The sequence below is a fragment of the Nocardioides sp. Z38_18 genome, from assembly GCF_058215695.1.
The window spans coordinates 1,292,741-1,346,902 of sequence record NZ_JBZAJE010000002.1; the positions used below are offsets into that span (position 1 = coordinate 1,292,741).

Annotated in this window: 56 protein-coding genes and 1 riboswitch (2 of these 57 only partly in view); of the genes, 20 read left to right on the forward strand and 36 right to left on the reverse strand. The window is 71.6% G+C overall.

What is annotated here, in order from left to right; translation table 11 throughout:
• Positions 1–823: the 3' portion of a glycerol-3-phosphate dehydrogenase/oxidase gene (locus tag AC4BGC_RS17305; protein WP_490556900.1), read on the forward strand. The gene continues 776 nt to the left of window position 1, outside the view; only the last 823 of its 1,599 coding nucleotides appear in the window; the start codon falls outside the window, past its left edge; it ends in the stop codon at positions 821–823.
• A gap of 36 nt (positions 824–859) precedes the next feature.
• Here the strand turns inward: AC4BGC_RS17305 and AC4BGC_RS17310 are convergent, their stop codons facing one another.
• The 10 genes from AC4BGC_RS17310 to AC4BGC_RS17355 form a co-directional block, all read right to left on the reverse strand.
• A complete protein-coding gene (locus AC4BGC_RS17310; RefSeq protein ID WP_490556902.1) occupies positions 860–2,119 on the reverse strand; it encodes an NAD(P)/FAD-dependent oxidoreductase in 1,260 nt (419 codons plus the stop codon).
• Positions 2,120–2,231: 112 nt separating this feature from the next.
• The gene (locus tag AC4BGC_RS17315) at positions 2,232–3,137 is read right to left on the reverse strand and encodes an alpha/beta hydrolase fold domain-containing protein (protein WP_490556903.1); all 906 of its coding nucleotides are present in this window, start codon (positions 3,135–3,137) and stop codon (positions 2,232–2,234) included.
• Positions 3,138–3,146: 9 nt separating this feature from the next.
• A complete protein-coding gene (locus AC4BGC_RS17320; RefSeq protein WP_490556904.1) occupies positions 3,147–4,010 on the reverse strand; it encodes an oxygenase MpaB family protein in 864 nt (287 codons plus the stop codon).
• The gene (locus AC4BGC_RS17325) at positions 4,010–5,887 is read right to left on the reverse strand and encodes a penicillin-binding transpeptidase domain-containing protein (RefSeq protein ID WP_490557202.1); all 1,878 of its coding nucleotides are present in this window, start codon (positions 5,885–5,887) and stop codon (positions 4,010–4,012) included. The genes AC4BGC_RS17320 and AC4BGC_RS17325 overlap by 1 nt, the downstream gene beginning before the upstream one ends.
• A 114-nt stretch (positions 5,888–6,001) precedes the next feature.
• Complete coding sequence (locus tag AC4BGC_RS17330; RefSeq protein WP_490547185.1) at positions 6,002–6,175, reverse strand: CsbD family protein; 174 nt, start codon at positions 6,173–6,175, stop codon at positions 6,002–6,004.
• Between the two features lie 160 nt (positions 6,176–6,335).
• Entirely contained in the window at positions 6,336–7,037 is a 702-nt protein-coding gene (locus tag AC4BGC_RS17335) for an ANTAR domain-containing response regulator (protein WP_490547183.1), read from the reverse strand.
• 122 nt (positions 7,038–7,159) lie between these two features.
• Positions 7,160–8,287: an ABC transporter ATP-binding protein gene (locus AC4BGC_RS17340; RefSeq protein WP_490556905.1), complete on the reverse strand. Its 1,128-nt coding sequence runs from the start codon at positions 8,285–8,287 to the stop codon at positions 7,160–7,162.
• Positions 8,284–9,045 carry an ABC transporter permease gene (locus AC4BGC_RS17345; RefSeq protein WP_490556906.1) on the reverse strand — a complete coding sequence of 254 codons (762 nt, stop codon included), beginning with the start codon at positions 9,043–9,045 and terminating at the stop codon, positions 8,284–8,286. The genes AC4BGC_RS17340 and AC4BGC_RS17345 overlap by 4 nt, the downstream gene beginning before the upstream one ends.
• Before the next feature lie 71 nt (positions 9,046–9,116).
• A complete protein-coding gene (modA, locus tag AC4BGC_RS17350) occupies positions 9,117–9,872 on the reverse strand; it encodes a molybdate ABC transporter substrate-binding protein (RefSeq protein ID WP_490556907.1) in 756 nt (251 codons plus the stop codon).
• A 7-nt stretch (positions 9,873–9,879) separates the two neighbouring features.
• Positions 9,880–10,287, reverse strand: coding sequence for a TOBE domain-containing protein (locus tag AC4BGC_RS17355; RefSeq protein WP_490547178.1), 408 nt, complete (start codon positions 10,285–10,287; stop codon positions 9,880–9,882).
• Between the two features lie 316 nt (positions 10,288–10,603).
• Here AC4BGC_RS17355 and AC4BGC_RS17360 point away from each other — a divergent pair, with 316 nt between their 5' ends.
• The 3 genes from AC4BGC_RS17360 to AC4BGC_RS17370 are packed head-to-tail and all read left to right on the forward strand — an operon-like array spanning position 10,604 to position 13,721.
• The gene (locus AC4BGC_RS17360; protein WP_490556908.1) at positions 10,604–11,881 is read left to right on the forward strand and encodes an HNH endonuclease signature motif containing protein; all 1,278 of its coding nucleotides are present in this window, start codon (positions 10,604–10,606) and stop codon (positions 11,879–11,881) included.
• Between the two features lie 30 nt (positions 11,882–11,911).
• The gene (locus tag AC4BGC_RS17365; protein ID WP_490547176.1) at positions 11,912–12,448 is read left to right on the forward strand and encodes a hemerythrin domain-containing protein; all 537 of its coding nucleotides are present in this window, start codon (positions 11,912–11,914) and stop codon (positions 12,446–12,448) included.
• 7 nt (positions 12,449–12,455) lie between these two features.
• Positions 12,456–13,721 carry an MFS transporter gene (locus tag AC4BGC_RS17370; protein ID WP_490556909.1) on the forward strand — a complete coding sequence of 422 codons (1,266 nt, stop codon included), beginning with the start codon at positions 12,456–12,458 and terminating at the stop codon, positions 13,719–13,721.
• On the opposite strand, the gene AC4BGC_RS17375 is transcribed toward AC4BGC_RS17370, so the two are convergent.
• From AC4BGC_RS17375 to AC4BGC_RS17400, 6 genes are all read right to left on the reverse strand, one after another.
• Positions 13,705–15,270, reverse strand: coding sequence for a flavin-containing monooxygenase (locus AC4BGC_RS17375; protein WP_490556910.1), 1,566 nt, complete (start codon positions 15,268–15,270; stop codon positions 13,705–13,707). The genes AC4BGC_RS17370 and AC4BGC_RS17375 overlap by 17 nt on opposite strands.
• 1 nt (position 15,271) lies before the next feature.
• Positions 15,272–16,093: a crotonase/enoyl-CoA hydratase family protein gene (locus tag AC4BGC_RS17380; RefSeq protein ID WP_490556911.1), complete on the reverse strand. Its 822-nt coding sequence runs from the start codon at positions 16,091–16,093 to the stop codon at positions 15,272–15,274.
• A 35-nt stretch (positions 16,094–16,128) separates the two neighbouring features.
• Complete coding sequence (locus AC4BGC_RS17385; protein ID WP_490556912.1) at positions 16,129–16,593, reverse strand: SRPBCC family protein; 465 nt, start codon at positions 16,591–16,593, stop codon at positions 16,129–16,131.
• Positions 16,594–16,650: 57 nt separating this feature from the next.
• Positions 16,651–16,953 (reverse strand): GNAT family N-acetyltransferase, encoded by a 303-nt coding sequence (locus AC4BGC_RS17390; protein WP_490547171.1) that lies wholly within the window; start codon positions 16,951–16,953, stop codon positions 16,651–16,653.
• Between the two features lie 46 nt (positions 16,954–16,999).
• The gene (locus tag AC4BGC_RS17395; RefSeq protein ID WP_490556913.1) at positions 17,000–19,636 is read right to left on the reverse strand and encodes a hypothetical protein; all 2,637 of its coding nucleotides are present in this window, start codon (positions 19,634–19,636) and stop codon (positions 17,000–17,002) included.
• A gap of 120 nt (positions 19,637–19,756) precedes the next feature.
• Positions 19,757–21,364, reverse strand: a complete 1,608-nt coding sequence (locus AC4BGC_RS17400; protein ID WP_490556914.1) for a phospholipase D family protein — start codon at positions 21,362–21,364, stop codon at positions 19,757–19,759.
• A 113-nt stretch (positions 21,365–21,477) separates the two neighbouring features.
• Between AC4BGC_RS17400 and AC4BGC_RS17405 the strand changes: the two genes are divergently transcribed.
• Entirely contained in the window at positions 21,478–22,545 is a 1,068-nt protein-coding gene (locus AC4BGC_RS17405; protein ID WP_490556915.1) for a tocopherol cyclase family protein, read from the forward strand.
• A gap of 1 nt (position 22,546) precedes the next feature.
• Here the strand turns inward: AC4BGC_RS17405 and AC4BGC_RS17410 are convergent, their stop codons facing one another.
• The 3 genes from AC4BGC_RS17410 to AC4BGC_RS17420 are packed head-to-tail and all read right to left on the reverse strand — an operon-like array spanning position 22,547 to position 24,282.
• Entirely contained in the window at positions 22,547–22,729 is a 183-nt protein-coding gene (locus AC4BGC_RS17410; RefSeq protein ID WP_490547166.1) for a hypothetical protein, read from the reverse strand.
• A gap of 48 nt (positions 22,730–22,777) precedes the next feature.
• The gene (locus AC4BGC_RS17415; RefSeq protein WP_490556916.1) at positions 22,778–23,755 is read right to left on the reverse strand and encodes an SDR family NAD(P)-dependent oxidoreductase; all 978 of its coding nucleotides are present in this window, start codon (positions 23,753–23,755) and stop codon (positions 22,778–22,780) included.
• 53 nt (positions 23,756–23,808) lie between these two features.
• The gene (locus AC4BGC_RS17420; RefSeq protein WP_490547164.1) at positions 23,809–24,282 is read right to left on the reverse strand and encodes a hypothetical protein; all 474 of its coding nucleotides are present in this window, start codon (positions 24,280–24,282) and stop codon (positions 23,809–23,811) included.
• Between the two features lie 144 nt (positions 24,283–24,426).
• Here AC4BGC_RS17420 and AC4BGC_RS17425 point away from each other — a divergent pair, with 144 nt between their 5' ends.
• The 4 genes from AC4BGC_RS17425 to AC4BGC_RS17440 all read left to right on the forward strand — a co-directional run bounded on the left by AC4BGC_RS17425 (position 24,427) and on the right by AC4BGC_RS17440 (position 26,757).
• On the forward strand, positions 24,427–24,927 hold the full coding sequence (locus AC4BGC_RS17425) for a pyridoxamine 5'-phosphate oxidase family protein (protein ID WP_490556917.1): 501 nt from the start codon (positions 24,427–24,429) through the stop codon (positions 24,925–24,927).
• Between the two features lie 114 nt (positions 24,928–25,041).
• Positions 25,042–25,198, forward strand: a riboswitch (cyclic di-AMP (ydaO/yuaA leader).
• A gap of 2 nt (positions 25,199–25,200) precedes the next feature.
• The gene (locus AC4BGC_RS17430; protein WP_490556918.1) at positions 25,201–25,962 is read left to right on the forward strand and encodes a C40 family peptidase; all 762 of its coding nucleotides are present in this window, start codon (positions 25,201–25,203) and stop codon (positions 25,960–25,962) included.
• 18 nt (positions 25,963–25,980) lie between these two features.
• Entirely contained in the window at positions 25,981–26,406 is a 426-nt protein-coding gene (locus AC4BGC_RS17435) for a hypothetical protein (protein ID WP_490547161.1), read from the forward strand.
• 9 nt (positions 26,407–26,415) lie between these two features.
• On the forward strand, positions 26,416–26,757 hold the full coding sequence (locus AC4BGC_RS17440; RefSeq protein ID WP_490556919.1) for an iron chaperone: 342 nt from the start codon (positions 26,416–26,418) through the stop codon (positions 26,755–26,757).
• Here AC4BGC_RS17440 and AC4BGC_RS17445 read toward each other — a convergent pair.
• Entirely contained in the window at positions 26,744–27,580 is an 837-nt protein-coding gene (locus AC4BGC_RS17445; RefSeq protein WP_490556920.1) for a class I SAM-dependent methyltransferase, read from the reverse strand. The genes AC4BGC_RS17440 and AC4BGC_RS17445 overlap by 14 nt on opposite strands.
• A gap of 153 nt (positions 27,581–27,733) precedes the next feature.
• Here AC4BGC_RS17445 and AC4BGC_RS17450 point away from each other — a divergent pair, with 153 nt between their 5' ends.
• Positions 27,734–28,402 carry a winged helix-turn-helix transcriptional regulator gene (locus AC4BGC_RS17450; protein WP_490556921.1) on the forward strand — a complete coding sequence of 223 codons (669 nt, stop codon included), beginning with the start codon at positions 27,734–27,736 and terminating at the stop codon, positions 28,400–28,402.
• A 45-nt stretch (positions 28,403–28,447) separates the two neighbouring features.
• A complete protein-coding gene (locus tag AC4BGC_RS17455) occupies positions 28,448–29,029 on the forward strand; it encodes a 1-acyl-sn-glycerol-3-phosphate acyltransferase (RefSeq protein ID WP_490556922.1) in 582 nt (193 codons plus the stop codon).
• Positions 29,030–29,065: 36 nt separating this feature from the next.
• On the opposite strand, the gene AC4BGC_RS17460 is transcribed toward AC4BGC_RS17455, so the two are convergent.
• The gene (locus AC4BGC_RS17460) at positions 29,066–30,052 is read right to left on the reverse strand and encodes a hypothetical protein (RefSeq protein WP_490556923.1); all 987 of its coding nucleotides are present in this window, start codon (positions 30,050–30,052) and stop codon (positions 29,066–29,068) included.
• A gap of 176 nt (positions 30,053–30,228) precedes the next feature.
• Between AC4BGC_RS17460 and AC4BGC_RS17465 the strand changes: the two genes are divergently transcribed.
• A complete protein-coding gene (locus tag AC4BGC_RS17465; RefSeq protein WP_490556924.1) occupies positions 30,229–30,972 on the forward strand; it encodes a DinB family protein in 744 nt (247 codons plus the stop codon).
• Here the strand turns inward: AC4BGC_RS17465 and AC4BGC_RS17470 are convergent.
• Positions 30,969–31,259 carry an antitoxin gene (locus AC4BGC_RS17470; RefSeq protein ID WP_490556925.1) on the reverse strand — a complete coding sequence of 97 codons (291 nt, stop codon included), beginning with the start codon at positions 31,257–31,259 and terminating at the stop codon, positions 30,969–30,971. The two genes, AC4BGC_RS17465 and AC4BGC_RS17470, sit on opposite strands and share 4 nt — an antisense overlap.
• 133 nt (positions 31,260–31,392) lie before the next feature.
• Here AC4BGC_RS17470 and AC4BGC_RS17475 point away from each other — a divergent pair, with 133 nt between their 5' ends.
• A complete protein-coding gene (locus AC4BGC_RS17475; RefSeq protein ID WP_490556926.1) occupies positions 31,393–32,961 on the forward strand; it encodes an LLM class flavin-dependent oxidoreductase in 1,569 nt (522 codons plus the stop codon).
• Positions 32,962–32,964: 3 nt separating this feature from the next.
• Here the strand turns inward: AC4BGC_RS17475 and AC4BGC_RS17480 are convergent, their stop codons facing one another.
• Positions 32,965–33,390, reverse strand: a complete 426-nt coding sequence (locus AC4BGC_RS17480) for an organic hydroperoxide resistance protein (RefSeq protein ID WP_490556927.1) — start codon at positions 33,388–33,390, stop codon at positions 32,965–32,967.
• Between the two features lie 98 nt (positions 33,391–33,488).
• Between AC4BGC_RS17480 and AC4BGC_RS17485 the strand changes: the two genes are divergently transcribed.
• Positions 33,489–35,312, forward strand: a complete 1,824-nt coding sequence (locus tag AC4BGC_RS17485) for a DUF429 domain-containing protein (RefSeq protein ID WP_490556928.1) — start codon at positions 33,489–33,491, stop codon at positions 35,310–35,312.
• 42 nt (positions 35,313–35,354) lie between these two features.
• Here AC4BGC_RS17485 and AC4BGC_RS17490 read toward each other — a convergent pair whose 3' ends face one another.
• Positions 35,355–36,122: a VldE C-terminal domain-containing protein gene (locus AC4BGC_RS17490; protein WP_490556929.1), complete on the reverse strand. Its 768-nt coding sequence runs from the start codon at positions 36,120–36,122 to the stop codon at positions 35,355–35,357.
• 135 nt (positions 36,123–36,257) lie between these two features.
• Here AC4BGC_RS17490 and AC4BGC_RS17495 point away from each other — a divergent pair, with 135 nt between their 5' ends.
• Positions 36,258–36,518 carry a GlsB/YeaQ/YmgE family stress response membrane protein gene (locus AC4BGC_RS17495; protein ID WP_490547148.1) on the forward strand — a complete coding sequence of 87 codons (261 nt, stop codon included), beginning with the start codon at positions 36,258–36,260 and terminating at the stop codon, positions 36,516–36,518.
• 112 nt (positions 36,519–36,630) lie between these two features.
• Here AC4BGC_RS17495 and AC4BGC_RS17500 read toward each other — a convergent pair whose 3' ends face one another.
• Positions 36,631–38,265: a catalase gene (locus AC4BGC_RS17500; protein WP_490556930.1), complete on the reverse strand. Its 1,635-nt coding sequence runs from the start codon at positions 38,263–38,265 to the stop codon at positions 36,631–36,633.
• Between the two features lie 121 nt (positions 38,266–38,386).
• Between AC4BGC_RS17500 and AC4BGC_RS17505 the strand changes: the two genes are divergently transcribed.
• Together AC4BGC_RS17505 and AC4BGC_RS17510 are read left to right on the forward strand one after the other, a co-directional pair.
• Positions 38,387–39,040 (forward strand): response regulator, encoded by a 654-nt coding sequence (locus tag AC4BGC_RS17505; protein WP_490547146.1) that lies wholly within the window; start codon positions 38,387–38,389, stop codon positions 39,038–39,040.
• Between the two features lie 146 nt (positions 39,041–39,186).
• Positions 39,187–39,792 (forward strand): hypothetical protein, encoded by a 606-nt coding sequence (locus AC4BGC_RS17510; RefSeq protein ID WP_490556931.1) that lies wholly within the window; start codon positions 39,187–39,189, stop codon positions 39,790–39,792.
• An 87-nt stretch (positions 39,793–39,879) separates the two neighbouring features.
• On the opposite strand, the gene AC4BGC_RS17515 is transcribed toward AC4BGC_RS17510, so the two are convergent.
• On the reverse strand, positions 39,880–41,472 hold the full coding sequence (locus AC4BGC_RS17515; RefSeq protein ID WP_490547144.1) for a GAF domain-containing sensor histidine kinase: 1,593 nt from the start codon (positions 41,470–41,472) through the stop codon (positions 39,880–39,882).
• 44 nt (positions 41,473–41,516) lie between these two features.
• On the reverse strand, positions 41,517–41,957 hold the full coding sequence (locus tag AC4BGC_RS17520) for a pyridoxamine 5'-phosphate oxidase family protein (RefSeq protein ID WP_490556932.1): 441 nt from the start codon (positions 41,955–41,957) through the stop codon (positions 41,517–41,519).
• 166 nt (positions 41,958–42,123) lie between these two features.
• On the opposite strand from AC4BGC_RS17520, the gene AC4BGC_RS17525 reads away from it, so the two are divergent.
• Positions 42,124–43,026, forward strand: a complete 903-nt coding sequence (locus tag AC4BGC_RS17525; RefSeq protein ID WP_490556933.1) for a universal stress protein — start codon at positions 42,124–42,126, stop codon at positions 43,024–43,026.
• On the opposite strand, the gene AC4BGC_RS17530 is transcribed toward AC4BGC_RS17525, so the two are convergent.
• Positions 43,023–43,880, reverse strand: a complete 858-nt coding sequence (locus AC4BGC_RS17530) for a patatin-like phospholipase family protein (RefSeq protein ID WP_490556934.1) — start codon at positions 43,878–43,880, stop codon at positions 43,023–43,025. The two genes, AC4BGC_RS17525 and AC4BGC_RS17530, sit on opposite strands and share 4 nt — an antisense overlap.
• Positions 43,881–44,046: 166 nt before the next feature.
• On the opposite strand from AC4BGC_RS17530, the gene nhaA reads away from it, so the two are divergent.
• Complete coding sequence (gene nhaA, locus AC4BGC_RS17535) at positions 44,047–45,945, forward strand: Na+/H+ antiporter NhaA (protein ID WP_490556935.1); 1,899 nt, start codon at positions 44,047–44,049, stop codon at positions 45,943–45,945.
• Positions 45,946–45,963: 18 nt separating this feature from the next.
• On the opposite strand, the gene AC4BGC_RS17540 is transcribed toward nhaA, so the two are convergent.
• The 5 genes from AC4BGC_RS17540 to AC4BGC_RS17560 form a co-directional block, all read right to left on the reverse strand.
• Positions 45,964–46,455: a metallophosphoesterase family protein gene (locus AC4BGC_RS17540; protein ID WP_490556936.1), complete on the reverse strand. Its 492-nt coding sequence runs from the start codon at positions 46,453–46,455 to the stop codon at positions 45,964–45,966.
• 108 nt (positions 46,456–46,563) lie between these two features.
• A complete protein-coding gene (locus AC4BGC_RS17545) occupies positions 46,564–47,223 on the reverse strand; it encodes a histidine phosphatase family protein (RefSeq protein ID WP_490556937.1) in 660 nt (219 codons plus the stop codon).
• Positions 47,224–47,230: 7 nt separating this feature from the next.
• On the reverse strand, positions 47,231–47,989 hold the full coding sequence (gene dprE2, locus AC4BGC_RS17550) for a decaprenylphospho-beta-D-erythro-pentofuranosid-2-ulose 2-reductase (RefSeq protein ID WP_490547135.1): 759 nt from the start codon (positions 47,987–47,989) through the stop codon (positions 47,231–47,233).
• Positions 47,974–49,386: a decaprenylphosphoryl-beta-D-ribose oxidase gene (gene dprE1 / locus AC4BGC_RS17555; RefSeq protein ID WP_490556938.1), complete on the reverse strand. Its 1,413-nt coding sequence runs from the start codon at positions 49,384–49,386 to the stop codon at positions 47,974–47,976. Before dprE1 ends, dprE2 begins: the two co-directional genes overlap by 16 nt.
• Positions 49,370–50,290, reverse strand: a complete 921-nt coding sequence (locus tag AC4BGC_RS17560) for a decaprenyl-phosphate phosphoribosyltransferase (RefSeq protein ID WP_490556939.1) — start codon at positions 50,288–50,290, stop codon at positions 49,370–49,372. Before AC4BGC_RS17560 ends, dprE1 begins: the two co-directional genes overlap by 17 nt.
• A 205-nt stretch (positions 50,291–50,495) precedes the next feature.
• Here AC4BGC_RS17560 and AC4BGC_RS17565 point away from each other — a divergent pair, with 205 nt between their 5' ends.
• On the forward strand, positions 50,496–52,394 hold the full coding sequence (locus tag AC4BGC_RS17565) for an arabinofuranosyltransferase (RefSeq protein WP_490557203.1): 1,899 nt from the start codon (positions 50,496–50,498) through the stop codon (positions 52,392–52,394).
• A 93-nt stretch (positions 52,395–52,487) separates the two neighbouring features.
• Here the strand turns inward: AC4BGC_RS17565 and AC4BGC_RS17570 are convergent, their stop codons facing one another.
• The 3 genes from AC4BGC_RS17570 to dnaB all read right to left on the reverse strand — a co-directional run.
• Positions 52,488–53,396, reverse strand: coding sequence for a cation diffusion facilitator family transporter (locus AC4BGC_RS17570; RefSeq protein ID WP_490556940.1), 909 nt, complete (start codon positions 53,394–53,396; stop codon positions 52,488–52,490).
• Positions 53,396–53,545 carry an ArsR family transcriptional regulator gene (locus AC4BGC_RS17575; RefSeq protein ID WP_490547131.1) on the reverse strand — a complete coding sequence of 50 codons (150 nt, stop codon included), beginning with the start codon at positions 53,543–53,545 and terminating at the stop codon, positions 53,396–53,398. The genes AC4BGC_RS17570 and AC4BGC_RS17575 overlap by 1 nt, the downstream gene beginning before the upstream one ends.
• Before the next feature lie 70 nt (positions 53,546–53,615).
• Positions 53,616–54,162, reverse strand: partial view of a replicative DNA helicase gene (gene dnaB / locus AC4BGC_RS17580; RefSeq protein WP_490547130.1) — the end only. Its footprint extends 911 nt past the window's final position; the window shows 547 of its 1,458 coding nt (coding positions 912–1,458); its start codon lies beyond the right edge, outside the window — the gene reads right to left on this strand; the stop codon is at positions 53,616–53,618.

The window sequence follows — 54,162 nt, forward strand, 5'->3', positions numbered from 1 at the left end:
CCCGGAGATCCGGCTGCGCCCCAGCCGCGGCACCCACCTCGTGCTGCGCAAGGAGACCCTCCCCGGGGTCCGGTGCGCGGTGATGGCACCGGTGCCGGGAGCGAGCAACAGGTTCGTGTTCGCCCTGCCCCAGCCCGACCAGACCTTCTACGTCGGCCTGACCGACGAGGAGGTCGACGGCGAGGTCCCCGACGTCCCGGTCGCCCCCGAGGAGGACGTCGCGTTCCTGCTCTCCGTGATCAACCGCGTCCTGCAGAGCGACGTACGCCGCGACCAGGTCGTCGGGACGTACGCCGGCCTGCGGCCCCTGCTCGACACGGGCACCACCACCGCCGACCTGTCGCGCCGGCACGCGGTGCTCGTCTCCAGCAGCGGAGTGGTCACCGTGGTCGGCGGGAAGCTGACCACCTACCGCCGGATGGCGCAGGACGCCGTCGACCGGGCCGTGGAGACCTCGCACCTCACGGCCGGCCCCTGCCGGACCCGGACGCTTCCGCTTGTCGGGGCCGCCTCCCGCGACCGGCTCGCGGCGCTGGACGCCCCGGCCCGGCTGGTGCGGCGGTTCGGCACGGAGGCGCATGCCGTGCTCGCCGAAGCCGTCGCCGTCACGGGGCTGGACGCCGACGAGCTGCTCGCCCCGGTCGCACCGGGCCTGGCCGTCACGCTCGCCGAGCTGGTCTTCGCGGTCACCCACGAGGGGGCCAGGACCGTCGAGGACCTCCTCGACCGGCGTACCCGGGTCGGCCTGGTTCCCGAGGACCGCGACCTGGCCCGGCCCGCCGCCGAGCGCGCGCTCGAGCTCGCCGCCGCTGCCAGGCTCTAGGACCGGCCCGACCCAGACCCGGACCCCGGCCCCGGCTCAGGGCTTGGCCGTCTGGCCCAGCTCCTCGAGGACGGCCGCCGCCGCGCGGCGGCCCGAGCGCATCGCACCCGGGATCCCGGGGAGCTCCCGGTGGTCCCCGCACACGAACACTCCGTCACCGAGGTCGACCTCGCGGCGCAGGATGAGCGGCGGGCGCACCGCCGGCACCGCCGCCGACCTGACGTGCCGGGCAACCAGGCCCCAGGACCCTGCGTTCGTGTGGAAGATCTGGCCCAGCTGGGCTCGCACCGCCGCCTCGGTCTCGGTGCCGGCGTCGCTCCCGGGCATGGCGACCGAGCTGGCTGCCACGAGGTGCCTGCCCGAGGGGGCGTAGCGCGAGGCGATGTTGGAGACCACGACCGCGTGCGAGACCGGGCCCGCGGAGGGACCGATCGGGTTCACGAACGGGATCTTCATCGTGGTGGGCGGGACCTCCGTGGAGAACCACCAGGTGGAGGTGCCCCGCATCATCGGGGCGCCGAGACCGAGCATCGAGGAGGCGCTGACCGGATCCGTCGCCACCACGACGGCACGGGCCTGCACCTCGCCGCCGTCGGTGAACACGCGCACCCCGCTGCCGGCGTTGCGCTTCACGCCGAGGACGTCCACCCCGTGGTCCACCGGCTGCTCGAGGGCGAGCGCGAGCTGGTTGGGCAGCGCCTGCATCCCCAGCGCGGGCAGGGCGGGGGTCCCGGTGGACAGCTCCTGCATGCTCAGCATCGTGAACTGGTAGGAGGTGCGCAGGTCCTCGTCGGCCAGGACGAGGCGGAAGAACGGCCGCAGCACCTCCTCGCGGAGCCGGCCCGAGATCCGGTGCCGGTCCAGCGACTCCTCCAGCGTCATGTCGGCCCCGGCGAGCAGCCGGTCGGTGCCCCGACGCATCGGGTCGCTCCACCGCAGCAGCCGCGCGATGTCCTGCGGTGCCCCGAGCCCGGACCTGATCGCGGCGATCAGAGCGGTCTGCGAGCCCTGCAGCACCCGGTATCCATCGGGGTGGGCGAGCACCATGCCCCGCTCGATCGGGCGGGGGTTGAGGGCCGCGACGTCGACGCTGTTGCGCAGGTCCGGGTGGGTGACGTTGAGCCACTGCAGGCCGCGGTCGCAGCGGAAACCGTCGACGATGTCGGTGCCGACGCGCCCCCCGACCCGGGCCGAGCGCTCCAGGACGCGCACGGACAGACCGGACTCCTCCAACGCCCGCGCGCAGGTGAGCCCGGAAACTCCCGAGCCGATCACGGCCACGTCGGTGGCGTCCATTGCTGCGAAGTATCACCCTGGCCCGCATTCCATACAGAAACGGACAATCCATGGTCTGGACCAGATAACGGGTGCCGGGATCGACACTCCGCAAGTGCTTGCGCTCAGCCCCTCAGCCGTGCCTGCAGAACTCGATCACCGACTCCAGGGCCTCGCGGGCCTCCGGGATCGGCAGCAGCGGGTAGACGTGGATCAGGTCGGGCGCCACGACGTACTCCAGCTCCCAGTCCACCTCCTGCGCGCGCTCGAACAGCGCGTCGCAGCCGGGCTGCAGCAGGTCGCGGGTGCCGCACAGCATCAGCGCCGGGGGCAGCCCGGCGAGGTCGCCGAGCCCGGGGCTGACCCGCGGGTCGGCGAGCCGGCCGGGCTCGGTGCCGCCCGCCCAGAAGGAGGCGTAGACCGACAGGTGCGGATAGGACAGCCACGGATCGCGGTCGGCGGCCTCCCGGGTCCCGGGGGTGGTGCCGGTCAGGTCGACCCAGGGAGCGATCAGCACCAACCGGTCGGGCTGGGGACCGCCGCGGTCGCGCAGCGCCTGAGCCAACGCGAGTGCGTAGCCGCCCCCGGCGGAGTCCCCCACCAACGTGACGCCCTGCGGCGAGGTCGCCGCGAGGTCGTCGAACAGCGCCACCATCGCGTCGAAGGAGTCCTCGACGGTGAACTCCGGCGCGAGCGGGTAGGCGGGCAGCACGCCTCTCGCGCCGAGGGCGTCGGACAACCGGGCGAGGAACCGCCAGTGCTGGGGGCTGGAGGGGCGCACGTAGGCCCCTCCGTGCAGATGGAGCACGGTGCGGCCGGGCAGCTCGGCCCCGGCCCTCCAGATCGTGTGCACCGGGAAGCCGTGGACGTTGCTGATCGAGAGCTGGTGGGTGCGACGTACGTCGCGCGGCGGGCCCTGCACGATCGTGCGGTTGTGCTCGGTCATCGCCGTACGCATCGCCGGCAGGTCGTCGGGCGAGAGGTTGCGCCGCAGCAGCGGCACCACCCGGGTCACGACGGCGTGCTGGAGGCTGGCCATGCGCCGAGACTAGTGATCCGAGGCGGGGAACGTCCCGAGGTGGGCGATGTCGTAGCCCGCGGGGTAGGTGCGGAAGTAGCCGTACTCGCTGACCCACTTCGGCTTCGAGCGGGCCGGGAACAGCCGCAGCAGCCGCGCCCGCACCGCCATCGCGCCGCGGAAGAAACCCCGCTCGATCCGCCCCGGGACCGGGTAGCGGAACGCGCGCAGCAGCGGCTCGTCCATCAGCGAGTAGGCGAACCGCTTCACCACCCACTTGGGGGCGTACTTGTTGGGCGCGAACGTGGTCATCAGGTCCAGCGTGGAGTCGGCCACCCGGCGGCCGCCCGGGTCGAAGGCGAAGTGCTCGCGCTCGTAGTCGTCGAGGAGCCTCTCGAAGCCGGCGAAGTCGGCGGGCATGTCCTTGATCGCCATGTGCCGGCCGAGCTCGATGTAGTAGTTGGTCACGGCGGCGACCTCGTTGGGGCTCAGCGGCCGGAACCCGAAGTCGTCGATCCAGCGCTTGGGCACCACGACGAACGTGGCGAGCACGTAGCGGAAGTCGTCGTTGCTGATGTCGTACATCGCGTGCATCTGGTTGATCCGGCGTACGGCGGAGCGCCCGCGGGTGCTGTCGAGGCCGTGCCGCTGCACCTCCTCGAGCAGCAGCCCGGTGTCGTCGTACCTCTTCTGGACCTGGCCGGTGAACTCCTGGGTCTGGTCGAGGAGACGCCCGATCGAGGGGACCGCGTAGGTGCGGAAGAGCGCGAACGAGAGCGCCTGCAGGTTGTCCCACGGGAAGTCGTAGGCCGAGACGTGCAGGCTGATCTCGTGGCTGTCGGCCACGGGGTCGAGCTGTTCACTGCGTCGGACCCAGTGGTTGCGAGGCTGCATCAGCGCACCCTAGCGAGGAACTGGCGCAGGATGGGGCCGGCGGAACCCGATCCGGACTCACCTCGCTCGACGAAGACCGCGACGGCCAGGTCGTCGCGGCCGGCGACCATCCACGCGTGGGTCGGCAGCGGCGGCTTCTCGCCGAACTCGGCCGTCCCGGTCTTGGCGATCACCCGGCCTCCGGGGAGGCCCTTGAGGAGGGCGCCGCTCCCGCGCTCGACCACCCCGGCCATCAGCGACTGCAGCTGGTCGGCCTCCGCCGCGGTGAGTGGCTGGGCGGGCTCCTTCTCGTCCGCCTCGTGCTCGGGCAGCAGGGTCGGTACGACGGCTGAACCCTTGACCACCGAGGCGGTCACGGCGGCCATCGCCATCGGCGAGGCCAGCACGGAGCCCTGACCGATCAGGCTGGCCGCCGCCTGGGTCTCGCTCCCAGCCCGGCCGACCTTGCCGAAGAACGACGGGAAGCCGGTGTCCTGGTCCACGCCCAGGCCCAGGGCGGTGGCCGCCTGCGCGAGCTCGTCGTCGCCGACCTGGTCGCGCTGGCCGATGAAGGCGGTGTTGCAGGAGTTGGCGAACGCCTCCGCCAGGGTGATCCGGCCCAGGGCCGAGGAGGGGTAGTCGTCGTAGTTCTTGAAGGTCTTGCCGTCCACGACCGTGGTGGCGGGACAGTCGACCTGCGAGGTCGGCGTAAGGCCCGAGCGGAGCAGGGCGAGCGCGGTGACGATCTTGAACGTCGAGCCGGGTGCGTACTGGCCGACGGTGGCGGTGTTGTAGCCCTTGGAGCCGGGTCCGCTCGCCACGGCGACGAGCTCCCCGGTGGAGGGCCGGATCGCGACCAGGGCGCTGGCCGGGCCGACGCCGGCGAGCGCGTCCTGCGCGGCCCGCTGAGCGGAGAGGTCGAGGGTGGTCCGCAGCGGCTGCCCGGCCACCGGCGGGGCGGTGAACAGGGTGCGTCGTACGCCCTGGGGGGCCACGGCCGCGACGGTGGTGCCGCGGGTACCGAACAGCTGCTCGTCGTAGCGCAGCTGCAGGCCGGAGATGCCGACCTCGTCGCCGGCCTTGATCCGCCCGTCGCTGTCCTCGACCAGCTCCGCGGTGGCGCTGCCGACGCTGCCGAGCAGGGCGGAGGCGAAGTCCTTGGTGGGGGCGAGCGGCAGCCGGTCGGAGATCGCCCGGGCGCCGGGGATGTCCTCGAGCCCCAGCAGCATCCCGCGGGGCGCCTGCTCCCGGCGGTAGACGATCGCCTGGACGAAGGCCTTGGGCCCGGCGGCCGCGACCTGCTTGAGGTACGGCGGAGCGGCGATGCCGACGAGCCCCGCCAGGGTCTCGGCCGAGCGCTCGGCCTGGGCCGGGGAGATCCGGGTCTTGTCGATCCCCACCCGGAGCACGGGCCGTGGGGCCACCACGGGCTTGTCGCCGGCGCCGAGGATGTTGCCACGCTGGGGCTTGACCGACGTCTGGTCCAGCACCTCGTTGGCCTCGAGCGACGGCTCCACGATCCTGGGACTCCAGCGCACCAGCCAGGCCTTGCCGTCGTCGGTCTCGGCACGGGCGAGCGCGACCTCGGTGTCGTAGGACCAGGTCTTCGCCCCGACCTTCCAGCGCCACTTCAGCGTGCCGGTGGCTGTGTCGCTGTCGTCGCCGTCCCCCGTGCCTTCGGTGACCTCGCCCGCGGAGACCTCGGGACGGCCGAGCCCCGCGGTCACGGTCTTGTACGCCTTGGCGGCGGCCGCGTCGTCCCCGGTGAAGTCGATCTTGGCGACGTCGCCCGCCGAGAGCGCCGTGGCCAGGTCCCCCATCGTCTCCTCGGGGTCCGGGCCGGTGCCGGGGAGGCTGCAGGCACTGAGCACCAGCAGCAGGAAGCCCCCGCCGGCCATGGCTTTCACGGATCTACGCGATGCAAAGGGACACATGCGGTCGATCCGACCATGCTCAGCGGGGGCTGCCAAGTCGCCACGGGCCTGTCTCGGCCCCGTGGCGTTGCTGGGGGCTCAGCCCTTGAAGGCGTCCTTGACGTTCTCGCCGGCCTGCTTGAGCGAGGACTTGCTCTGGTCGGCCTTGCCCTCGGTCTCCATGGAGTCGTCGCCGGTCGCCTTGCCCGCGGTCTCCTTGACCTTGCCCTTGATGTCCTCGGCCTTGTGTGCGGCCTTGTCTTCAGTAGCCATGTCTCGGCACTCCTCGTCTGATCGGGGTGAACGGGCGTGCGACGGACGCAAGGCCCCGAGAAGTGTCAGTGAGAGGCACCGATGCGTACGCCGCACAGTCGCGGCGGGCCCGAAGCTGGACCCACCGGCCCTTCATGTACCCGCTCCGCAGGCCGGCTAATCACTTGCGGTGGTGGGCGATGACCTGGTTGGCGACCTGGGCGAGCTTGATGTTCATCTCCTGGGACACCTTGGAGAGCATCTCGAAGGCCTGGTCGTCGTCGATGTTGTGCGTGGCCATCATCAGGCCGATCGCCTTGCCGATCTCGCGGTTGCTCTGCAGCCCGCGGCGCAGGGTGCTGGCCTCCTCGCCCCGGTCGAGGGCGGCGAACGCCACCGACGCGAACGCCGTGAGCATGACCGCCTGGTCGAGCGAGCGCTGGTTCAGGGCGTCCACGTTGTCGCTGAAGATGTTCAGCGCGCCCACCTTCTGGCCGTCCTGACGGATCCGGAACCCACCCATGCCCTTGACCTCGGTCCCAGCAAGGATCCGGGCCGCCAGCTCGGGCCAGGGGCTGCTCAGCGTCAGGTCCGGGCACAGATGCTGGTCGGGCATGTCCTCGTCGAGGACGTCGATGCAGGGTCCCTGGTCGAGCGCCTTCTCCAGCTCGTCGATGGCACGGGCCACCTCGTCCGACGCGGCCCCGGTGACGTGGCGCCCGTGGCGGCGGAGCATGATCGAGGCGTGGTCACAGCCGTCGATGAGCTCGACGGCGCTGTGGCAGAGCGTCTCGTAGATGGACTCGTAGGACTGACCCGAGTAGATGACCTCGGCCAACGAGCTGAACGTGGTCGTCAACTCGGGCAGGAAAGGCGTGGTCATGTGGGCATCCCCTTGGTTAGCAGAGATCGTTCCCGCTCGCTTGAGACCGACTAACGAGGCATCTTGTCACGACAGTGGCCGGTGACGCCCGTTCTGGGCGTGAGCGCTCTCTCACAGCGCGATTACAGCAGGCTCCCAGCGCCCGGGCCAGTCTTCGGGCCACTCTGCGGGGCCGTCTCCCGATAGGCCTCCGCCTCGGTCGCCTTCGCCGAGAGCCACAGCTCGGTGCCCACGTCGAGCCCGAGCTCGGCGACGGCCGCGGCGGTCACGTCGACGAGCACCGAGGGTTCGCCGAGGACCCGCACCCGGACCCGGTCCGCGAGCAGCTCGAGGTCCGAGACGGTCCCCTGCCAGACGTTGCGGGTGCTGGTGTGCTCGGGCCGCTGGGTGTGCACCGTGACCGCGCTCGGGCGCAGCGAGACCAGCACACGTCCCCCCGGGGCGTCGGTCGAGACGGCGAAGCGGCCACCCTCGTCGAGCCGCACGGTGCCGTCGTCCGGGTCGAGGACGCCCGTCCACAGGTTCAGGCCGACCAGCCGGGCGACGTACGACGAGGCCGGGCGGCGGGCCACCTCGGCCGGGGGCCCCTGCTGGAGGACGCCGCCGCCCTCGACGACGAGCAGCCGGTCGGCCAGCACCATCGCCTCGAGGGGGTCGTGGGTGACCAGCACCACCGGGCCGGCGAACTCGGCCAGGTGCGCCCGCAGGAACGCCCGCACCTCGATCCGGGCCCCCGCGTCCAGGGCGGACATCGGCTCGTCGAGCAGCAGCACCTCGGGGTCCCGGGCCAGGGCGCGGGCCAGCGCGACCCGCTGGGCCTGGCCACCCGAGAGCTGGTGCGGCCGGCGCGAGGCCAGGGCGCCGAGCTCGAGCCGGTCGAGCCAGTCGGTGGCCTGCTCCCTGGCGGCGGCGCGGGCGACCCCGCGCGACCTGGCCGCGAACGCCACGTTGTCGCGCACGTCGAGGTGGGGGAAGAGCCGGTGGTCCTGGAAGACCATCCCCGTGGCTCGCTGCTCGACCGGCAGGAACCGCCCGGGCCGCTGCCAGGCCGAGCCGGCCACCGTGACCGACCCGCTGCTGAGCTCCTCGAGCCCGGCGATGGCCCGGAGCAGGGTCGACTTGCCGGCGCCGTTGGGCCCCAGGACGGCGAGCACCTCCCCCGGTCCCACGGAGAAGTCCACCGCGAGCTCGAAGGAGCCCCGGCGTACGGCACCGTCGAAGTGCAGCCCCTGGGCCGTGGGCTCGCTCACCCGGCACCGCCCGCGCCGAACCAGCGGCCCCGCAGCGCGAACAGCACCGCCACGGAGACCGCCAGCAGGACCAGGGACAGCGCGAGGGCCGCGTCCGGGTCGGTCTCCATCGCCAGGTAGACCTTGAGCGGCATCGTCTGGGTCACCCCGGGCAGGTTCCCGGCGAAGGTGACCGTGGCCCCGAACTCCCCCAGCGCACGGGCCCAGCAGAGCACCGCACCCGCGACCAGCGCCGGCCGGATCAGCGGCAGGGTGACCCGCCAGAACACGGTGAGCCGCCCGGCTCCGAGGGTGGCCGCGGCCTCGTCGTACCCCTGGTCCGCCGTCCGCAGCGCCCCCTCGACCGCGACCACGAGGAACGGCATCGCCACGAAGGTCTCGGCGATCACCACAGCGGCGGTGGTGAACGGGATCGTGATGCCGAACCACTGGTCGAGGTGCTGGCCCACGATCCCGTTTCGGCCCAGGACGAGCAGCAGGGCGACCCCGCCCACGACCGGCGGCAGCACCAGCGGCAGGGTGACCAGCGCCCGGAGCAGGCGGACGCCCGGCACCGTGGACCGGGCCAGGACCCAGGCCAGCGGCACGCCCAGCACCAGCGAGATCGCGGTCGCGAGCGTCGCCGAGAGCAGCGAGAGCCACAGGGCGTCGACCACCTCGGGCGTGACCAGGATCCTGCCGAGACCGCTCCACGGAGCGCGCAGCAGCAACCCGAGCAGGGGTACGACGAGCAGCAGCGCGCCGGCCAGGGCGGGCACGGCCAGTGGCCACGGAGGACGCCGGGCGCCGGTCCTCGGGGCCGGGCCCAGGGCGGCGCCCAGGGACGCGCTCAGAGCGGGCCCTGGAATCCGGCGACGCGGAGTGCCTCCGCGCCGCGGGCGGAGCGCACCAGGTCGACGAACTCCGCTGCCCGGCTCGCGTGCCGGGAGCGGCTGAGCACCGCGATCGGGTAGGTGGTGGCGGCGTTCACCGCCGCCGGGATCTCCACGCCCTCGACCTTGTCGCGGGCGGTGAGCACGTCGCTGACGTAGACGACCCCGGCGTCGACCTCGCCGAGGGAGACCTTGGTGAGCACCGACTTCACGTCCACCTCCTCGGTGACCGCTCGCACCTTCAACCCGGCCTTGGCGAAGACCTCGGCCGCCACCTTGCCGCAGGGGACCTGCGCCTGACAGAGCGCGACCTTCACGCCCGGACGGGCGAGGTCGGCGAGCCGGGTGACCTTGCCCGGGTTCGCAGGCGCGACCGCGACCTCCATCGTGTTGGTGGCGAAGTCCTCCGGGTCCTCGGCCTCGCCGGAACGCACCAACGTGTCCATCTCGGCCGGGCTGGCGGAGGCGAACACGTCCGCGGGCGCGCCGTTGGTGACCTGGCGGGCCAGCCCGGAGCTCGGCCCGAAGCTGAACTCGACCTCGGTGCCGGGGTGGTCCTCCTCGAACTGCTCGGCCAGCTCGGTGAACGGCTCGCTCAGCGAGGCCGCCGCGAAGACCCTGACGGTGACCTCGCTCCCCTCCGACCCGGACCCGCAGCCGGCGAGCGAGGTGGACGCCAGGCACGCAGCGAGCGCCAGCAGGGCGGGCCTCATCGGGGGCTCACCGTTGCTCCGGCAGTTCGATGCCGACGTTGGTGGACTTCACGGTGGCGATCGCCAGCACACCCGGCTCAAGCTGCAGCTCGTCGGCCGCCTCCCGGCTGAGCAGAGAGACCACCCGGTGCGGCCCCGCCTGGATCTCCACCTGGGCCATCACGCCGTCCCGCACCACCCTGGTCACCAGCCCGACGAACCGGTTGCGCGCCGAGGCCGAGACGACCGGCCCCGGGCCGGGTCGCTCCCCGCTCTCCGCGAGCTCCTGGGCCAGCGTCGCCAGCTCGGCCCCGTCCACCACCTGCCGCGACCCCTCCGTCGTCGTACGCAGTCGCCCGGAGTCGGCCCACCGCCGCACGGTGTCGTCACTGACCCCGAGCAGGTCGGCCGCCTGCCTGATCCGGTACGTCGCCATCCGGGCAGAGTAGCCGCAGATGCGGCCCTGTGTCGCTGTTGCTGGCGCAAGTGCGGAGTTGCGGGCCCGCGGAGCGGATTGGCAAGGGGTGGGGTCTGCGGGCCGGCACCGGCCGCGCAATTGCTGGCAAAGTGCAGTGTTCTCGCGAGATCGAGTGTCATTTCCCAGCAATTGCGCGACAGCGGTCGCCCCCCCGAAGGGGAGTACGGACGACACGGACGAGCACACACGAGCCCGAGCTGGGACGGGAAGAAGTTCTCCACAGATTGCCGATCACCCATTGTTATCGAACATGTGTGCGAGCGAAAATGGACCCATGACCACGGCACTCCTCGACCTTCACCCCGACGCGGGGCACCCCGCGCTCGGGGGTCTGGCTGTGATCGAGGCAGCGCTGGACGAGATGGCGGGGGCTCCTGTGTCGCTGGCGTCCGGGGAGTACGCCGCGGCCGTGCGCCGACTCGAGCGGATCGGCCGGCGCATCGACGCGGTGAAGCTCAGGCTGGTCGCCGCCGCCGACAGGGCGGGGAGCGCTGCCGACGCCGGCTTCACCGGGACCGCCGCCTGGGTGGCGACGACGACCACCACCTCGCGGGCCAGCGCCGCGAAGGAGGTCGGTCTCGCTCGTGAGCTGAGCTCTGGGGACCACGACACCACCGCGGACGCGCTCGACGCCGGACTGGTCTCCCCCGATCACGCCGCGGTGATCCTGCACGCCGACCGGCAGCTCCCCGACGGGGTCAGCGACGCCCAGCGCCGCACGGTCGAGGCCGCGCTCGTGGAGAAGGCCGCCCGGTTCACCCCCGAGCAGCTGCGCCGGGAGGCCCGCCGCGCCATCGAGGCGATCGAGCCCGACCAAGCCGTCGTGGACGCCCACGAGGACCGGCAGCTGCGGAGCGAGGAGGAGATCGCGCGCTCGAGGTCCCGGCTCAGCTTCCACGACAACGGGGACGGCACCACCAGCGGGCACTTCACCGTGCCCACCACCGCGGTCGCGCACCTGCGCAAGATCATCGACGCGATGACCGCACCCCGCCGGATGCCTGCCAGGAGCCAGGCCACGCAGGACCGGACTGCTCCGCGGCCCTACGACTGGGACCTGCGCCGTGGCCTGGCGTTCGCCGAGCTGCTGGAGCACCTGCCCACCGACCACCTCCACGACAAGACCGCCGCCACCGTGGTGGTCACGATCGGCCACGGGGTGCTGCAGGACGCGTTGCGAGCGGCCCACCTCGACACCGGCCAGGCGCTCTCCGCTGGAGAGGCGCGGCGGCTGGCCTGCTCGGCCGGGATCATCCCGGCCGTCCTCGGCACCGGGTCGGTCGCCCTCGATCTCGGCCGGGAGAGCCGGCTGTTCTCCCAGGCCCAGCGAGTCGCCAAGGGACTCGAGCACGACACCTGCGCGGCCGAGGGGTGCCAGCGCCCCTACGCCTGGTGCGAGCTGCACCACCGAAGACCCTGGCACCTCGGCGGGAGGACAGACCTGGCGGACGCCGTGCCGCTGTGCCACTGGCACCACCAGCGCGTCCACGACCCCGGCTACCGGCACCGGTACCGACCCGACGGCTCCATCAACTTCGACCGGCGCACCTGAGAGGCCGCCTGGATGCCTAGAGTTGTCGCCATGGCCAACGAGACCCCCAACCAGACCCCCGTCGAGATCCCGCGCCCCGAGTCCGGAGACGTCGTCGAGCTGATCCTGGACGACCACCGCCTCTTCGAGGCCCTCCTGCGGGAGCTGCGCAACGAGCAGAACGACCGGGACGCGCTGCGTCGCCAGATCTCCGAGCTGTTGGTGGCGCACGGGGAGGCCGAGGAGAGCAAGGTCTACCCGCAGCTCGAGCGCAAGGACGCGATCGACGAGGAGGAGGCCGAGCACGGCGCCAAGGAGCACCAGGAGGGCTACGAGACCCTGCTGCCGCTGCTGGAGGCGACCGAGCTCTACGACGAGGACTTCAGCAACGCCGTGCACGAGTTCAGCGAGACCCTGCTGCACCACCTCGACGAAGAGGAGCGCGACATCTTGAACCCGGCCCGCGAGGACGTCTCCCCGCAGGAGCGCGGCAAGCTCGGCGCCGCCTGGGCCGCGGAGCGCAACCGGATGCTCGACGAGGGCTGCGGCAGCGTGGAGCAGGTGCGGGCGTTGGTCAAGGAGTCGTGACCCTCGATTGAGCTCCTGGCTGGCTGACACCCGGCCACTGCGCAACCCGCACTTCCGCAGGCTCTGGGCCGCGAACATCGTCACGGTGATCGGCGCCCAGCTCACCGTGGTGGCGGTCCCGGCACAGATCTACGCCGAGACCGGCTCCTCGGCGTACGTCGGACTCACCGGCGTCTTCGGCCTGGTGCCGCTGGTCGTCTTCGGGTTGTGGGGTGGCGCGCTCGCCGACGTCATCGACCGGCGCACGATCCTGATCGTCTCCACCCTCGGGCTGATCCTCACCAGCGCGCTGTTCTGGCTGCAGGCGTGGGTGGGATCGGTCGACGTGTGGCTGCTGCTGTGCCTGTTCTCGGTCCAGCAGGCGTTCTTCGCGGTCAACCAGCCCACGCGCAGCGCCGTACTCCCCCGGCTGCTGCCGATGTCGCTGTTGCCGGCCGCCAACTCGCTGAACATGACCGTGATGCAGGCCGGCGCGATCGGCGGACCGCTCGTCGCCGGGGCGCTGATCCCCGTCTTCGGGTTCTCCTGGCTCTACCTGATCGACACGCTCACGCTGATCCCGACGCTGTTCGCCGTGCTGCTGCTCCCGCCGCTCCCCATCGAGGGCGTGACCGGGACCCTGGGGATCCGTGCGGTGCTCGATGGGCTGGCCTACCTCAAGGGCCAGCCGGTGCTGCTGATGTCGTTCCTCGTGGACCTGATCGCGATGGTCTTCGGGATGCCCCGGGCGCTGTTCCCCGAGATCGCCCACCTCGACTTCGGCGGCCCTGAGGGTGGAGGGCTCGCGTTCGCGCTGCTCTTCGCCGGGATCCCGATCGGTGCCGTGCTGGGCGGGATCTTCTCCGGCTGGGTGTCCCGGGTCGAGCGCCAGGGCCTCGCGGTGATCGTCTCGGTGCTGGTCTGGGGCGCGGCCATGTCCGGGTTCGGCGTGGCGGTGGCGCTGGCCGACACCTGGCGGTGGCCGATGCTGGTGGCCGCGGTGCTGCTGCTCGTCGTCGGTGGCGCCGCCGACATGGCCTCGGCCGCGTTCCGGATGAGCATGCTGCAGAGCGCCGCCTCCGACGCCGTGCGCGGGCGGCTCCAGGGCATCTTCACCGTCGTGGTCGCCGGTGGGCCCAGGGTGGCCGACGTGGCCCACGGTGCGGTCGCGGTCTCGATCGGAGCGGCCGCGACCGCTGCGGGCGGTGGACTGCTGGTCATCGTGGTCACGGTGCTGGCCGCGGTCGCCCTCCCTGCCTTCGTCCGCTACCGGGTGGTCAGCGCGGCGCGGTGACCAGCGGCCCCGCGGTGCCCGGCGACCCCGCGGCGACCTGCGACCTCGGGGTGAACTCCATCGAGTCGCTCAGCCGCCGGCGCATCGTGGTCAGGGAGTCGAGCAGGTAGTTCTGCCGCACCCGCCACGGCCCGCGGTCGCCCTGCTGGGGGAACTCCTCGATGGACCGCTGGATGTAGCCCGAGGAGAGGTCGAGCAGGGGCCGGGTCCCGAGCCCCTCGTCCGCGACCGGGGCCGCGGCGGCGAGGTCGTGCCGCTCCAGGTGGTTGAGCACCTTGCAGACCAGGCGGTGGGTGAGGTCGGCACGCAGGGTCCACGACGCGTTCGTGTAGCCGATGCAGAACGCCAGGTTGGGGACGCCGGACATCATCGCGCCCTGCCACACGAACCGGTCGTGCAGGTCGAGGGCCTGGCCGTCGATCGTTGGCGAGACGCCGCCGAGCTGCTTGAGCTTGAGCCCGGTGGCCGTGACCACGAGGTCGGCCTCGAGCACCTGCCCGCTGCGCAGCCGGATGCCCTCGGGCACGAACGAGTCGATGTGGTCGGTGACGACCTCCGCGTCGCCGCGACGGATCGTGCGGAACAGGTCGCCGTCCGGTACGGCGCAGAACCGCTGGTCCCAGGGGTCGTAGGTGGGGTTGAAGTGCTCGGCGACCAGGTCGGGGTCCTTGAGCTGCTTCACGACCAGCCCGGTCAGCACCTTGCGTGCGCGGCCGGGGAACCGCTGGCAGAAGTTGTAGAGCGCGAGCTGCTGGGCGATGTTCTTGGTGCGGATCAACTGGTGCGCGAGCTGGGCCGGGAGTGCCTGCCGGAGCAGGTCGGCCACCTTGTCCTGCTGGGGGACCGAGCCGATCCAGCTCGGGCTGCGCTGGAGCATCGTCACGTGGGCTGCCTCGGGCGCCATCGCGGGCACCAGGGTCACGGCGGTGGCGCCACTGCCGATGACCACGACCCGCTTGCCGGCGTACCCCAGGTCCGCGGGCCAGAACTGCGGGTGCACCACCTGACCGCTGAACGTTTCCACGCCGGGGAACTCGGGCCGGTAGACCTCGTCGTAGTCGTAGTAGCCCGCGCAGGAGTAGAGGAACCCGCAGGTGAGCTCCTCAGGGCCGGTGGGCGTCTCGAGCCGCACCGTCCAGCGGGCGTGCTCGGTCGACCAGTCTGCGGCGACGATCCGGGTCCGGAACCGGATGTGCTCCTCGATGCCGAACTCACGGGCGGTCTCATGGATGTAGTCCAGGATCGTGGTGCCGTCGGCGAGGGACTTCTCGCCGGTCCAGGGCTTGAACTCGTAGCCCAGCGTGTACATGTCGGAGTCCGAGCGGACCCCGGGATAGCGGAACAGGTCCCAGGTGCCGCCGATCACCTCGCGCGCCTCGATCACCGCGAAGGAGCGGCCCGGGCACTCGGTCTTGAGCCGGTACGCCGCACCGATGCCGGAGAGCCCGGCGCCGACCACGAGGACGTCGAGGTGCCCAGAAGATGACCCAGAAGATGACCCGGAAGTTGGCCCAGAAGTTGACCCGGAGAGGGACTCGGTGGCGCTCATGTCAGCGAGCCTTCCACACCGGCTCGCGCTTCTCGGCGAACGCGGTCGGGCCCTCGAGCGCGTCCTCGGTCCCCATCAGCGTCACCATCTCGTCGTCGTTGGCGCGCCAGGCGTCCAGCTCGCCCACCTGCTCCAGGCGGCCGTCCTGCGCCGGGCGGAGCCCGAGCGCGACCCGCTTGCTGGCCTGCACCGCGAGCGGGGCATTGGCCGCGACCACCTCGGCGAGGTCCAGGGCCACGTCCAGCAGCCGGTTGTCGGGGACGACCTCGTTGACCAGTCCCCAGCGCAGCGCCGTCTCCGCGTCGATCGGCTCACCGGTGAGGATCATCCGCATCGCCACCTTGCGGGGCAGCTGCTCGGGCAGCCGGATCAGCCCGCCGGCTGCGGCCATCAGGCCGCGGCGCACCTCGGGCAGGCCGAACCGGGCCGACTCGGCGGCCACAGCCAGGTCGCACGCGAGCACGAGCTCGGTGCCTCCGCCCAGCGCCGTCGCCTGCACTGCAGCGATCACCGGCTTGCTGATCGGGTGGTTCACGAAGCCGGCGAAGCCCCACTGCTCGGTGCCCGGTGGGTTCAGCGGCTCCCCGCGCGAGAGCGCCTTGAGGTCCGCACCGGCGCAGAAGCTCTTGTCCCCCGCGCCGGTGAGTACGACCGCCCGGATCGCCGAATCGGCCTCGGCCTGCTCGAGCGCGTCACCCAGACCTCGGGCCAGGGCGGCGTCGACGGCGTTGCGTGCCTCGGGCCGGTTCAGCGTGACCAGCAGGACGTGGCCACCGGGGCCACGCTGCTCGGTCAGGACGGCGGGTGCGGACTGCTCGTTCATGCCCGCACGCTAGCCCGCATGTGTGCCCGGCCGGGTCAGCCTCCGGTGACGGCCTCGTCGAGCCGGACCAGGCTTTCCTCGAGCTGGTCCTGCTTGACCAGCGGGAAGCCGACCTTCTTGAGGAGGTCCTGGTCGGTGACGGCGTCCCAGTCGTAGGTGAGCCGGACGTGGGTCGAGTTGGACCCCTCGGACTGGAGCTCCCAGACCCACTGCCATCCGGGAGGCTCCACCCCTGCGGGAGCGGTCTTCCAGGCGAGCAGCTTGTTCTCGTCGTAGCCCACGACGTGGTTCTCGGTCTGGTACTCACCGCCCATGTGGTCACCCTCCATGTTCATGGTGAACACCTCGCCGGTCCCCTGGATCCGGTTGGACTTCTCGTCGGACTTGACGAAGCCCGATCCGTCGAGCTCGACGTGGCGTTCGGGGTTCGTGAGCACCTCGAAGATCTCGGCGCTGGGGGCGTTGATGGTTCGTTCCACAGTGATTGAGTTCTCAGCCATCCCCCGACCATTGCTCACAGAACGGGCGCAGACAAGGGCAGTGCCATGCCGAGATCCTCAGCTCGCCGCGTCGCGGCTCCCCAGGAGCTCCTCGTAGTCGGGGTGCTTCTCGATCCACGACTTGATGAACGGGCACCGCGGGACCACTCGGTGCGAGCCCTCGGCGCGCACGTCGTCGAGCGCTCCACGTGCCAGCTTCGAGCCCACTCCCCGGCCCTCGAACCGGTCGTCCACCTCGGTATGGGTGAACACGATGCGCCGGTCGTCGAGCTCGTACGCCGCGAAGCCGGCGAGCTCGCCGTCAAGGTAGGCCTCGTAACGGTTCTCGGACGGGTTGTTCCTCACTTCGACATCAGCCATGGACTCATCGTGCCCCGGCGGTCAAGTCAGGAACCGGAGCCCGAGGTCACCGGCCGCGGCGCACCTGAAGGCTCACCTGGGCGACACGGAGCGGGTACTTCCCACGCACGACGAGCTGGTGCACCCCGGCCTTGCAGCCGACGTTGAACCGGGCGATGTAGACGCCGCGGCGGTTCGCGCGGGCGTGCTTACCAGAGACGCGGATCCCGTCGTAGCGTGCAATGACCCGCTCGCGGGCACCCAGGTCGAGGATGCGGACCGTGGTCCTCGCGCAGGGGTTGAGCACCTTCGTTGCCGGACGGGCCCGCAGGTTGCGCCCGGCGACCAGGCGGATCGGGGTACGGGCCACGCGCTTGCTGCCCAGGGCCGTGACGGTGACGGACTTGGCGCCCAGGGACATCCACCTGGGCAGGAAGACCTTGCGCGCCACGGTCCCCGAGGCGGACGCCTGACCCCTGAGCGTGATGCGACCGATGGTGATCCGGTACTTCTCGCGCGGTGCGAGACCCGCCACCCGCACCGTGGTGCTGACGCGTCGGATGGAGGTCGGGGAGGCCACGGTCACCTCGAGCCTGCCCAGTCCCGGGGCCGCCGGGGTCGGCTTCGGTGTCGGCGTCGGCTTCGGTGTGGGCGTCGGGGTGGGTGTCGGGGTGGGTGTCGGCGTCGGGTCCGGGACCGGGACCATCGCCGTGGAGGTGCCGGTCGCGTCCTGGAAGCCGGCCGCGCCGGTGATCACACGCAGGCTCAGCCGGGTCCCGACGTCGTCGACGGTGACCGTGTAGGAGTCGCTGGTCGCACCGGCGATGGCGACACCGTCACGCAGCCACGCGAAGGTGACGTCCTGAGCAGCGGGTGTGGTGGCCTCGACGACCGCGCGCAGCTCGGCGCCCACCGCGGGGGAACCGGTGATGTGCACGACTGGGCTGACGGTGAAGATGCCGCCGGTGGTGATGCCGGAAGCCTCGACGTACGCGGTGGTGTCGTAGTACCCCGGCGAGGAGGCGCGGACAACGACGGAGAGGTACGTGCCGGCATCTGCCGGCACCAGGGTGTACCCGTGCCCGGTCTCGTCCTCGATGACGACGCCGTCACGGGACCACTCGTAGGTCACCGTCTCGATGGCCGGTGTGCGCGGAGCGAGGTTCACCGTCAGCTCGTTGCCGACGACCGGGTCTCCGGACATGGTCGCCACAGGGTCTGGGGCGGTCCCGTGCTCGCTGACGCCCTTGTCGGTCGCGGTGGCGGGTGTGTAGCCCACCCGGGTGTTGAGGTAGTCGACCCTGATCTCGTGGCCGGCGTCGGCAGGGGTGAGCGTGTAGGTGGTTTCCGCGTTGGCGAACTCCTCACCGTCGCGGAACCAGAGCAGGCTCGTCGTGTCCGGGGCCGGCGAGGCGTCCGTGGTCTTCGCGGTGATCGTGTTCCCGGTGGACAAGGTGCCTTCGAGAGTGACCGTCGGTGCGGTGTCGAACTCGGCGTCCCACGTCGAGGTCTGGATCCTCACGGAGGTGGGTGCGTACCCGGCCTTGCGCGCGGTGACGTTCACCGAGACGAATCCGGCCACGACGTCGGCCGGCTTGACGACGTAGTCCACGGAGGTGGCGCCGACGATGGGGGAGTACGTATCGCCGCGGGCCCACTGGTAGGTGTAGGAGTCGGCGCCCGGGTCCAGGGTGCCGCCGGTGACCTTGGCCGTGGAGCCGGTCTTGCCGGTGCCTGCCACGTACGGGTACTCGGTCCAGCTCATGGCGCCCTCGGTGATCGTGATGGCGTCGGTGTCGTCCGAGGCGCTGCGGTAGCCGGCCAGGTGGACGGTGACGCTCGCGTGGAGGTTCGCATGCAGGTCGTCTGCGACCGGGACGTAGGTGCGTTCGGTGGCACCGGGGATCGCGCCGCCGTTGCGGAACCACCGGTAGGTGGCGCTGGTCTCGGTCGGGTTGTTGTTGAAGTGGGTGGCGGTCAGGGTGGAGCCGACCCGCCCGTTTCCGGTGATCTCGGCGACGGGTGGCGAGCTGAACGTGCTGTGGCTGACGTTGATGATCAGGTTCTGCACGGTCGAGGGGCCGCCGGCGATGCTGGAGGTCAGGGTCACGGGGTAGGCGCCCGACGTACCGATGGCCGGCTTGCCGGTGATCACACCGTGACCGTTTCCGTGGTCGACGAGGGTGAACCCCTCGGGCAGCCCCACCGCGGTCAGCGAGCTCGGTTCGGGATAGCCGAAGGTGGTGATGGTGAAGTCGGACTCGATGCCTTCGCGGAACTCGGCGGTCTCGTCGTTGTAGAACGTGGGCCGCTCGTAGATCGTCAGGGCCACGGTGATCTCGTCGGTGCGGCCCTGGTCGTCGATCGCCTGCAGGCGCAGTTGCAGCGTGTCGGGGAACGGAGGCCCGTCCGTCCAGAGCCGGCCGTCGGGATCGAGTTGTAGCGAGCCGTTCCAGACGCCTGTGCTGCGGACCACGGTGTTGGTCCCACCCGTGGGGATGAAGTCGAGGATCTCGCCCTTCTCACCGACGTGCAGCGATGCGGTCCTCACCGGGCCGAACTGCGGCCCGCCCGGTTCGGCCGCGACCGCCGGGGCTCCGAGTGCCAGCGTGCCCACGGCCAGCAGCAGGCTCAGCAGGAGCGCGAGGGGGCGGATCAGTGTGGCTCCCGACCTGCGGGGTCGGTCGTGCGCAGCGTGCTGCATGGGGGGCCCTCCGAGTGGGTCTGGCCCCCGCACTGGGTCAATGCTCAGAGTGCCTTGCGCAGTTTTACACGAATAGGGTTATTTGTCCGCTAATCCGGAATCGGCCTCAAGAGCGCAGTCTCAGAAGTCGTCGCGGCGCTTGAGCGGCTTCGGGCGGCCGTCGGGGTCGTGCAGCACCCGGTAGGGGATCGTGGCGGCGAGACGTTCCCAGCGGCTGAGCTCGGGAGGCTGCAACCGGCGCAGCCGGCCGGGAGGCCGCTCCCCCGTCCGGCCGGCGGCGTGCCACTCGTCGAGCCGGCGGGCCGACTCGGCGTACGCCGCGAACATGCCGGTCGCCTCGACGGAGTCCTCCATCACCTCGAGCAGTGAGTCAGCGTCGTCGGGGTCGACCTCGCGGTCGAGGTGCTCGGCCGCGAGCGTGAGCCGCAGCCGGCGGGCGTAGGGGCTGTGGTCCTCGGCGGCGGGGTCGACCACCACCGCGGACAGCTCGGAGTCGTGGGTCCACGAGCGGCGGTTGAAGTTGTCCGAGCCGACGGTGGCCCAGACGTCGTCCATCACGCAGACCTTCGCGTGCACGTAGACCGGCGTGCCCTCATGGTTCTCGATGCCGTAGATCGCGACCCGGTCGGGGGCGACCTCGGCCATCTGCTCCATCGCCCGGGCCCGGCCCAGCATCTGCGGGGTGCGCGCCATGAAGCCCGCCTGGTCGGTGAACAGCGGCACCACGGCGACGACGTGCAGGTCGGGGTTGCGCTGCAGCGCCTCGGTGAACACGTTGCCGACCGCCTGCCCCCACAGGTACTGGTCCTCGACGTAGACGAGGTTCCGGGCCCGGAGCAGGGCCTTGGAGTACCCCCGGGCGACACTGCGCTCGCCGCCCCGCGCGAACGGGTAGTCGCGGCCGTGCCGCAGGTTGGGGTAGGTCCGCAGCAGCTGCACGACCTGGGTGGCCCCCTGCGGCGACGGCGGCGGCGGGGCCTGCTCGGGCAGCGGGTCGGGATCCATGTCCATCCGCAGGACCACGTCCTGGGCCCAGTAGAGGGGGTGGCGGGTCAGCCGGGTGGGGTCCTCCCACCGTTCGCGGAACACCGTCTCCACGTCGTGGACGGCGGGTCCGGTGATCGCCGCCATCACGTCGTGCCATGGCGGGGTGTCGCCGTACTCCGGTGCCATCTCCAGCGCCTGCGGGTCCCCGAGGTGCCGGGCGTCGTCACGGCGCGAGTGGCACAGGTCGATGCCGCCCACGTAGGCGATGTCGCGCTCGGGCTCACCGCGGTGCCGGATCACCACGAGCTTCTGGTGGTGCGAGCCGCCCATCCGCACCCGCATGTCCAGCAGGGCCTCCGCGCCGCGGGCCTGGAGCTGGCGGCCGAGGAGGCGGTTCTCGGAGGCGTTGAAGTTGAGCTTCTCGGTGTGCGAGCGCCAGATCAGCCCGCGCACGTCCACGCCGCGCTCGTCGGCGGTGGCCAGCACCTCGACCACCTCGCTGCCGGGCTCTCCGGTGAGCCGCTCGTCGGCATCGCCCTGCCAGTCGGTGAACAGCAGCAGGTCGCCGGCCCGGGTCGCCTCGATCCGCTCGCACAGCTCAGCGAAGTACGTCGCCCCGTGGATCAGCGGCCGGACCAGGTTGCCCTCGGACCAGGCGGCCTCCCCTGGGTGCTGGTCGTCGAGGACGGTGTCGGCGTTGGCCCGCTCGGACCTGGTCAGCAGCCAGTCAGTGTGTCTCACGCAGTCCTCCCGACCGGTGCGTCCGGAACCGTCGTGGACCGAATCTGGCCAACATGCCAGATGGCCGTCGCTCCCGCATCACCGCACCGGGTCGCGCTGGCATCATCTGCTCCATGAAGGTTCCCGGTGCAGCCGTTCTCGGCCGCGGCCTCGCCGCCTACCGCTCCTCGGGCGCGGACCTGCCCTTCGGGGATCCGCTGCCGGCGCACGACGTCGCGATGGAGGGCTACTTCTGGCGGTTCACCGACCCGGACACGGGCCGGGTGCTGATCGCGCTCAACGGCGTGAACCGCGGCCCCGCCGGGGACCACTGGTCGACGCTGGGACTGGCCAGCCATCCCACCGGCTTCCTGCGCACCACCGTGCACCCGGTCGGGCGTGCCTCGACCACCGGGCTGGGCGCATTCGCCGGCGGCGCCTTCCGGGGGACCGCGGACCGCCTCGAGGTCGACCTCGGTCCCGACGCGCTGGTGGACGTGACCGTCTCCGACGCCGTCCCCTGGTCGCGGCGCAGCGTCGGCGGCTCCAGCGTGTTCCAGTCGGTGCCGGCCCTGAACCAGTACTGGCACCCGTGGCTGCTCGGCGGCTCCGCCCACGGGCGGGCCGTCATCGGGGACACCACCTGGGACCTCGACGGGTGGTCGGTCTACGGCGAGAAGAACTGGGGCCGGGGCGGCTTCCCCGACTCGTGGTGGTGGGGCCAGGCCCAGGGGTTCGAGGACCCGGAGGTGTGCGTCGCCTTCGCCGGTGGCGACGTCAACGCGGGCCCGTTGCGGACCCGGGTCACCGGTCTCGTCGTGCTCCTGCCCGGTGGCCGGCTGCTGCGCCTCGGCGACCCCGTGGTCTCGCCCGTGCACGCCGAGGTCTCCGACGAGCGCTGGCTGCTGCGCGGCCGCAGTGCCCAGTGGCAGGTCGACGTGGAGGGGTACGGCGCACTCGACGCGGCGCACGTCCTCCCGGTCCCGCTCCCGGCCGAGCACCGCAACATCGCCGGTGCGATCGAGCACCTCGGGGCCTCGATGAAGGTCAGCGTCCAGCGGTGGGGGCGACCCCACTGGGAGGGCGAGTCGTCGGTCGCGGCCCTGGAGCACGGCGGCATCGACCGCGCGCAGGCGGAGATCGCGCGGCGTGGCGGTTCGCCGGAGGACGTCGACGCCGTACCCCTGCGTTCGGAGCCTTGAGCTAGGAGGATGTCTCGTCCTCGAGGATCTCGCTCAGCGCCGCCACCTCGACGACCTCGATCTGCTGGTCTCCCTGCCGCACGATGCGTCGACCCTCATCGAGCACCCGACGCAGGTGGGCACGGACCAGCTCGGCCCCGCGGGCCTCGGCCGACGAGAGTTCCTCGTCCAGGCTGGAGTCCATCGGCACAACCTAACCTGTTGACCGCCCCGGATCGCTGAGGCATACCGGTCAGAGGTCAGACTCTTCGAGGCCCGCCTGGTCGCCGACCCAGTCCCACAGCTCGACCCGCTCGGAGTCCGCGGTGCGGGTGCGCCGGCCGAAGTGGGTGGGCCGGGGTCGGCGGTCGTGCCAGAGCCGGCCCGCGGGCGGCTGCGGCTGCGCGGCCGCCAGCCACAGCGTCGTGTCGGCTCCCCCGGCTGCGTCGCGCAGCAACGGTCCGGTGAGCTTGTGGAAGGTCGGCAGCGAGTCGGCCACGCCAGGCGTGTCGGCCCACCCGGGGTGCGTGGCGTGCACCCCGATCCCCTGGGGCGCCCAGCAGTCGGCAAGCACCGGGAGCAGCTCGACCTGGGCCCGCTTGCTGCGGGCGTAGGCCGTGGTGGGCGAGTAGGGCCCGTCGGTGTACTCCGGGTCGTCGGCCCGCAGCGCCTGGGCGTACATCCCGCCCGAGGTCACCAGCACGACCCGGGCGTCGTGGCCGGACAGCGCCGGGCGGAGCAGGTCGGTCATCAGCACCGGGCCGAGGACGTGCAGCGACATCGTCAGCTCGTGACCCTGCGGTGACTCCGTGCGTGCGGGCGGCATCGCGCCGGCGTTGTGGACCAGCACGTCGAGCCGGTCGAGGTCGAGCTCGCGGACGAAGCGGCGTACGTCGTCGAGGTCGGCGACGTCGCACCGCTCCACCACGACCTGCGCGCCCGGCACGTCGGCCTCCAGCTCGGCCTTGACCCGGGAGCCCTTCTCGAGGTCGCGTACGACGAGGTGCACCTGCGCGCCCAGCCGGGCGAGCCCCTCGGCGGTCGCCATGCCGAGCCCCGACGTCGCGCCGGTGACCGCCGCGACCTTCCCGGAGAGCGCCCCGGCGGCCGGGTCGGCGGGCCAGGTGGGCAGCCTGCGCCGCACCGCCGGGCCGATCCGGGTGAATCCCGGGACGACCGCGCGGTCCAGCAGGGTGTCCACGCCGCGGGCCAGGCTCTGGGTGAAGGTCATGGCCGCCAACGTAGCCAGCCGGTGCGCGCCGCCCTCCCCGCATCGGTGCGCGGTCAGCCGCCCTGGGGGCCGTCGTCCGGCGGCAGCGGTTCGTGGTGCCGGGCCCCGTGGGTGCGCCGGTCCTCCTTCATCTCCGCCTCGAACAGGTGTCGCCGGCCCTGGACCAGCTCCTCGCGCGCGTGCTGCTCGAGGTCCTTGAACGGCGAGTAGTAGGTCTCGTCGTACTCCTCCACGAGCTGGAAGCTCCACCGGCCCTCGAGGATGTTGCGCCCGACCAGCTCGCTCTCGACCCGGTCGGCCAGCTCGCCGTGACCGGCCTCGCGCAGCTCCTCGACCGCATCGCCCAGGGTGAGGTCGGCGGTGCCGCAGAGCCGGTGGAACGCGTAGAGGTGGCCCCGGGCGACCTCTACCGCCTCGAGGGCCTCGGAGAACTTGCCCAGCGCGGAGACCGTGGCGTCGCTGACTCCCTCGGGCCGTCGGTGCTCGGGCAGCTGGGCGGACCCCGTCGGGTCGGGAGGCGGTGTCATCGGCTCGGAGTACCCGGCCCGGACCGGACGCAAACGAGCGCCTGTCCCGGGGTGGACCTGCGTGGCACCCACCAGGGCGACTTGTGTACTAGGTGCGCGTGGCTAGTTTGGCGAGGCCACTGCAGACACACCGAGAGGAACCTCATGTCGGAGCACCAAGGTCACGACCTCGAGCAGGACAAGGTCGTCGAGATCATGCGAGGCGACCGCTTCTGCATGCTCACCTCGGTCGGTGTCGCCGACCAGGGTCGGCTGCACTCCCACCCGATGACGCCGCAGGAGGTCACCGACGGCGGCGACGTGTGGTTCTTCGTCGACGCCACCAGCGAGCAGGCCGCGAACGTCAAGGCCGAGAAGCGGGTCAACCTCGCGTTCGCCGACGGCTCCACCTGGCTCTCGGTGTCCGGCCACGCCAGCCTCCACCGGGACCGGGCGAAGATCGACGAGCTGTGGAACCCGGTCGTCGAGGCGTGGTTCCCCGACGGCAAGGACTCCGAGAACGTGCAGCTGATGCTGGTCGAGGCCGACTCCGCGGAGTACTGGGACAGCCCCGGAGGCCGGGTCGCCACGGCGCTGGCGTTCGTGAAGTCGAAGGTCACCGGCGACGAGCCCGACGTGGGGAAGAACGCCACCGTCGACCTCTGAGGCACGTCTCAGCAAAATCATATCAATTAGTGATATGACGGACACCCGCTCCGGCGTCCTATTAGTCTTGTGCGGTCGAACACCGCCCGGGACCGCCGAATCCTGCCCAGTCCCGGGTGTCCAACCGAACTCCTGGGGCAGGAGCGGGGGACCCACAGGTTCCATGCATCGGCTCCTCCGGGGGCCGGGGCTCGGGGTGAAGTCACGAGACTGTGACGGAGCACTTTCAGCTCCAACCCGACAGCTGACCCCGCAGGCGTCGGAAGGACTCCTGTGCCCAGCAACGCCCCCCTCCACAAGCCCCTCTCGCGATACCTGCTGCTCCCGGCCCTGTCGCTGCTGCTCCTGATCGGCCTCTCCCTCGTCGGACCCGCCGCCACGGCCGCCCCCGCTCCGGCCCCCTCGCCGAACCCCTCGTCCGGGCCCGGCACCGCCACCGCCGACCACAGCGCCGAGCGCAAGCACAAGAAGAAGGCCAAGAAGAAGAAGGCCGGCAAGAAGAACACCGCTCGCAAGCTGCGGGCCAAGGAGCTGCGGGCCAAGAAGCTCCGGGCGAAGAAGGCCCGCGCCGCCAAGGTCCGGGCCCAGAAGATCCGGGCCAAGAAGGCGCGCCAGGCCAAGAAGCGGGCCGCTGCGGCGGCCGCGGCCGCCCAGCCGGCGACCACGGGTGCCAGCCGCGTCGACCGCGCCATGAAGATCGCCGTCCAGCAGGTCGGTGACCCCTACAAGTGGGGTGCCTCCGGTCCCGGCTCCTTCGACTGCTCCGGGCTGATGCAGTACAGCTTCGCCAAGGCCGGCATCAAGATCCCCCGCACCGCCGCTGCCCAGTCCGGCCGCGCACACCGCATCGCCCGCAGCAAGATGCGCCCCGGCGACCTCCTGTACTTCACCCGCGGCGGCCGGGTCTACCACACCGCCATGTTCCTGCGGTGGAAGCAGGGAACTCCCCAGATCGTGCACGCACCCGGCTCGGGCAAGAAGGTCCGCTTCGACACGCCCTTCTCCAACAGCTGGTTCGCCGGAAGCATGCGCTGACCGACCTACGCTGGGTCCATGACGACCCAGGATCTCGGGAGCGACCGGGCCCTCACCGCTGAGGAGCCCCTGCTGGTCGAGGACGAGCTGGGCGGGTTGTTCGAGACCTCACCGGCCCGGGTGGAGCGCACCTCGGCGGCCGCCGAGGTCGGCTTCATCGCCGGGCTGGTCGCCTTCCTGGCCACGCCCTTCTCACTGATGCTCGCGGTCTGTGTCGGACTGGGGGCCCTCGGCCTGGTCAGCTCGGTGATCGGCCTCGCCAAGGCGAGCCGGCGCGGCGTCTCCGGAAGCCTGCTGGCGTCGCTGGGCATGGTGATCTCCCTGATCGCGCTGGCCCTGGTCGGCCTGCGCTACCTCGGCATCGACACCGCCGTCGGCGACGGCGCCGTCCCCACGCTGGTCGACTGGCTCACCGCGCTCAACGACCTGCTGCCGCCCCCCTGAGTCGCTGCCATGGGCCAGAAGTTCACCACGGTCGAGGATTACCTCGACTCCCTCGGGCCCGAGGTCAGGGAGGTGCTCGAGGCGGTCCGGGCGACCATCCACGCCGCCCTGCCCGGTGCGCAGGACACGATCAGCTACAACATCCCGACCGTCGTGCTCGACGGGCGCCGGGTGGTCCACTACGCCGGGTGGAAGCACCACGTCAGCCTCTACCCGGTGCCGGAGGACCCCGACCTCGCCGAGGAGGTCGCGCCGTACGCCGGTGGCAAGGGGACCCTGAAGTTCCCGCTCGACCGGCCGGTGCCGCACGACCTCGTGGCCCGGGTGGTGCGCTCGCTCAGCGCCGGGTAGCGGTGGCCAGGAGGTACTCCCACTCCATCGGTCCGGCGCCGGCTCCTGCCCGCTCTGCGAGCTCGTCGAGGTCGCGATCCAGCGCGGCGCACCTCTCCGGGTCGTCGGCGTTCGCCTTGTAGACCGCGATCGTGGGTCCGTAGCGGCTCTTGAAGAACTCGCGGAAACCGGCGGGGGACCCGAACCGGTCCACGGCCAGGGTGCGCCGGGTGAGCTCGAGACCGTCGACGCCCTGACCGAGCAGGTCGCGCAGGTGGTCCTCAGAGCCCCACAGCGGGGGCGGCTGCGCACCGGCAGGTGGCGGCGGCGCGTAGGGCTTCATCGTGGCGAACATCCGGCCGATGAACCCCTCCGGGGTCCAGCTGACCAGGCCGATCCGGCCGCCGGGGCGGCACACCCGCAACAGCTCGTCGGCCGCCTGCTGGTGGTGCGGGGCGAACATCACGCCCACGCACGAGATCACCGCGTCGAAGGCCGCGTCCTCGTAGGGCAGGTGCTCGGCGTCGGCCTCCTGCCAGTCGATGGACAGGTCGGCGTCCGCGACTGCCCGGCCGGCCTCGAGCAGGTCGGGGGTGAGGTCGCTGGCGACGACCTCGGCGCCGGCCCTCGCCGCCGGGACCGAGGCATTGCCGCTCCCGGCGGCCACGTCGAGGACCCGGTCGCCCGGCCCGAGGCCGACCGCGTCGACCAGGACCGGACCGAGCTCGGCGATGACCTCGCTGGCGACCGAGGGGTAGTCCCCCATCGCCCAGACCCTGCGGAGCCGGTCCTTGAGCTCCGCGTCGGCCGTGACGTCGTTTCCGGTGGAGGTTTGGCTGCTCATCTGTGTACTCCCTCGTGGTTTTCGGTACCTCCACATTCGGTCGGCGGCGGGCGCCGATCCAGTTCCGGATCTGTACCGGCACGGGTACTGGATCTGTACTGGCCCTCGGCCCGGATCGGGCGTCTACTGGTGGCCGGGTGAAGGGAGCAGCCGATGTCCGGCTATGGCCAGTTCTGTCCGGTCGCCAAGGCGATGGAGGTCCTCGACGAGCGGTGGACCCTGCTCGTCGTCCGCGAGCTGTTGGCCGGGAGCACCCGGTTCAACGAGCTGCGACGCGGCAACCCGAGGATGTCTCCCGCGCTGCTCTCCAAACGGCTGCGCACCCTGGAGCGGGCCGGCATCGTCCGCCGGGAGCTGGTCGGGTCGCACGCGTCGTACGAGCTCACCGAGAGCGGCCGCGACCTGATGGACGTGGTGCTGGCCCTGGGGATGTGGGGCACGCGCTGGATCGGGGAGCTGGGCGACCAGGACCTCGACCCGCACCTGCTGATGTGGGACATCAAGCGCAACCTCGCGATCGACGAGTGGCCGCGCACGCGGACCGTGGTGGGACTGCGGTTCAGCGACGTGCCGCCGCGCGTCGGGTCCTGGTGGCTGATGGTCGACGGCGGCGAGGCGGACGCCTGCGACTTCGACCCCGGGTTCGAGCAGGCCGCCTCGGTGCGCACCACGCTGCGCACGCTCACCGAGGTCTGGCGCGGAGACCGGTCCTGGGACCAGGCGATGAGGACCGGGCTGCTCGCGATCGAGGCCTCCAGCGACGTACGCCGCTCGCTGCCCCGCTGGGTGGGCCAGAGCCGGTTCGCCGCGGTGAGCCGCTGACCCTCGGTTCACGGCGCGGGTGGGTCCGGGCGGTATCGTCGCGCGGTGAACCGACGCTTCCTGATTCGCCGCAACCTCGCCCGCCTGCTGCTGCGGATGGCCGGCTGGAAGACCGTGGGCACCGTTCCGGAGCGGGCGGTCCTCGTCGGTGCCCCGCACACCTCCAACTGGGACTGGGTGATCACCCTGCTCCTGGGCTGGGACTACGACCTCCAGATCAAGCTGCTGGTCAAGCAGGAGTTCTTCAGGGGCCCGCTCGGTCCCCTGCTGCGCGCCTCCGGCTCGGTCCCGCTGGACCGCGACCAGCCGGCGGAGACGATCAACGCGCTGCTGCGCGAGGCCGAGGGCGACGAGCCGTTCGTGCTGGGCCTCGCTGCCGAGGGCACCCGAGGCAAGGGCGAGTACTGGAAGTCCGGCTTCTACCGGATCGCCGAGCAGACCGGGCTGCCCATCACCCTCGCCTTCCTCGACGCCCCCACCCGCACCGTGGGCTGGGGTCCCACGTTCACCCCGAGCGGCAACGTGCGCGCCGACATGGATCTCGTCCGCGAGTTCTACGCCGACAAGCGCGGGATCCGCCCCGACTCGTTCACCACGCCGCGGCTGCGCGAGGAGCCCGAGGCGTAGCGCGCTCGCTCATCTGGATCTGCGCCGGGCTCCGGGTCACGGGGTCGGGCTCTGGCAGTACTTCATCGCCTTCGCGTTCATCGCCCGGAGCTCGGCCGGGGAGTGCTTCTTGCGCAGCTCGTCCAGGGCCACGTAGTTGGGCCAGAAGATCTTCTTGCTCACCTTGCTACCCGGTGTCAGTGCCTGTGGGGAGAGCCACTCGTCGAGGTACTTCAGGTCGCCGAGCAACCGGTCCGCGCGGCGCGTGGGGACGAGCCTGGACCCCTTGTCCAGGAAGCAGCCGTCGTTGCCGAAGGGGTAGCTGTCGAAGTCGACGGCCGGCCACCAGGCGGGTCCGCCTCCTGGACGGAAGCCGCGCACCTGGACCGTGCGCCGTACGACGATGGGATAGGTCTCCCCGGCCACGGTGACCGGGGTCCGCGTGAAGGTCTGCAGGCCGATCCACAGGATCGGCGCCGCGTTGCCGGCATCGTCGGTGCCGCTGTTCTCACCCCACTGCCAGCGGGCGTCGATGATCTCCGGCTTGCCGAGCTCGGCCTCCCTGGGGAACAGGTTGACCGCCTCGTGCGCCCAGGAGCCGAGGACCTTCCTGCGCAACCGTTTCCGCGCGTCGTCGATCGTCGCGGGGAAGGAGCCGTCGAGCACGTGGTCGAAGGCAGCACCCGGGCTCATCGAGCTCAGCTCCGGGTCGATCGAGCGCAGCGTGATCCGCTGGGCCATCCGGGCGAACACGCCCACGTCCCGCGCCGAGAACGCCTTGGTCGGCGTCAGCTCCGGCAGGGTCAGCTCCTTGGCCGGGAGCCGTTCGGCACTCTTCTTGAAGTCGTCCCACGCGTCGTTGAGCTTCTTCAGCTCGGGCGAGGGTTCGGGTGACGGGGTGGAGGTGCTGCCGCCGTCGCCCCGGGACTCCGTGGAGCCGGAGTCCTGGCCGCCGCAGCCGGTGAGGACGAGCGCCGCCAGGAGCAGGCCGGTGACCCCGGTGCGACATCCTCGACGGGCCAGGTGGACACGGGGGACTCTCACGATTCGGTTCACTCTCTGCAGTCGGTGCGTGCCCGGCCGGGCGGTGCCGACTGCGGTCACCCCGGGGGAAGTAGGGCGGGGGAAGCCTAGGGTCCTGAACCGGGTCAAAGGGGTTCATTCTTGATAGTTGGACACGATCGGGGTCAGGCGTCCCCGACCGGGGTGATGATGGCGCGATGACGACCTACTCCGGCGACGAGTTCGAGCGCGCGACCTTCCTCAGGGCCCGGCTCAGGGGCGCCACCTTCCGGTTCTCAGACGTCAGCGGGGTGACGATGCGCGGGGTCGATGTCGACGGCCTCGACATCGACAGCCACGACCTGTTCATGGGCAGCCTCATCGTCAACGGTGTCGACGTGGTGCCGCTGGTGGACGCCGCACTCAACCGGGCCTTCCCGGGGCGCGAGCTGCAGAACGCGCAGGCACCCGAGGGTCTGCGCGAGGCCTGGGTCGCCGTGCAGGCCGCCTGGGCGACGACCGTGGCGAGCACGCCACCGGACCTGGTCGACGCCCACGTCGAGGACGAGTGGTCCCTGGCCCAGACCCTGCGGCACCTCGTCCTGGCGACCGACGCCTGGCTCCGGGGCGGGATCCTGGGGCTGCCGCAGCCGTTCCACGAGATCGGCCTGGTGTTCACCGGGGCCGGCGAGATGGGCTTCGACATGTCGGTCTTCCGCAGCGAGCAACCCGACTACGCGGAGGTCCTCGCCGTGCGCGCGGAGCGGCAGCAGCTGGTGACCGACTTCCTGGACACCGTCACGGCCGACCTGCTCGCCGAGCCCCGCGCGAACCCCTGGGGCGGCGACGACTGGCAGCCCACCGTCGGTGACTGCCTGCGGGTGATCCTGGAGGAGGAGTGGGCCCACCTGCGCTACGTGCGGCGCGATCTCGCCCGGCTGGCTGAGCCCGGCAGCAGCTAGCGGTCGCCGTCGGGGCGGCGCTCGGCGAGCTTGGTGAGGCCCTGCTCGAGCCGGCCGCGGACCTGGTCGACCTTCTCGGCGTACTTGCCGTCGGTGCGCTCGTCGATCTGGGTGGTGATCTTGTCCAGGGTGCGGTCCACGTCGTCACGATGGTCGTGGGCGTAGTCGGCGGCGGTCGCCACGGCGCGCTTGAGGACGGTCTCGGCCTGGTCCACGAAGTCGTTGAGACGGCGGTCGAGGTCGAGCTCGTCGATCTTCTTCTTCAAGGTCTCGTTGATGTCGCTCATCTGTTTCCCCTCGTTCGGCCGGGCGACGCCCGTGTTCACGCCTCCAAGACTGCCACGGGCACCCTGCTTCCCCCATGGACGGCGACCCGCACGCCCGGGCTCGGCCGGCCCCTCGGCGAACTAGGCTCACCGCATGCCGGACTACGGACACGACCTCCAGTTCGGGATCTTCCCCAGCCCCGAGGCCGCCACTGCCGAACGCACCCTGGAGCTGGCCCAGCTGGCCGACGTCAGCGGCCTCGACCTGGTCTCGCTGCAGGACCACCCCTACCAGGCCAGGCACCTGGACACCTGGACGCTGCTCTCGGTCATCGCCGCCCGCACCAGCGCCGTCCGGGTCGCGCCCAACGTGGCCAACCTGCCGCTGCGACCGCCGGTGGTGCTCGCCCGCTCTGCCGCCACGCTCGACGTGCTCAGCGGCGGCCGGGTCGAGCTCGGCCTCGGCGCGGGGGCGTTCTGGGACGCGGTCGTGGCCGCCGGCGGCCCACGTCGTACGCCGGGAGAGGCGGTCGAGGCGCTGGCCGAGGCGATCGGGATCATCCGAGCTGTCTGGGGCACCGGCAGCGTCCGCGCCACCGGCGAGCACTACCGGGTCCAGGGGCTGCACGCCGGGCCGCAGCCGGCCCACGAGATCCCGATCTGGATCGGCGCCTACAAGCCCCGGATGCTGCGGCTCACCGCCGACCTCGCCGACGCGTGGATCCCCTCCATGGGGTACGCCGACCCGCCGGCCCTCGCGGAGATGAACGCGGTGATCGACGCGGCCGCGGAGGAGAACGGCCGCGGCCCGCAGGCGATCCGGCGGATGTACAACGTCTTCGGCAGCTTCGGCCATGTCGGTCGCGGCGGCGGGTTCCTGAAGGGCAGCGTCACCGACTGGGCCGAGCAGCTCGCGGGGCTCGCGATCGACGAGGGCGTCTCCACCTTCGTCCTCGGCACCGACGACCCCGACGACGTGCGCCGGTTCGCCCTCGAGGTTGCCCCCGCGGTGCGCGAGCAGGTGGAGGCCGAGCGCGAGCTGCGCGCCGGCGGGCCCGAGCCGACGCCGGCCTCTCCGGGGGTGCAGCCACCGCCGGCACCGCACGCGCAGACCCCCGGCATCCGGGTGACGCCCACTCCCCCGCCCAGCCGGATCCTGGCGGAGCTGCCGTGGGACGAGTCCACCCGGCCGACCTACCCGGCGCCCGCGAACGCGTCGTACACCGAGGCGCAGCAGGCCTACCCGCAGCACCTGATCGACATCCACGACGCCCTGCGCAGCGAGCTCACCCAGCTGCGCGACGTGGTGGACCAGGTCCGCCGGGGGTTGATGCAGGTCGGGCAGGCGCGCTCGGTGATCAACACGATGACGATGCGCCAGAACAACTGGACGCTGGGTGCCTACTGCGAGTCCTACTGCCGGATCGTCACCGGGCACCACAGCCTCGAGGACCACAGCATGTTCCGCTACCTGCGGGCCAGCGACCCGGCCGCGGCGCCGGTGGTGGACCGGCTCGCGGAGGAGCACGTGGTGATCCACGACGTCCTGGAACAGGTGGACCGCTCGCTCGTCGGGCTGGTCTCCGCCGAGCCCCGGGCGGCGTCCGGGGCGCTGGAGGACCTCTCGGCCACCGTCGACCTGCTCACCGACACCCTGCTCTCACACCTGTCCTACGAGGAGCGAGAGCTGCTGCACCCGCTGGCGCAGCACGGCATGGGGTAGTGCTCAGTCGTCGCTGACCTTGAGGTGCACGTCGATGTTGCCGCGGGTCGCGTTGGAGTAGGGGCAGACCTGGTGGGCCTGCTCGACGAGCTCCTGGGCCTGCTCGTGGGGCAGGTCGGGGATGACCACCTCGAGAGTGACCTCGAGCTGGAAGCCGCCCTCGTCGTTGGGGCCGATGCTGACCTGGGCACCGACGGTGGAGTCACCGAGGTCGGCCTTCGCTCGGCGGGCCACGCCCTGCAGGGCGGAGTGGAAGCAGGCGGCGTACCCGGCAGCGAACATCTGCTCGGGGTTGGTGCCCGCACCCCCGTCGCCACCCATCTCCTTGGGGATGGAGAGGTCGTGGTCGAGGTTGCCGTCCGTGGAGCGCACGTGGCCGTCGCGGCCGGCTCCGGTGGCGAGTGCTTCAGCGGTGTAGAGGGTCTTCATGGGACTCCTTCGTCTGGTCGCGCCACGGCCGGGCAGGACGCCCCGTCGTGCTTTGCCGACACCGTCCGAACCTGTTGCGGCGTACACCTATTCCACCGATGTCCGCGCCATACGGCAGGCTGGGCGACGTGTTCTTCATCGGTGTGGACCTCGCCTGGGGTGTGAAGCGACCCACGGGGCTCGCCGTTCTCGACGAGTTCGGCCTGCTGGTGCACGTCTCGACGGTCCGCAGCGACGAGGAGATCCTCGCCGCGCTGGAGCCGTACGCCGCCGGCGACTGCCTCGTGGCCGTCGACGCCCCGCTCATCGTGACCAACCCGACCGGCAACCGGCCGGCGGAGGCCGCGCTGAACAAGGACTTCGCCCGGTTCGACGCGGGTGCCCACCCTGCCAACACCGGCAAGCCCGAGTTCAGCGACGTCCCCCGCGGCGCCCGGCTGTGCCAGGCCCTCGGGCTGGACATGAACCCGAGGTCGGGACGCCGCCGGCGCGCGCTCGAGGTCTACCCGCACCCCGCCACGGTCGCGCTGTTCGGGTTGGGTCGCACGCTGAAGTACAAGAACAAGCCAGGCCGCGACCTCGACGGCCTCCGCACCGAGCTGCTCACCCTGATGGGCCTGCTCGAGAGCCTCGAGGAGGCGACGCCGCCGCTGCGGCTCACCGCCCCCGGCTCCCCGGAACCCGGCTGGTCCGGGCTGCGCCACCTGGTGGAGACCGCCACCCGCAAGAGCGAGCTGCGGCTGGCCGAGGACCAGGTCGACGCGGTCGTGTGCGCCTACGTCGCGCTGTTCGCGCAGACCCGTCCCGGCGAGGTCACCACCTACGGCGACTTCGAGACCGGCTACATCCTCACCCCGACCCTCCCGGAGGGGCAGGTGCCGAGTCCCCGGCTGCCGAGGGCCGCCAAGCCCGTTGACGACCCGGTCCAGGAGTACACCCGGCGCCACCCCCAGCTCGTCGCCGCCGGCGACCAGTTCCTGGCGCTGGTGACCGGGATCCTCGACGACGCGGGCATCAACTACCTCAGCGTCGCCGGCCGGACCAAGTCGATCGCCTCGTTCGCGGAGAAGGTCCGGCGCACCCGCGAGGGCGTACCCCTCTACACCGATCCACTGCGGCAGATCACCGACACCATCGGGCTGCGCGTGATCACCTACGTGCACAGCGACGTGTCGGCGGTGGCCGACCTGCTGCGCGACCAGGTCGTGGTCAAGGACGACCGGGACATGGGTCTGGAGACCGCGCAGGAGGGCCGCTGGGGATATGCCAGCCGGCACCTGCTAATCGGGCTGGACGCCGCGCGCGAGGGTCACCCCTCCTACGCGGCCATGCGCGGTCAGACCGCGCAGGTGCAGATCCGCACGGTCCTCCAGCACGCGTGGGCAGAGTTCGAGCACGACATCCGCTACAAGGGCACGATGCCCGACGAGCACGCCCGCGACTTCGACCGCCGCTTCACCCTCGCCGCCGGGCTGCTCGAGCTCGCCGACCGCGAGTTCTCCTCGATCAGGGACACGCTGCGGGCCCCGGCGGCCGGCCTCCAGGGACCGGTCCCGCCCCAGGGAGCCGCCGAGCCCGACAACGACCCCCGGATCGACCCGCGCGTGCTGGCGGCGTTCCTCGCCGGGCAGTACGCCGAGTCCGGCTGGTCGCGCACCGAGCACTACGCCTGGATCTCCGGGCTGCTGCTCGAGCTCGGGATCACCTCGCTCGACGAGCTCGGCGAGGTGCTGCGCGCCGGCGACGAAGAGGCGATCGCGCAGCGGATGGACTACCGCTACCCGCCCGGGGCGGTCCGTCGCCTCGACGACGCGCTGCTGGCCGCCTACGGACAGACCTACGTCGACCTGCGGGGCAACGCCCACCGGCGCCCGGCGCTGCAGGCCCGGCTGGAGCGCCTCACCACCGACCCCGCCGGCTGAGTCGGCCCAGTCGGCCACATCGGCCCAGTCGGCCCAGTCGGCTCAGTCGGCCACGTCAACGTGGACGTGGTCGCGGTGCTCGAGGACCGCCTTGACCTCTGCCGACTTCCCGGTGGTGTCGATCTCGTACCCGCGCCACCCCTCGTCGGCCCGTCGTGACGTCCAGATCCAGTCGTCGTAGATGACCGTGACCGTGCCGTAGCGGTCGGCCTGTGCCACCGCCCACTGCGCGAGGGCCCAGCCCTTGACCTTGTTGGCCTCGTTCACCGGCCGGAAGAAGACGTCGAGGGCGCGGCCCTCGTAGTGCGCCGAGCCGGGGATGTGCCCGGTGGACACGCCACCGGGCGCGAAGCCGCCCACGCGCTGGGCCCCGAAGGCGACGTCGATCGCCTTGCGCAGCTCGGCGGCGCGCGGCGTGAGCCCGTCACTGTCGAGCTTCTCGGAGGCCGTGCTCTTGGGACCGTCGTAGAGGCAGGCGAACGCGTGCGGTGCCCGTCCGGTCAGGGCGGTGGCGAGGACGCGGGCGTTCCGGGGGTCCATCTCGAGTGCGTCCGCCGTGGTGTCGGTGGTCCTGTTCAGCGACTCGCCGGTGCGCACCGCGCGCGCCGCGACGGCCGAGGCGCTGACGGCCTCGTCGGTGGTCACCTCGACGGTCCGGTCACCCACCGTGGCCGAGCACTCCTTGGGGTCGGTCAGCCAGCGCACCGCGCCGAGCGCCAGCAGGGAGGCCACCACGGCCAGAGCCAGCAGCAGCGCCACCCCGGTCCAGGCGTCCTGGTCCCGGTTTCCGAGGCGTGCGCGCTGGCTCATTTCCCAAGTCTCCGCGCCCCCACCAAGCGAGGAGTGGACCGGCGCGACCCGGTGGGTACGGCGCGGGAGAGGGTCGTGGGCTGACGAGACTGGCGACTGCGGCTAGCGTGGGGGGACGACCTAGGAGGAAACCTCATGATCGGATTCATCGTCGCCGGGTTGATCATCGGTGCACTCGCACGCCTGATCAAGCCCGGAAAGCAGAACCTCGGCATCCTGGCCACGCTCGCCCTCGGCCTCGTCGGCTCGGTGATCGGCGGCCTGATCGCGTCGTTCCTCGGCACCGGGGACATCTGGGAGCTCAACATCCTCGGATTCGTCCTTGCCGTGGTCGCCGCCGTGCTCCTCATCGGCACCGCCGAGGCACTGGTGGGCAAGAACAAGACTCGCGCCTGATCAGCGGCGGCGGTCCGTCGTACGGGCCGCCCGCCAGGACGCGGAAGACCCGCCACGAGCGTGCTCGTGGCGGGTCTTCTCGTTCTGCGGCGGTGCTGCGGGCCGGCAGGGCTCAGCGCTCGACCTCGACCCGCTCGTTCGGCACGCAGTGGGTCATCTTGAGGCCCTCCACGTCGCGCGGTCCGTTCTTGCCGAGGTTGGCGAGCCGGTTCAGCTCGTCCTCGGTGAGCTGCTGGCGCGGCAGCGGCTCGAGGTGGCGTACGTCGTCGGCGGTGATGCCGAGGCCGTCACCCACCCGCTGGCCGAGCTCGTCCTCGCACATGAAGAAGTGCCAGACCATCCGCTCCTGGACCTCTCGGGTGGCCTCGCCGATGTTCGCGACCAGGTTGGCGACGAGGTCGTCGCGCTCCCAGTCCTCCATCAGCCGGAACCGCTCGCCGGGCTGCTTGTAGTCGTTGGTGCGGGGCAGGTCCGAGCGGGTCAGGCGACCCGTGATCTCCGGACCGACCTCACGGTGGGCCGGCTTCTCCGCCTCGACGAGTCCGTCCATCGTGGAGGGCTCGTAGTTCACCGACGGGTTCTGGCCGGGTGCGAGGTCCACGCCGTACGCCATCTGGCCACCGCGCTGGTTGGTGTGCACGGTCGCGTTCTTCGGCGAGTTCACCGGCAGCTGCAGGTAGTTCGGTCCGACGCGGTAGCGCTGGGTGTCGCTGTAGGAGAACGTGCGGCCGACCAGCATCTTGTCGTCGGAGAACTCCAGGCCGTCGACCAGCACGCCGGTGCCGAACGCGATCTGCTCGTTCTCGTTGTGGTGGTCGCTGACGTTGGCGTCCAGCGTCATCGTGCCGACCAGCCTGGGCTCGAAGACCTCCTCCGGCCACACCTTGGTGTCGTCCAGCGGGTCGAAGTCGAGCTCGGGGTGGTCGTGGTCCTCCATCAGCTGCACATAGAGGTCCCACTTGGGGTGGTCGCCGCGCTCGATGGCCTCGTAGAGGTCCTTGGAGGCGTGCCCGAGCTCGTTGGCCTGGATGTTGGCGGCGTCCTCCTCGGTCAGGCTCTGCACGCCCTGCTGCGGGATCCAGTGGTACTTCACCAGGTGGGAGACGCCCTCGGCGTTGACCCAGCGGTAGGTGTTCACCCCGAAGCCCTGCTGGTGCCGGTAGTCGGCCGGGATGCCGCGGGGGCTGAACAGGTTGACCAGCATGTGCATGGACTCGGGGGTCTGCGACATGAAGTCGAAGATCCGGCGCGGCTCCTGGCGGAACGTGACGGGGTCCGGCTTGAGGGAGTGGATCACGTCGGGGAACTTGATCGCGTCACGGATGAAGAAGACGCCCAGGTTGTTGCCGACGAGATCCCAGTTGCCGTCCTCGGTGTAGAACTTGATCGCGAAGCCGCGCGGGTCGCGAGCGGCCTCGGATGAGTCCCGGCCGCCGATGACCGTGGAGAAGCGGATCGCGAGCTCGGTCCTCTTGCCCGCCTCGGAGAAGAGCCTGGCGCGGGTGTACTTCGTGATCGGCTCCTCGCCCACCTTGCCGGTGGCCTCGAAGTGCCCGTAGGCCACGGCGCCGCGGGCGTGGACCACGCGCTCGGGGATCCGCTCACGGTCGAAGTGGCTGATCTTCTCCAGGAAGTGGTAGTTCTCCAGCGTCGCGGGGCCACGGGCGCCGACGGTGCGCTGGTTCTGGTTGTCGTAGACCGGGTGGCCCTGTCGGGTGGTCAGGGAGTTCTGGGGCTCCTGGGTCATGACAGGCACTTCCTCTGCTCGGTGTCTCGGGGCATCAGTCGAGTGTCCGCTTGAATTGGATCCATTCCAAATCTCTACCAGCAATCAGGGGCCCGGTCCAGAACGGTGTAGAAAGTCACCCATGACCGAGACCATCCGTGTGTACCTGCTCGACGACCACGACGTGGTCCGTGAGGGCCTTCGGTTCCTCCTCGAACGCACCGAGGACATCGAGGTCGTGGGCGACTCAGCCACCGCGACCGAGGCCACCGCCCGGATCCCCGCGCTGCGGCCCGACGTGGCCGTCCTCGACGCCCGGCTCCCCGACGGCTCGGGGATCGAGGTGTGCCGCGCCGTACGCGCCGTGGACCCCTCGATCAAGGCGCTGATCCTCACCTCGTACGACGACGACGACGCGCTGTTCGCAGCGATCATGGCCGGCGCCTCCGGCTACGTGCTCAAGGAGATCCGCAGCAGCGACCTGGTCAGCGCCATCCGCACGGTCGCGGCCGGGCAGTCGCTGATCGACCCGTCGCTGACCGCCAGGGTGCTGGACCGGGTCCGCAACGGTCCCGCGACCGCGCCCGAGCTCGCCGCGCTCACCGAGCAGGAGCTCAAGCTGCTCGGCCTGATCGCCGAGGGCCTGACGAACCGGCAGATCGGCGAGCAGATGTTCCTCGCGGAGAAGACGGTGAAGAACTACGTGTCCAACATCTTGTCCAAGCTGGGCCTGGAGCGGCGTACCCAGGCCGCCGTCCTCGCCTCGAAGTTGCTGGCACCGCCGCCACATTCCTGATTTCCATATAGCACGGCGCAGGTAATTGCGATATTGCGGGACCTATGGCCCTGCTTCAGACAGTCATTCTCCTCTGACCACGGCCCTTTCAGTGCGGGATTCTTGAAGCACGAGAAAACCTCGAACTAAAGAGAAAGGTCGCCGTCATGTCTGTCACCAAAGAGCGCGGTAGCTCGACCACTGGAGTCGCAGGCGGACCGACCGCCTCCGCCACCAGCACCACCCCCAACACCATCAACCTCGCCACCGCCCGGGTGCTCGCCGCCCTACGGATCGGATTCGGGTTCACGTTCCTGTGGGCCTTCTTCGACAAGGTCTTCGCCCTGGGCTTCCACACCGGCTACGGCCAGGACGGGAAGCTGGACCGCTTCGGCGACGCTGCCTGGATCAACGGCGGCAGCCCCACCGAGGGGTTCTTGAAGTTCGGCGCCGACGGTCCCTTCAAGGGGATCTACAACTCCATCGGCGGAACCGTCGTGGCCGACTGGCTGTTCATGCTGGGACTCCTCGGCATCGGCCTGGCGCTCACCCTCGGGATCGGCATGCGGCTCGCAGCCGCCGCCAGCGCGCTGATGTACGTGCTGATGTGGACCGCCGTGCTCCCCCCGGAGAACAACCCGATCATCGACGACCACATCCTCGGCGCGCTCAGCGTGGTGGCCCTGGCCCTGCTCAACGCCGGCGACACCTGGGGCCTCGGCGCCTGGTGGTCACGGCTGGGCATCGTGGAGAGGCACCCCATCCTGCGGTAGCCGGATGGGCGCGTGGGACCGGTCACCCTCGGGGTGCCGGTCCTTTGTCGTGCCCAGGCAGGTGTCGTGCTCAGGCAGGTGTCGTGCTCAGGCAGGCTCGGGGCACTCGAGCGGTACCTGCCAGACCAGGGTGGTGCCCCGCGGCTCGGTGCGGGTGAGCTCGACGGAGCCACCGAGCCCCGCCGCGCGGCGCCGTACGTTGCTCAGCCCGCTCTCCACGCGACCCTCCGCGACTCCGATGCCGTCGTCGCTGACGGTGAGCCGGAGCTCGTGCCCGGTGACCTGCACCTCGACCTGCGCCTGGTCGGCCAGGGCGTGCCGGGCGACGTTGGAGACCGCCTCGCGCAGCACCGGCAGCAGCTGGTGGCGCACCCGGGGCGGTACGGCGGTGTCGAGCGGGCCGGTGGTGATCACGACCGGTGCGAAGCCCAGGACCGGGACGTACTCGCGGACCAGGCTCCGGATCTCGGCCCGCAGGGAGTCGGCCTGGCGCGGCTGCAGCTCGAAGATGGTCCCGCGGATCGCCTTGATGGTCAGGTCGAGGTCGTCGACCGCGCGCTCGAGACGGGTGCCGATGACCGGGTCGCCGACGAGGGACACCACGCCCTGGAGCTGGAGCCCGGTGGCGAAGAGCCGCTGGATCACCACGTCGTGCAGGTCGCGGGCGATCCGTTCGCGGTCGGAGATCACGGCGAGCTCCTCGCGGTCGGCGACCGCCTGGGCCCGGTCGAGGGCGAGACCGGCCTGGTCGGCGAACGAGGCGAGGAACTCGCGTTCCTCCACCCCCAGGGCGGGGCCGGGGTCGAAGAGCGCCACCAGTGCGTCCGCATGGGCGAGGTGGGCCCGCAACGGGATCAGCATGACGTTGAGCCCGTCGACATGGAGCTCCACCGAGTCCGGGCCGCCGGCGTCGTACTCCGCGGCGATGCGGGTCACCGTCGTCATCACCTGCGCCGCGTCGGGCTCGTCCGCGGAGATCGAGAACACCGAGGCCTCGTCCGACGGGTCGTAGTGGCTGAGCAGGGCGGTCGCCCGCGCCCCCGAGACCGAGCGAGCCATCCGGGTGATCGCGGCGCGCGCCTTGTCCAGCTCGATCGGGGGCTGCAGGGTCTCGGTGAGCTCGGCCGACGCCTCGAGCCAGCGACGACGCAGCTCACTGAGCCCGTAGGCCCGGGCGTTCTCGATCACGAACCCGGCCGCACGCGCCAGCGCCTCGACGAGCTGCTCGTCCTGCTCGGTGAACATCAGCCCGTCGCGCTTCTCGGTCAGGTAGAGGTTGCCAAACACGGTGCCGCGGATCCGGACCGGGACCCCGAGGAAGGTCTCCATCGGGGGGTGGTTCGCCGGGAAGCCGGCCGAGTCGGGGTGGGCGGCGAGCTTGGGCAGCCGCAGCGCCTCGGGCTCGCGGATCAGCAGCCCCAGGATGCCGCGGCCGTGCGGCAGCTCGCCGATCTCGTGGATCTTCCCCTCGCTGAGCCCGGTGGTGACGAACTCAACCAGCTGTCCGTCTGCGCCGATGACACCCAGGGCGGCGTACCGCGCACCGGTCAGCTGGGCCGCTGCCTCGACCAGCCGGGTGAGCACGCTGCGCAGGTCGAGGTCCGAGGAGATCGCGGTGACGGCCTCGAGCAGTGCATGTGCGGCACCACCGAGTGATTGGCTCTCGAGAGGGGACGTCATGGAGACAGTCTTCCCCACGACCGGTAGCGGTCAGCCCGTGACGCTCAGTTCGCCGGGCCCGCGGAGAGCTCCGACAGCGGACTCCACTGCCCCCCGAGCTGGCGACCGCTCAGCTCCGCCCAACGCACCCGCAGGTAGAGCGGACGGGCGGCGCCCGCCCAGGGCTGGGGCTCCGCGCTCTCCCTGATCCGGGCGAGGTCGGCGCGGTCGGTGACCGCCTCGGCACGCCCCCGCGCCTGCACGCTCCAGCCACGTTCGTGGGCCGGGTCGAAGCCGTCGATCTCGAAGGCGATCGTGGTGTCGCGGCCGTAGGTTCCCAGCAGGCTGTACGGCGAGGTGCGGATGATGATCGACTCGTCGATGACCGAGTAGTTCACCGGCACCACGTGGGGCCCGTTGGCCGTGGAGAGACCGACCCGGCCGGCCACGCCCGCGCGCAACAGGGCCAGACACTCCTGGACGCTGAGGTCTCGTCTCTCGGTCATGAGGGCCTTCCGGGCTTTGGGGCGGGTGGTCCCACCAAGATGGCACCGGCGGGCCCGGCCCGATCAGGGGCTTTGGTCCTCTGAGCAGGGACCGTTTCGCCCTGATGTCCCCTGATCTCGCGGCCCGATACTGAAGGAGCAGGAGCACCGAGCCCAGGAGGACCCCATGGACATCAAGGCAGGCAGCATCGTCGTCGGCATCGACGGCTCGGAGGCCTCCGAACGCGCGGTCCTCTGGGCCGCGGACCAGGCCGTCGCCGAGAAGCGGTCACTGACCCTCGCGCACGCCATCCACGCGGTGACGCCGGCCTACTTCGACGCCACCGTCCTGGACCCCCGCGAGGCCCGCGGGGCGCTGCTGGAGCAGGGCCAGAAGCTGCTCGCCGAGACCCGCGCGAGGGTCGAGAGCGCCTTCCCCGGTCTCGAGGTCGAGGAGCTGCTCCGGCTCGAGGACCCCAGGCTGGTCTTCTTCGAGGCCTCCAAGCAGGCCTCCATGCTGGTGCTGGGCTCACGCGGACTCGGCGCCGTGCGCCGGCTCATGCTCGGCTCGGTGAGCGTGGCGGTGGCACGGCACTCGGGCTGCCCGGTGGTGGTGCACCGCCCGAGCAAGGGCGACACCGAGCGCAGCGGCATCATCGTCGGCGCGGACGGGACCGCGGACTCGCGGGTCGTGCTGGACTTCGCCTACCGCCAGGCCTCGCTGCGCGGCGTACCGCTCACGGTGCTGCACAGCTTCTGGGACCTGGGTGTCAGCACGATCGGCGGCTACGCCCTCGCCGACGAGGCGATCGACCCCGAGGGTGAGCGCCGGCTGCTGGCCGAGACGATGGCCGGGCTCGAGGAGAGCTACCCCGACGTGGTCGTGACCGCCGAGACCGCACGCGGACGCGCCGCGGAGATGCTGGTCCGGCTGGGCACCACCAGGGAGCTGATCGTGGTCGGCGCCCACCAGGAGGGGCTGGCCAGCCAGCTGCTCTTCGGGTCGGTGTCGATCGCCGTGGTGGAGCACGCGAGCACCCCGGTGGCCGTCGTACCGATCTCGCCCAACGGCTCCGGGCGCCAGGTCTAGCCCGGGCCTGTCCGGCCCGGGCCGACGGCCCAGGCGGTCCGGACCTTCGCGAGCACGTCGGCGGCCTGGCGCAGTCCTGTCCGGGCCGCGTCGGCGCGCTTGGCCGGGTCGAGCACGTTCTTGCCGATGTCGGCCAGGGCCTGCGCGTCGGGGGTGATCACCGCCGTACGGCTCGCGCCGGTGCGCTCGAGCTGGGCCTTGATCGAGGTGGACTTGCTGAACGCCTGCGGCAGCGGGGCGATCACGACCACCACCTCGGCCCCGGCTGCGAGGTCGGCGTTCGCCGTGGAGCGCATCCCCCCGTCGATGTAGTGCGACCCGTTGACCGTCACCGCCGGCCACACCAGGGGTACGGCGCAGCTCGAGGCGACCGCGTGCAGGAGGTCCACCCCGCTGGTGCGGTCGAACGCGACGAACTCCCCGGTCTCGGCCTCGACGGCTGTCACCACCAGGTCCCGGTCGGGCCACTCGCTGGCCCCGATCCGCGAGCGGATCACCTCGATCCGTTCCTGCCCACCCGGGCGGTGCGCGCGCATGGACAGCTTCCCGATCCGGCGCAGCTTGGTCTGCTGACTGCCCGGGAGCAGCATCGGTGGGACCAGGCGGAGCATCGTGAGCCGGCCGAGCTCGGCGCCGATCTCCGTGTCCGCGGGCCCGAGCTGGGTCGCGTAGAGGTCATCGAGGGACTGGCCGCTGGTGACCTGCGCACCGACCACCGAGCCCGCCGACGTCCCGACGACCCTGTCGGCGGTGCTCAGGTCCACGCCCGCGTCAGCGAGCCCCTTGAGGATCCCGAGCTCCCAGGCGATGCCGGTGACCCCACCGCCACCGAGAACCAGTGCTGTTCGCGTCATGCCCGAAACCTACGGGTCAACCGGTCGCTCAGCGGGGTTTCGCCGGGCCGGTTTCCCAGGTGATGAACCCAACCTGCCTCTTCACACACCTCACGCCGTGTGTGAAGAGGCAGGTTGCCGTGTGAAGTACGCCGCCACAGGGCCCTCATCTCAGTAGTCTCGTCGCGTGGCTGTCCCCCCGGACCCGACCCCCGACTCCGCCGAGGCTCCCAGGCGGGGCCGGACCCGGTGGTCGCACGGCCGAGGGGCGCCGTTGCGCGCGTTCCTGCGCACCGAGTCCGGCAGTGCCGGCGTGCTGGTGGCCGCAGTCGTGGTGGCGCTCGTTTGGGCCAACCTCGATGCCGAGTCCTACGAGGCGCTGTGGCACACGGAGCTCTCCGTCGAGCTGGGGCCCTGGCAGGTGGCCCACGACCTGCGCGAGTGGGTGAACAGCGGCCTGATGACCCTGTTCTTCCTGGTGATCGGGCTCGAGGCCCGCCGCGAGTTCGACCTCGGCGACCTGCGCGAGCGACGGCGCTTCATCCTCCCGTTCGCCGTGGGACTGGTCGCGATGGCCGTTCCGGTGCTGATCTACCTCGCCATCAACGCCGGGCGGTCCAGCGCCCACGGCTGGGGTGTCGCGATGTCGACCGACACGGCGCTCGCGCTGGGGGTGCTGTCCCTGCTCGGCCGACGGGTGCCCGACCGGGTCCGGATCTTCCTGGTCACCGTGTTCGTCGTCGACGACCTCGTCGCGCTGCTGGTGATCGCGCTGGTCTACAGCGAGGACATCGTGCTGATGCCGGTGCTCCTCGCGACGGCGGTCTTCGCCGTGCTGCTGGTCGCCGTGAGCCTGCGGATGCAGCAGCGCTGGCTGTTCGGCGTGCTCGGCGTGGTCATCTGGGCGGCCCTGTTCGACAGCGGCGTCGACCCGATCGTCGCCGGCCTGGCGATCGGGCTGGCCGCTCCGGCGTACACCCCGAACCGCGGTGAGCTCGAGGACGCGACCGGCATGGTCCGCGAGTTCCGGGAGCAGCCCACCCCGGAGCTGGCGCGCTCCGCCACCTCCGGGCTCACCTCCGCCCTGTCCCCGAACGCGCGGCTGCAGTCGTTCTACCTGCCGTGGACCAGCTATGTGATCGTGCCGCTGTTCGCGCTGGCCAACGCCGGGATCGCGCTGGACCTCGGCTTCCTGGCCCACGCCTACACGGCGCCGATCACGCTCGGCGTCCTGGTCGGCTACGTCGTCGGGAAACCGGCGGCAGTCGTCGGCGCCACCTGGGCGGTCTCCAGGCTGTCCCGGGGTCAGGTGCGCCCGCCCGTGGGGTGGGGAGCGGTGCTGGGCAGCGGCACCATCTCGGGCATCGGCTTCACCGTGTCGCTGCTGATCGCGAGCCGGGCCTTCACCGGGACCGAGCTGGCCGAGGCCAAGCTCGGCGCCCTCTCGGCCGTGGTCGTCGCCTCGCTGCTCACCTGGGTGATCGTCCGGGCGCTGAGCCTGCTGCCCCCCGAGCGGCGGGCCCGGGCCCTGCTCGGCGACACCAGCCGGATCGAGGACCTGGTCCCGGAGGTGGACGTCGAGCACGACCACGTGCGGGGCCCGGACCAGGCCGACATCACCGTGATCGAGTTCGGGGACTTCCAGTGCCCCTACTGCGGCCTGGCCGAGCCCGCCGTACGCGACCTGCTCAGCGACACCCACGTGCGCTACGTGTGGCGGCACCTGCCCCTGACCGATGTGCACCCGAAGGCCCAGCTGGCCGCTGAGGCGGCCGAGGCAGCGGCGGAGCAGGGCGCGTTCTGGGAGATGCACGACGTGCTGATGACGCACCAGGACGACCTGAGTCCCAAGGACCTCGTCCGGTACGCCGGAGGGCTCGGCCTGGACACCGAACGGTTCCACCGGGAGCTGCGCGAGGGGGTCCACCAGGGCCGGGTCGCGCGCGACGTGGAGTCGGCCGACCTCAGCGGGGTCTCCGGGACCCCGACGTTCTTCATCAACGGCCAGCGCTACCACGGGGCCTTCGACCTGGCCTCGCTGAAGATGGCCGTCAAGCTCGCCCGGGCGCAGAGCCTGCTGAGGTGACGGGGCGAGCTGACCGGCTCAGGTGACCGGGAAGATCCGCGCGGTCACCAGGACGCCGTCCTCGACCACCAGCTCGCCCATGGTCCCGCGCGGTTGCCGGCGCTTGTCGGTCGGTGACCCCGGGTTGAACGCCCGCTGCCCCTGGTGGACCTCGTCCCACGGGATGTGGGAGTGGCCGAAGACCACGAGGTCGGCGTCGGGGAAGCGCCGCTTGAGCCGGCTGCCACGGCCGGTCCTCGGCCCGCTGTCGTGGATCATCGCGACCGCGAGCCCGTCGAGGTCCACCTCCAGGGTCTCCTCGGCGCCCCACGCGGCGATGTCCGGCCCGTCGTTGTTCCCGCGCACCGCCCGCACCGGAGCGAACCTCGCGAGCTCCTCGAGCGTCTCGACCAGGCAGACGTCCCCCGCGTGCAGGATCAGGTCCACCCCGTCGAGCGCGGCCGCGACGGCGGGCGGGCACCGCTTCCAGTAGCGCGGCGAGTGGGTGTCTGCGAGCACGGCGATACGCATCCGCCCATCCTGCGACATCCGGGCACGAGCCCATCCCCGCGACGCACGCTCGGCTCACTTCTGGGCTCCCTTCCGGGCTCCCCTTTCGGGCTCACTTCGGACCCCGTTCTAGGCCCCGCGCTGGACCTCCTGCCGGGCCGCCTTCCCGGAGGGCAACAGGTCCGCGACCGGCTCGCAGTAGTCGACGCGGGCCAGCCGGTCGCCCTCGAAGACCAGCGAGGTCAGGCTGGCCAGGGTGCACTGGCGGCGGCGGGGGTCGTGCACGAGGCCGTGGCCCTGCGCCCGGAGTCGGGTCACCCAGATCGGCAGCTGGTGGGAGACGACCACGGCCTCCCGGCCGCGAGCAGCCCCCCGGGCATCGATCACCGCGGGCCAGACCCGGTCGGCGACCTCACGGAACGGCTCCCCCCACGACGGGCGCAGCGGGTTCCACAGGTGTCGCCACACCCCTGGCCGGGTCAGGAGCGAGTCGCCGAGCTGCAGCCGCCGCCCCTCGAAGACGCTGGTCGCCTCGGTGACCCTCGGGTCCAGGTGCACGTCGAGACCGCGGGCCGCGGCGAGCGGACCAGCCGTCTCCCGGGCCCGCTCGAGGGGTGAGGCGACCAGGTGCACGATGTCGCGGTCGGCGAGGCGCCGGGCGACCTGCTCGGCCATCTCGCGACCGAGGTCGGAGAGGTGGAAGCCCGCCAACCGTCCGTAGAGCACCCCCTCGGGGTTGTGCACCTCTCCGTGCCGCAGCAGGTGCACCGTGGTGGTCCTGGCTCTCACAGGGCCCTCACAGCGGAAGTCTCCGGAACACCCCGCGGGGCAGGTGCCGCAGCGCCGACATCACCGGTCGCATCGTGCCCGGGACCCAGACCTGCTCACGGCCCGAGGCGACGGCCCCGACGACCGCCTCGGCAACCTGGTCGGGGTGCACCGAGAGCGGCGCCGGGTCCAGGCCGTCGGTCATCTGGGTGTGCACGAACCCCGGCCGCACCACCACGACACGGCCACCCAGTGGTCGCAGCGCCTCCCCCAGCCCGGTGTAGAAGGCGTCGAAGCCCGCCTTGCTGGAGCCGTAGACGAAGTTCGATCGCCGGGGTCGCTCGCCCGCGACGCTGGAGAGCGCGACCACCACCCCGTGGCCCTGCCGTCGGACGAGCCCGGCGAGGGCGACTCCGGTCAGCACCGGCGCCACGTAGTTGGTGTACGCCACCCGGCGTGCCTCCTCACGCTCGGTCCAGGCTCGCTCGGGGTCGCCGAGCACTCCGTAGGCGACCACGGCGACGTCCACGTCGCCCTCCGTCGCGGCATCCCGGACGGCCCGCTCGTGGCTGGCCTCCTCACCGGCGTCGAAGTCGATCTCCCGGACCCGGCACCCGGCCTCCTGGAGGCTGCGCGCCGAGTCGGTACGCCGCTGCGAGGGCCGGGCCGCCAGGAGCACGCGCAGGCCCGGGACCTGGTCGGCGTACGCCCGCACGATCGCCAGGCCGATGTCCGAGCTGCCTCCGAGCACCAGCACCGACTGTGGTCTTCCTACCGCGTCCAACACGCCTGCTCCTTCGGGGTCGTCGTACGGATCGCCAGCCTGCGGGCGAGGTCGGAGACGAAGACGCCCTGCGGGTCCACGCGGGCGAGCAGGGCCTGGAACTCGGCGAGCCGCGGGTACATCCGCGGCAGCAGCCGCGCGGGGACACGCGCGTCCTTGGCGAGATAGAGCCTGCCTCCAGCCTCGAGCACCATCGCGTCGAGGCGGTCGAGCAGCCTCGAGAGACCCGGGCGGACCGCGAGGTCCACCGCCAGGGTCCAGCCCGGCACCGGGAACGACATCGGCGCCGGGGTCCCGGGACCGAACCGCTTGAGCACGTTGAGGCAGGACACGTGCCGGGTGGCCGCGATGGTGCGAACCACCTCCGGCACCACGTCCTGCGCCTCGAACGGCACCACGAGCTGGTACTGACACATCCCGCGCGGCCCGTAGAGGCGGTTCCAGTCCGCGACCGCGTCCAAGGGGTGGAAGAACCCGAAGGCAGGTTCGACACGCGTGGTGGGCTCTCGCGGCGCCGACCGGAACCACGCCTCGTTGAACGCCCGGCCGCTGAGCCGGTTCACCAGGCCGCCCGGGACCCCGGGAGGCACCGTGAGCCGGCCCTCGCCCGGGACGCGTCGGGGTGCTGCGGCGCGGCGCGGGTCGAGGTCGTCGACCAGGGCGTCCCGGCCGGTGAGCACCACGCCACGACCGGCCGACCGGCCCCGCGCCACCGAGTCGAACCAGGCCACGGAGTACTCCGCCCGGGTGTCCTGCTCGGCCAGCGCCTCCATCACGCCACACAGGTCGGGCCGACGCTCGGAGCGCGCCAGCACGTACGACGTCTCCACCCGGCGGACCTCCAGCTCGACGCGGAGGATCACCCCGGTCAGGCCGAGGCCGCCCACGGTGCCCCAGAACAGGGCGGGATCCGGCCCCTCGGGCGTCAGCGAGCGTACCTGCCCGTCAGCAGTGAGCAGCTCCATCCGCCGCACGTAGCAGCCGAAGCTGCCCGCGGTGTGGTGGTTCTTGCCGTGCACGTCGTGGGCCACGGCTCCGCCGACGGTGACCTGACGGGTGCCCGGCTGGACCGGCAGGGTGAGCCCGAGGGGGAACAGCGCACGCAGCAGCGCGTCCAGGCTCACCCCGGCGTCGACCTCCACGCGACACTCGTCGACGTCGATGCGGTGCACCCCTGCGAGTCCGGTCAGCTCGAGGACGTCACCGCCTCCGTTCTGGGCGGCGTCGCCGTAGCTGCGGCCCAGGCCCCGCGCCAGCACACCCCTGTCTCCGGCCGCGTTCACCACTCCGACGACGTCCGCGACGCTGCGGGGCCGGTGCACCCGCGAGACCGTCGGGGACGTGCGGCCCCATCCACTGAGCAGCCGGTCCGCCGGCCCGGCCTCAGCCGAGCGCGGCATGCAGCATCAAGGTGGACACCCAGATCACGCCCAGGACCTGGAGGTGGCGGTCCGAGACGACGATGTCCTCGGGCGCCTCTGCACGGCCACGGTCCACGTCGGCGGCGTACCGGAGCAGGCCGAGCACGAACGGCGCCACCGACAGGGGCGCCCAGTCGTGGCCGGCAGCGGGGGCGTTGCTGCCGGTCAGGGCCCACAGCAGGTAGACCGTGACGGTGATGCCGGCCGCCATCGTCCAGATGAAACGCAGGTAGGACTCCGAGTAGAGCTCCAGGGAGCGCCGGGTGCCGGTGGCCCCACCGAGGTTGCGGATCTCGGAGTAGCGCTTGCCGGCGACCATGAACAGGGAGCCGAACGTCGCGACGAGGACAAACCACGGGGAGAGCGTGATCCCGGTCGCCGTACCGCCCGCAACCGCCCGCAGCAGGAATCCCGCGGAGACCGCGGCCAGGTCGAGGGCCGGCTGGTGCTTGAGGCCGGAGGTGTAGGCGGCCTGCACGCCCAGGTAGGCGAGCACCGTCAGGCCAAGTGGGAGCGACCACCACAGGGCGAGGCCGATGGAGAGCCCGGTCAGCACCAGGCTCACCACGAGTGCCCCGGCGACTGGGACCTGGCCCGAGGCCACTGGCCGGTTCCGCTTCCGGGGGTGCAGCCGGTCGCCCTCGACGTCACGCACGTCGTTGAACAGGTAGCAGCCGGACGCCGCCAGGCAGAAGACCCCCAGGGCGACCATCGCGCCCAGCAGCACGTCTGGTTCCGTGAGGCGGCCGGCAGCGAGCGGCGCCCCCAGCACCAGGAGGTTCTTCAGCCACTGCCGCGGACGCACGGCGCGGATCCAGGCCGTCCTCGAGCGGGGTGCGTCGAGGTCAGCGCTCGGCGCGGCGGGGTCCACCTCGGCCGTCACGTTCTCTCCTCGCATGGACTTCAGGTACCCGATGCGACGGGGTAAATCCCTCGGCATGTGGCCCCTGCGGTCGGGGTACTGGCTCCGAGTGCCGTCTGCGTCCACGCTGCCCACGGCGGGAGCAGACGGGCCCGGAGAGGGGTCTGACCCCGTCCCGGTCCCGGTCGCTGCTGATCCCCCGAGGAGGCGGCCAGGGTTGATCACCGTGGGCGCGGCCGCCGTCGTGGTGGCGCTGACGTTGCTGGGCTGGACCACCTGCTGGGCGCTGGCGGCGCTCCTGGACGCCGCCACGTCGGTGCCGGTGCCACTGCCCGCCCCGGTGATGCACCGGGTGACGGTGGCCGGAGTCCTCGTCGTCGCGGTCGTCGGCGCGGTCCTCCGCCCGGCGAAGGCTGCCCACGTCGTGGTCGCCGGCACGGGCGTACTTCTCGCCGGCGGCGGGACCCTCGCCCTGCACGGCACCGCCTGGGGCTTCACCGGCCTCTACTCCGACGCGGGCTTCCGGACCCAGGCCGTGACCCGGTTCGCCGACTCGCCCGCGCTCGCCGACTACGCCTACAGAGGGCTGGGCGCCTACTACCCGCCTGCGCTGCCGTGGCTGGAGGGACGTGCCGCCGCGCTCGTCGGGATCCCCGGGTGGGCGGTGATGAAGCCGGTGGAGCTGCTGTTGTGCGCGCTGGTGCCGTTGCTGTCCTGGTTGCTGTGGCGGCGCCTGCTGCCCGACCTCTCGGCCGCGGTGGTGGCTTCGGTCGTGTGCGTCGCCACGATCATCCCCACCAAGCCCGACGAGTGGCTGGTGCTGTCGCTGGTGCTGCCGTGGTGGCTCGAGCTCGCGCGCGGCGTACGCCGTGAGGACGTCCGTGCCTGGTCGGCACCGGCCCACGGGCTGGTGCTGGGTCTGCTGCTCCTGTGGCACACGTACTTCTTCGTGCCGCTCGCCCTGGCGAGCGTGCTGGGAGTGCTCCTCGACCTCGCGCTCCGGCGCCGCGTCACACCGGCTCCCCGGCAAGCGGTCGTCGTCGCCGCGGTCGGGCTGGTCGTCGCGCTCCCCGGCTGGCTGCCGATGGCGCTCCAGCACCTGCGCGGCCTGCCCTCGGACGACCTGCAACGGCGGTGGAGCCCGCTCGGGTACCTGTCACCGCCGGAGCCGGGCCTCGGCGACGCGCTGTCGGTGCTGGGACTGGTCGGGCTGGTGTGGGTGGTCTGCACACTGTGGCGCAGTCGGCTGGCCGCCGGGCTCGCCGTCGCCTGGGTCGCGGCGTACGCCTTCATGGTGGTGGGTCAGCGGGCCCAGCGCTGGGGAGTGGCCCTGCTGCCGGAGAAGTCCGAGGAGCTGTGCATCGCCCTGATGGCCGCCACTGGTGCCGTCGCGCTGTGCCGTGTCGCGACCCTGCTCAGGGGTCGGCCGTTGCCGGTGCGCGCCCTCGTCGGCGCCCTCGTCGTCCTGCTGGTGGCCCAGCCCGTCCAGGAGCTGCTCGACGAGCGGATCGGCCGGCCGGCGGCGGTGGCCCAGCACATCCGCTACCCCGGCGGGTCCTTCCCTGCGGGAGGTCCCCCGGAGGAGGGCTCGCACTGGCACGCCTGGGGCGTGCGCCCCGACGGGTCGGGACCCTCGGTGGCCCAGGTCGAGCGGGCCTGGGAGGAGCTGCGCGGTGAGCCGCTGCGCTCCGGGACCGTGCTGGTCTCGGCGCGCGCCGACGTGCTGGCGACCAGGCCGGCCCACGCGTTCATCACCTGGAAGAGCATCTACTCCCATCCCCAGGGCCAGTTCGCCGCCCGACTGCGCCTGCTGCAGCGGGTCGCGGCCTGCGACACGGCGAGGTGCGCGTGGCTGCTGCTGCGCAACAACGTGCTGGACCCGGTAGACGGCCTGGTGCTGAACCGGTCGGGCGAGGAGCTCTACCTGACCGTCACCGTCGACGACTTCCCCGACGCGTGGCGCCCGGTGCGGGTGAGCTTCTCCGAGGAGCTGTTCGCCGCGCCGTACTTCCAGCGCCGAGACGTCGCCGGTGCCGTCGTGATCGCAGTGCGGCCTGCGGCACCGAGACCGGTCCGGACTGCCCCGGACACGTCGCACCAGGAGGCGGCCTCTTCCGGGCGGTGAGTCGAGCCGTGGTCGAGCCTGAAGCCCTCCGGGCGGGCACAGCCAGGACGGTCCCTGAGGGCCGGGAGCGCCGCAGCGCTCAGCAGGGGTGGATCACCAGTCCAGGGCCTGGCAGCCCGGCTGCTCGGCGGGCTCGACCTGGAGCGTCGCGTGCTCGATCCCGTGGTCCCTGCTCAGCACCGTGCGGGCCCGGTCCAGCACCCCGGGTCCCGCGTCGGCGGAGTCTGCGACCAGATGTGCGGTGGCGACGTGCATCCCGGAGGTCAGCGTCCAGATGTGCAGGTCGTGGATGCTCGTGACCCCGTCGATGGCGCACAGGTCGGCGGCCACGTCCTCGACGTCGGTCCCGGCCGGGACGTGCTGCCCCAGGATCGCCAGCACCTCGCGCCCGAGCAGGACCGCGCGCACGGCGACGAACGCACCGATCGCCAGCGCGACCAAGGTGTCCCAGTAGGACTCTCCCGTGCTGAGCACCAGGACCCCGGCGAGGATCACCCCGACCGACCCGGCGGCGTCGGCGACGACCTCGAGGTAGGCACCCTTGACGTTGATGCTCTCGGCGGCTCCGGCGCGGAGCAGCAGCATCGAGACGAGGTTCACCAGCAGGCCGAGGGCGCCGACGGCCAGCATCGGCCCGGTCTCGACGGTGACGGTCTCCCCGATCCGCAGGAGCGCCTCGATCACGACGTACGCCGCGACGCCGAGCATCAGCAGGACCGTGAACCCGGAGGCGAACACCTCGGCCCGGTAGGAGCCGTAGGTGCGCCGCCCCGTCGTGTCCTCGCGGGTCGCGATCCGGGTCGCGAGGAGCGCCGCCCCGAGTGCGACGACGTCGGCTGCCATGTGGCCGGCGTCGGAGAGCAGCGCCAGGGAGCCGGAGAGGAGCCCGGCGACGAGCTCGACAACGAAGAACGACGCGACCAGGCCGAACGCGACCGCGAGCCGCCAGCGGTGCCGGGCACCGGCGTGGCCGGTGTGCCCGTGGGAGTGCCCCGCCCCCATCAGGCGGGCACCCCCGAGGAGGTGACCAGGCCGCAGTCCCTGAGGCAGGCGAGGTGCTGGGAGACCGTGGACACCAGCGCTGCTTCACTGAGCCCGGGCGCCTCGTGGTCCGGCGTCGACGCGGCCCCGTCCTCGCGTCGCATCGGCATCCAACGATGCTAGCGCTGGGCTGTGGCAGCTGGAGCGAGATCCACCAGTCCCGGGAGTGACTCCCGTCAGTCAGTGCGCCATGTCCACGAAGCGGCTGTAGTGGCCTTGGAAGCTGACCACGACGTCGCGGGTGGGGCCGTTGCGGTGCTTGGCCACGATGATGTCGGCCTCGCCGGCCCGCGGGGACTCCTTCTCGTAGACGTCCTCGCGGTGGAGCAGCATCACGATGTCGGCGTCCTGCTCGATCGAGCCCGACTCACGCAGGTCGCTCATCATCGGACGCTTGTCCGAGCGCTGCTCGGGACCACGGTTGAGCTGCGAGAGCGCGATGATCGGGACCTGGAGCTCCTTGGCGAGGAGCTTGATCTGGCGCGAGAACTCCGAGACCTCGACCTGGCGGGACTCCACCTTCTTGCCGCTGCTCATCAGCTGGAGGTAGTCGATCACGATCAGCTTGAGGTCGTGACGCTGCTTGAGGCGCCGGGCCTTGGCGCGGATCTCCATCATCGTCATGTTCGGGCTGTCGTCGATGAACATCGGAGCCCCGGAGACCTGACCCATCTTGGGGCCGAGCTTGTTCCAGTCGTCGTCGCTCATCGGGCCCTTGCGGATGTTG

What these genes read in the sequence shown, in the direction of transcription:
- AC4BGC_RS17310 (WP_490556902.1), bottom strand. Translation starts at nt 2,119, where the DNA reads ATGGACGCCACCGACGTGGCCGTGATCGGCTCGGGAGTTTCCGGGCTC.
- AC4BGC_RS17315 (WP_490556903.1), bottom strand. Translation starts at nt 3,137, where the DNA reads ATGGCCAGCCTCCAGCACGCCGTCGTGACCCGGGTGGTGCCGCTGCTG.
- AC4BGC_RS17320 (WP_490556904.1), bottom strand. Translation starts at nt 4,010, where the DNA reads ATGCAGCCTCGCAACCACTGGGTCCGACGCAGTGAACAGCTCGACCCC.
- AC4BGC_RS17325 (WP_490557202.1), bottom strand. Translation starts at nt 5,887, where the DNA reads ATGGCCGGCGGGGGCTTCCTGCTGCTGGTGCTCAGTGCCTGCAGCCTC.
- AC4BGC_RS17330 (WP_490547185.1), bottom strand. Translation starts at nt 6,175, where the DNA reads ATGGCTACTGAAGACAAGGCCGCACACAAGGCCGAGGACATCAAGGGC.
- AC4BGC_RS17335 (WP_490547183.1), bottom strand. Translation starts at nt 7,037, where the DNA reads ATGACCACGCCTTTCCTGCCCGAGTTGACGACCACGTTCAGCTCGTTG.
- modA (WP_490556907.1), bottom strand. Translation starts at nt 9,872, where the DNA reads ATGAGGCCCGCCCTGCTGGCGCTCGCTGCGTGCCTGGCGTCCACCTCG.
- AC4BGC_RS17355 (WP_490547178.1), bottom strand. Translation starts at nt 10,287, where the DNA reads ATGGCGACGTACCGGATCAGGCAGGCGGCCGACCTGCTCGGGGTCAGT.
- AC4BGC_RS17360 (WP_490556908.1), top strand. Translation starts at nt 10,604, where the DNA reads ATGACCACGGCACTCCTCGACCTTCACCCCGACGCGGGGCACCCCGCG.
- AC4BGC_RS17365 (WP_490547176.1), top strand. Translation starts at nt 11,912, where the DNA reads ATGGCCAACGAGACCCCCAACCAGACCCCCGTCGAGATCCCGCGCCCC.
- AC4BGC_RS17375 (WP_490556910.1), bottom strand. Translation starts at nt 15,270, where the DNA reads ATGAGCGCCACCGAGTCCCTCTCCGGGTCAACTTCTGGGCCAACTTCC.
- AC4BGC_RS17380 (WP_490556911.1), bottom strand. Translation starts at nt 16,093, where the DNA reads ATGAACGAGCAGTCCGCACCCGCCGTCCTGACCGAGCAGCGTGGCCCC.
- AC4BGC_RS17385 (WP_490556912.1), bottom strand. Translation starts at nt 16,593, where the DNA reads ATGGCTGAGAACTCAATCACTGTGGAACGAACCATCAACGCCCCCAGC.
- AC4BGC_RS17390 (WP_490547171.1), bottom strand. Translation starts at nt 16,953, where the DNA reads ATGGCTGATGTCGAAGTGAGGAACAACCCGTCCGAGAACCGTTACGAG.
- AC4BGC_RS17395 (WP_490556913.1), bottom strand. Translation starts at nt 19,636, where the DNA reads ATGCAGCACGCTGCGCACGACCGACCCCGCAGGTCGGGAGCCACACTG.
- AC4BGC_RS17405 (WP_490556915.1), top strand. Translation starts at nt 21,478, where the DNA reads ATGAAGGTTCCCGGTGCAGCCGTTCTCGGCCGCGGCCTCGCCGCCTAC.
- AC4BGC_RS17410 (WP_490547166.1), bottom strand. Translation starts at nt 22,729, where the DNA reads ATGGACTCCAGCCTGGACGAGGAACTCTCGTCGGCCGAGGCCCGCGGG.
- AC4BGC_RS17415 (WP_490556916.1), bottom strand. Translation starts at nt 23,755, where the DNA reads ATGACCTTCACCCAGAGCCTGGCCCGCGGCGTGGACACCCTGCTGGAC.
- AC4BGC_RS17420 (WP_490547164.1), bottom strand. Translation starts at nt 24,282, where the DNA reads ATGACACCGCCTCCCGACCCGACGGGGTCCGCCCAGCTGCCCGAGCAC.
- AC4BGC_RS17425 (WP_490556917.1), top strand. Translation starts at nt 24,427, where the DNA reads ATGTCGGAGCACCAAGGTCACGACCTCGAGCAGGACAAGGTCGTCGAG.
- AC4BGC_RS17435 (WP_490547161.1), top strand. Translation starts at nt 25,981, where the DNA reads ATGACGACCCAGGATCTCGGGAGCGACCGGGCCCTCACCGCTGAGGAG.
- AC4BGC_RS17440 (WP_490556919.1), top strand. Translation starts at nt 26,416, where the DNA reads ATGGGCCAGAAGTTCACCACGGTCGAGGATTACCTCGACTCCCTCGGG.
- AC4BGC_RS17445 (WP_490556920.1), bottom strand. Translation starts at nt 27,580, where the DNA reads ATGAGCAGCCAAACCTCCACCGGAAACGACGTCACGGCCGACGCGGAG.
- AC4BGC_RS17450 (WP_490556921.1), top strand. Translation starts at nt 27,734, where the DNA reads ATGTCCGGCTATGGCCAGTTCTGTCCGGTCGCCAAGGCGATGGAGGTC.
- AC4BGC_RS17465 (WP_490556924.1), top strand. Translation starts at nt 30,229, where the DNA reads ATGACGACCTACTCCGGCGACGAGTTCGAGCGCGCGACCTTCCTCAGG.
- AC4BGC_RS17470 (WP_490556925.1), bottom strand. Translation starts at nt 31,259, where the DNA reads ATGAGCGACATCAACGAGACCTTGAAGAAGAAGATCGACGAGCTCGAC.
- AC4BGC_RS17475 (WP_490556926.1), top strand. Translation starts at nt 31,393, where the DNA reads ATGCCGGACTACGGACACGACCTCCAGTTCGGGATCTTCCCCAGCCCC.
- AC4BGC_RS17480 (WP_490556927.1), bottom strand. Translation starts at nt 33,390, where the DNA reads ATGAAGACCCTCTACACCGCTGAAGCACTCGCCACCGGAGCCGGCCGC.
- AC4BGC_RS17485 (WP_490556928.1), top strand. Translation starts at nt 33,489, where the DNA reads ATGTCCGCGCCATACGGCAGGCTGGGCGACGTGTTCTTCATCGGTGTG.
- AC4BGC_RS17490 (WP_490556929.1), bottom strand. Translation starts at nt 36,122, where the DNA reads ATGAGCCAGCGCGCACGCCTCGGAAACCGGGACCAGGACGCCTGGACC.
- AC4BGC_RS17495 (WP_490547148.1), top strand. Translation starts at nt 36,258, where the DNA reads ATGATCGGATTCATCGTCGCCGGGTTGATCATCGGTGCACTCGCACGC.
- AC4BGC_RS17500 (WP_490556930.1), bottom strand. Translation starts at nt 38,265, where the DNA reads ATGACCCAGGAGCCCCAGAACTCCCTGACCACCCGACAGGGCCACCCG.
- AC4BGC_RS17505 (WP_490547146.1), top strand. Translation starts at nt 38,387, where the DNA reads ATGACCGAGACCATCCGTGTGTACCTGCTCGACGACCACGACGTGGTC.
- AC4BGC_RS17510 (WP_490556931.1), top strand. Translation starts at nt 39,187, where the DNA reads ATGTCTGTCACCAAAGAGCGCGGTAGCTCGACCACTGGAGTCGCAGGC.
- AC4BGC_RS17515 (WP_490547144.1), bottom strand. Translation starts at nt 41,472, where the DNA reads ATGACGTCCCCTCTCGAGAGCCAATCACTCGGTGGTGCCGCACATGCA.
- AC4BGC_RS17520 (WP_490556932.1), bottom strand. Translation starts at nt 41,957, where the DNA reads ATGACCGAGAGACGAGACCTCAGCGTCCAGGAGTGTCTGGCCCTGTTG.
- AC4BGC_RS17525 (WP_490556933.1), top strand. Translation starts at nt 42,124, where the DNA reads ATGGACATCAAGGCAGGCAGCATCGTCGTCGGCATCGACGGCTCGGAG.
- AC4BGC_RS17530 (WP_490556934.1), bottom strand. Translation starts at nt 43,880, where the DNA reads ATGACGCGAACAGCACTGGTTCTCGGTGGCGGTGGGGTCACCGGCATC.
- AC4BGC_RS17540 (WP_490556936.1), bottom strand. Translation starts at nt 46,455, where the DNA reads ATGCGTATCGCCGTGCTCGCAGACACCCACTCGCCGCGCTACTGGAAG.
- dprE1 (WP_490556938.1), bottom strand. Translation starts at nt 49,386, where the DNA reads ATGCCGCGCTCGGCTGAGGCCGGGCCGGCGGACCGGCTGCTCAGTGGA.
- AC4BGC_RS17570 (WP_490556940.1), bottom strand. Translation starts at nt 53,396, where the DNA reads ATGGGGGCGGGGCACTCCCACGGGCACACCGGCCACGCCGGTGCCCGG.
- AC4BGC_RS17575 (WP_490547131.1), bottom strand. Translation starts at nt 53,545, where the DNA reads ATGCCGATGCGACGCGAGGACGGGGCCGCGTCGACGCCGGACCACGAG.